The organism is Streptomyces sp. NPDC003379 (assembly GCF_053589195.1).
In genome coordinates, this window is the sequence record NZ_JBSFRK010000048.1 from 1 (window position 1) to 55,134 (window position 55,134).

Genomic DNA, 55,134 nt, shown 5'->3' on the forward strand with positions numbered 1-55,134 from the left:
GTCTTCTGCGCGGGCAGCTTCTCGTACGAGAGTTCCCAGCGTTCGGTGTTGACGAGGGAGCCGTGCAGCGCGGTCTCGTAGAGCGGGACGCGGTAACCGCGCTTCAGCGCGGCCCACCCCTTTCGCATGCCCGCCGACACTGGGGGCATGACAGCGAGCGGCGTTACCGTGGGAGGGCATCTCCGTCATGCCCGAGCGAGGAGTAGGCCGATGAGCGCGCAGCCGGTGGAGCCGAGCAGGCCGACGGTCACGTATCAGCGGCTCAGAGGGCTCGCCGAGGCATTCGAGGCCGAGGCGGAGAACCGCGGGGATCGGGTGCGGGCAGACATCGCGAACGAGGAGATCAGGGTCCACATGATGTCTCCGTCCCTGAAGCACGCGCGTATCGTCAGTGTGCTTGTACGGCAGATCGAGAACCAGGACGAGTCGGCGTTCACTTTGGTCGAATGCCGTATCGACCACCCCGACCTCGGCCTGTGCCGGACCGCCGATCTGCTCGTCATGGACCAGAACGCCTACGAGCGCGGCACCGACGATGAGTTCGCCGCGTTCGCCCCCGACGTCTCCGTCGCCCTCGAGGTGGTGTCACCGTCGAACCCGAGCAACGATCACGTCACCAAGCTCCGCGACTACCCGCGCATGGGCGTCCCGACCTACGTGATCATCGACCCCCGGGACGGCACGATCACCGTGCACTCCGGCCCGGACACATCCGCCGGGGAGCCGCGTTACGGGGACACCCCGCGCCGCTACAAGTTCGGCGACACCGTCGAGGTGGGGCGGTGGACGGTCGAGACCGACAAGTTTCCCCGCTACCGTTCCTGACCACCAGCCCGGGCGGGGCGCTGCGTGCGGCTGGAGGAGGGGTCTTACGCGCCGAGCGTCTCGACCAGGTGATCGCCGAGGTCAGCGACGAAGCCCTCGCGGCGCCACGGGCGCAGATCGCGGCGGGCCCGGCACAGCCGGATCGACGCGACGCGCCCGCCGGTCCCGGCCGCCGCGTCGACGCAGTCGTGCAACAGCTCGACCGCCGACCGCGGGTCGTCGAGGCGGATACGGGCAAGGGCCTGGTCCGTTGTCACGATCGCGCGCTGCACCCGCTCGCGTGGTGATCCGAGCGCCCGCGCGGACCGGGCGAAGTAGTCGTGTGCGTGTGAGGGATCGCCGACATGGAGCGAAGTGACGCCCTCGAAACCGCGCAGATGAGCGGGTGAGAACGAGTTCATCGCGGGGTCCCCCTCACGGTCGCTGTCCAGGTCGTACCAGGCCAGCGCGAGTGCTGCCCGCGCGTGCTTCGCGGCCCCCGCGCGGGCCGCGACCTCCGCCTGCAAGGCGTGCGCCCTCGCCCTGACAGTCACGCTCTCGCCGGCACGGGCATCGCGCACCGCGGCGTCGACGAGGGCCTTCGCGGCATCGAGACCGGGCGTCGCGTAGAGAGTGACAAGCGCATGGCTCATGTGGACCATGGCGCGACGCCAGGGCACGCCGCTTCCGCCCGCGGCGTCAGTGGCCGCGAGGTACAGGGCCCGGGACGCTTCGTCGTCGCGGGTCTCGAAGGCAAAACGGCCCGAAAGAGTATACGCCTGCGCGGCGACTGCCCGCAGATCGGGGACAAGGACGTCCGGCACAGCCGCGTCGAGGAGACGACGGCACGACTCGACGATCGGGGCGAGCAAGAGTTGCAGTCGGACGAACGGAACACTGCCCACTTGCCCGTTCACGTCACTGACAGCCGCACGCACTGTGGCGAGCAGCTCCTCGTCGAGGCGCGCGGGTTCGGCGAGTGCGGACGCGAGCGCGAGCCGCGTCGGCGGTCCGAGCAGCGCGAGCAGTCCGCCACCGGTACCGGTCGTGGCGCGCACGACCAGCGTTCGCAGCTCGCCGATCTGCCGTTCGCTCTCGCCCAGGTGCCTGAGAGCGTCGAGCAGCTCGGCGAAGTCGCTCCCCGCACCGAGGGAGGTCTGCCCGTCAGTGCCACGGGCGTACAGGTGCGCAAGCAGCAGTTGATACCGCTCGCCGGGCAGGATCGGTGACTTACCGCTCTCCCACCGCGCGACCGAACGCTGCACGCTCTCGACGCTGGAGTCGAAAGGCTGCCCGAGTCGGCCGGCCATGTCGAGCACAGCACGCGCGGCACCCGCGAGGGACCAACCACGGGAGACCCGCAAGCGTTTGAGGCCGGCGGCGCCGACGCGCCGGTCATGCGCACTCATGCGCTGATGATGCCCGTTGGGGCAGCTCACACGGGCACGATCAGACGTGGCTTACCCAAATCACCAGCGTAGTTGACAGCATGCCAAGTGCCAGACGCCCCTTCCGGCCCCTCCAGAGGAAACCCGATCACCATCTGCGAGCGGTCCACCATCCACCGGTTCCGCGTGTGGTAAGCGGAGGCCCGCAGCTCGCAGGCGCCAAGTTCGACGATGCCGGCGATCCGGTTCCTGCACCGGCTGATCGCCCGAAGGGCGTCCGGCGGCTGCTGCTCGACCGTCCCCGGGACGACGACCGTGATCTTTGACTTCGAGTTCCCGGCGATCCACAGCAGCGACAGACTGTCGATCCCGACTGCACCACCGATGAAGAAGTGCGCCTCGTCGTCCGCGAACGGGCCCACATACGAGACGAAGAGGTCAGCGAACCAGTCCGGTTCACGATGGCCGGTCGACCGCGTCCCGGTGATCGTCACAACTGGGGGCATTGATCAGCTCCGTGTCATAGGTTGTCAGATTCCGAGTCGGCCCCGGTCTGCGGTGAGATCGAAGCATGGACGCGAACGCCCCGAAATGCGTGGCCAAGGCGGCCGTCGTGCAGCCACCTCGAGCTAGAGCATTCTCGACCGGTCCGGCATCGGTAGCGCAGGCACGAAGGTTCGTCCTCGACGCTCTGTGCGACTGGAAGCTCGGTGATCGACACGATGATCTCCGTGTCTGCGTCTCCGAGCTCGCCACGAACGCGGTCGAGCATGGCGACACTCCGGCCGGTTACGAATTCCTCGTACGACTCGCCTACGACAACGCACGCTTACGCCTTGAGGTCTGCGACCACGGGCCGGGCGTCCCCGAAGCCCGGCATGCCACCGCGGACGACACCAACGGACGGGGGCTCCTCCTCGTGGCAGCGCTCGCGGACGACTGGGGTACCACTGCGCAGGACGGACGCGGGAAAACCGTATGGGCAGAGTTCAACGTTCCATCGGTCTCCTTCCCGAGGGCGACCCCGCGGTGACGCGTGCGCCCGTCGGACCGTCCGCAACTTCGTCTCCACACAACAAAGGAGCGACCAACGTGAGCCATACGCAGGCACCCTGGGGCATGACACGTCTTGCCCCCTATCGGAACGCCCTCGAAGTACCGTACGCCCGCACCGAGCTCGACTCCGACAGCCAGACGACCTGCTACTTCGACGCGAGCGGGCACCCCGTCGAGATGGGCGGACACGGAACGAGCAAGGCGACGTCGCAGTCGACATCGACCAGCGCCGACGGTGGCGGCGGGTCCCCGCCACCGCCTGCGGATTCCGATTCCGTCCCGGACGATGAATCGGACTGACATGACCGAGCCACCGGTTCTCGTCGTGACGTCCCTCGGGGATGCCACTGCGGATGTGGTGCTCGGCGAGCTGCACGCCCGGGGCGTCCCGGTCGTACGGCTCGACCCCGGCACCGACTTCGACGCCGACGCCCGCAATAAGTGCGCACCTCACCACCGCTGGGTTGTCCGGGAACGTCCGTACCGCAACACGGACCCTTGGCCTCGCCACCGTCCGCTCTGTCTACTGGCGGCGCCCCACGCCCTACGGCGGCACCGGCGTCGGCGAGAGTCCCGAAGCGCAGTTCGCCAACTCACAGGCGCGCGCCGGATTCGTCGGCGTCCTCGCCGCACTTCACGGTGCCCGGTATGTCAACCATCCATGGCGCAATCGTGATGCCGAGTACAAAACAGCGCAGCTCACCACGGCAGCGCGTCTCGGGCTGCCCGTACCCGAGAGCCTGATCACCACCGACCCGGACGACGCGCGGAGGTTCATCACCGGCCAAGGACCGGCGGTCTACAAACCTCTGCGACGGGTGCACCTCCCCGGGGACGACGGCAAGAACCGAACCGTGTGGGTGCGCGCCGTCGACCCCGCCGACATCGACGAGCGCATCACCGTGTGCCCGCACCTCTTCCAAGCGCAGGTCCCCAAGGTGGCCGATGTTCGCCTCGCCGCCGTCGGCGCCGAACTGTTCGCGACCCGTATCGACATCGACGGCGGTCACCTCGACTGGCGCGAAGACTACGAACGACTCACGTATACGCCTGTGCCCGTGCCCGCCGTCGTACGGTCCGCGGTACGCAGATACCTCGACATGTTCGGGCTCGTCTTCGGTGCCTTCGACTTCGCCCTCGACAGCGACGGGCAATGGTGGTTCCTCGAATGCAACCCCAACGGGCAGTGGGCCTTCGTCGACAAGCCCACCCGCCTGGCCATCACCGAAGCCCTCGCCGACACCTTGCAGAAAGGCGCCTCATGACCGACACCGCCGGGCTTCTGCGCCAGCGTCTCGCGGACACTCTCGCCGAAAGCAACTGGCTGTATACCGGGCCGTGGCGAGCAGCCGTCGAGTCCGAACCCCGCGAACTTTTCCTCGGGGCGGCGGTCTATCGGCAGGACGGACTGCCCGACTCCCCGGCGTGGGTGCCCGTGCGCCGTGACAGCATGCCCCGCGAGGAATGGTTCGGCCTCGCATACGAGAACACGACATGGGTGACACAGGTCGACGGCGTACTCGCCGAAGACGCCCCCGGCCCCCTGCGAGGCAGCCCGACATCGTCCTCAACACTCCCCGGCCTCGTCGTGCAGATGATCGAGCACACCGGGATCAGGCCCGGCGACCGCGTCCTGGAAATCGGGACCGGCACCGGCTACTCAACGGCGCTGCTCTGCAACGTCCTCGGCGACCACAACGTGACCTCGGTCGAAGTCGACCAATACGCCGCTGAGCGGGCCCGCAAATCACTCGCCGAGGCCGGTCACGTTCCTGCTCTCATCACGGGCGACGGACTGCTAGGCGCACCCGATGGCGCGTCGTACGACCGTCTGATCGCCGCGTGCTCCGTGCGGTACGTCCCGTACACGTGGCTCCGCCAGATCAAACCGGGCGGAACGATCCTGGTGACCCTTGCCGGCTGGTCCTTCGGGCACGGGCTCGTGCGACTCACGGTCGATGAAGAGGGTGAAGCCACTGGTCACTTTCTCCCCGGCCACACTTCATTCATGATCGCCCGCTCCCACGACCACCCGCCGCGAGGCACGATCGATTTCATGCCCGGCGAGCAGCGGCCGAGCCGCATCGACCCGGCCCTGCTCGACGACTGGTCGGGGCGGTTCGTCGCCCAGCTCGCCGCTCCCTCCGCCGAACGGCTCGGGGCCGGTGCCGAACAGGTCCTGCTCGATGTGGCGACCGGCTCACAGGCGCGCACCCGGCCTGCCGAGCGGGGCGGTTGGAGCGTCGCGCAGCGCGGCCCGCTCAAGCTGTGGGACGCGATCGAGAAGGCAGTCGAGGCGTGGCAGGCAGCCGGCTCCCCGCACCTGTCTGCGTTCGGCCTCACGATCACGCCTGAGGGACAGCGTGTCTGGCTCGGCGCACCCGATGGTCCCGGCTGGCTTTTGCCGATCTGAGGCGCTACGGCCGCCCTCAGGCGCGACGCCGCCGGTAGTACGCGTAGGTGAGCACCAGAAGCAGCGGGCCCCACAGGGTCAGCAGGCCGCTCACGGTCATCGCCAGGATGTTCCAGCCCTCGGCGTAGGGCCAGCCGGCCGGGCCCTCGGTGAAGGCGCCGGTCAGCCAGTGGACGGTGAGGGCGGTGAGGAAGAGCCCGCCGAGGACGGCGGGAACGATCGCGGCGGCGGGCGGCACGCGACGTCCGCCGAGCTTCGGAATCCACCGCGGGAAGACCTCGCCCCAGTGCCGGACGAGCCCGAAGCCAAGGAGCGCGAAGAGCTCGCTGGTGAGCGTCAGGCCGATGACGTACGGCATGTTGTACCAGGCCGGGGGCAGTGGGTCCCCGCCCATGCCGTGGCCGAAGGCGATGGGCAGGCGCCAGATGCCGACGGGCAGGACGACCAGCGGAATGGCGTGCGCGATCCGCTCGGCCCAGCGGGGGACGGGCCGCGCGGTCCCGCTCCCGTGCGAGGTCTTGGTGGCCGTGGTCCGAGGTGTCGCGTAGCTCGTGGTCATGCCTCCACTTTCGCGTCCCGCGCCCTGCGGTGGATCAACGTCCCGAACGATCCGTCTCCGCCGCGCGGATGAGGTGGGGTGACGCGGAGTTGATGGGCGGGCCCCGCTTAGCTCTCAAGGGTGAAGAACTGAACTCGCGCCTTCGAAAAGGGAGTTCTGACTTGCGTACGTCGCTCTGTGTGCCCATAGAGTCACGGCGACAGCGCGGCCGCGACGGCCGCACATGAAACGCCCCCACGGTGCGGGAACACCTGGGGGCTCGACACCCGGAGCGAACACCTCCAAATGCGCATCCATCGTACGACGCCCACCCGCGCGTTCTCCAGCTTCGCCAACTCTTTTCTCCGCGACAGGTCCATCTCCTGGTGCGCGGCAGGCGTACTGATGTACCTCCTCAGCCTCCCGAACGGCGCCCGTGCCACGGTCCGCTCGCTGGCGGAACAGCGCAAGGAAGGGCGGATGCGGGTCGCCGCCGCCCTGCGTGAGCTGGAGGAATCCCGGTATCTGCGCCGCGTGGTCCACAAGGATCGCGAGACCGGGCAACAACTCGGCACTTACTACGAGGTGTTCGATGCCCCGTACGACGAAGTGCCCCCAGAGGGTGATCGGGAAAAAGTTCAGAACCTGGCTCCCGGCGAGTCGGTCTCCGGGGCGGCGGGCGCTCTCCCTTCGGGAGAAAAGACCAGGGAAGAAAAACCTCCCTCCCCGGAGCCGCCGAGCGGCGGTGAGGTGCCGAGTGCCGAACCGCCAAGCGCCGAGCCGCCGGGGCGCGCCGCCCGGTTGCTCGGGTCCCTAGCGCGGTGCGAACCCCGGCTCGCGATCGGTGCCGCCGAGGCCGCCCGCCTCGCGCCGCTCGTCGAGGAGTGGTGGGCGGTGGGCGCGAGCGACGCGGCGGTGCGGGCCGCGCTGACGCAGGGGCTGCCGCCGCGCGTGTACTCGGCGGCGGCGCTGCTCAATAACCGCCTGCGCCGGAAGCTGCCGGCTCCGCCGCCCCCGCCGCCTCCGCCCCGGACGCCCTGCGCGGGCGAGGAGAGGCGGGATCCGGGGCAGCCGGGGTTCGTCGCCGCCGCGTTGCGCGGTGGGGCCACGGTCAGGGCGGCGCTGCGGGGCGGTGCCTTGCCGCTGCTCACCTGACCGGGCGGAGCCCGCGGACGACCTCGGGCCCACGCCTGTCTCACCTTCCGCCAGTCTCACCCCGAGACGTCGTCCCCGCAGACGCGCAGCCCCTCCGGGGTCGCGCACGGCAGGTGGCCGTGGGTGCGGATGACGTCGAGGCCGGTGCCGCGGGCGTAGGCGAGGAAGCTGGAGGCCAGGGAGTCGGCGGGCGGCCGGCCGTAGGTGTAGGCGTACTCGATCTCGCGGTAGGGGTAGCCGCTCTTCTCCAGCTCTTCGGCCGACGGCTCGTGGCCGTCCAGGTTGAGGCGGTGCAGGCCCTTGAGGCCGGCCGCGGCGCGCAGTTCGCTGTAGCCGATGGCGCCGGGGATGCGGCCGACCGCGTCCAGGACCTGCTCGGTGGAGTCCAGCTCGCAGCGCGTGACGGGCACGGACGGGTCGTCCTTGCTCAGGCAGTCGTTCGATGATGCCTTGATCTCGAAGGCACCGCCCAGGACGCGGCGTTGGAGCGTGTCGCGCGTTCCGGAGCTGGATCCTCGGCTGACCAGGACCACAGGCAGGTCGGGGCCGCCCAGCTCCTTCCAGTTGCGTACGTCGCCACGGTAGAGGCGGCGCGCTTCGGGGCGGGTCAGATTGCGCAGCGGCACGCGGTCGTTGAGGACCAGCGCGAAGACGGAGACCGCCACGCGGGTCTCCGACAGGCGGGGGAAACCGTCGGACTTGGGGCCGTCGGAGAAGGTGAGCAGGGGAGGGGAGCCCGTCTTCTTCCGTGCGCCGTCGGCGGCGTCGCGGCCCGCGAACCGGCGTCCCTCGTCGTGCAGTTCCCGTACGCCCGCCGCGCTGCCGTGCGCGCTGACCGTGATGTCGGAGCCCGGGCAGTCCTTCTCGTACTTGTCCGCCAGCTCCTCCGCGACCGGCGCGAACGCCGTCGAACCGAGCACCGTCAGCTCGCCCGTCGCGCACTCGATGGGCGGCGGGTCCGCGTCGCGCAGCACGATGATCGAGGCCAGCGTGATGACGGAGAGCGTGAGCAGGACGGTCAGGAGCTGTGCGGGCCGGGAGAACAGGGGCGGCTTGTCGTCGGGTGTCGTGGAGCGGTTGGGCTGCACCTCGCCCGCCTGGATGCCGCCGGACATGGTGACCTCGCCGCCGACGGGCCCGCCGGTCAGCAGCACGAGGAGTTTGTAGTGCTGGCCCCTGTTCAGCGGGGTGCGCGGGATGTGCAGCGTGCTGCCCTCGTAGCGCAGGCCGGCGCCCGGCGTGAAGTGCTCCATGAGGTGGTCGGCGCCGGTCGGCGCGGTCACCGCGAGGCCGCGGATGGTGCGGCCGGTGAAGACGGCGGTCAGCCCGTGCAGGGCGCGCCCCGTGTAGTCGGCGTCGGACACGGCCTGCGAACCGTCGTTCTCGACGCGGAGCAGGACGAGCGTGGCGTCGGACATCTCGGGCGTCTCGTCGAACAGTCCGAGGCGCGCGTTGGCGCCGCCCGTACGGACGTTGTCCCCTATGGCCGTGTCCATCTGGACGCGGTAGCCGATCCGTTTCCGGCGTGGCACCCGGCGTTCGTACCAGAGCGCGCCGACGGTCGCGAGCAGGCCGAGGGCGGCCGTGAGCACGGCGATGGTGTTCTCGGTGCTCAACCACTCCATGGGCGGTGACGGTAGGCGGGCCGCGTCGGGCGCGGGCCGCCATCGCCGTTCCGTCGGCTGTTGTTCGCCGACGGTTCAGTTCGACCGTGGGCGCGGTGCGGGCGCAGTACGGTTCAGCGTGCGCTCGGCGCTGGCTCAGCCCGCCCTGTCGTACGTCAACTCCCCCGTGCCGTCCGTGTTCGCGCGGCGCAGCTTGCCGTTGCCGAGGATCGTCACGACGCTCGCCTTGCCGGGGGTGCAGGCCGACATGGGTTCGCCGACCGTGATGTCGGTCGCGCCGATGTGCAGACGGTCGTCCGACGCGGACTCCAGCTTGCCCTCGAAGACGCAGCGGTAGGTGCCGCCGTCCTCCATCGGGCCCTCGGCGATCAGTGACAGGGCCGTATCGCCGGTCTCGCCCTGCTGGATGGTGAGGTTGCGCGTGTGGTGGCCGAACTTGTTGTCGAGGCCGCCGGTCCACTTGCCCAGGTACTTGTCCGGCACGGTGCCCTCGTCCTTGGCGGGCGGTGTGGTCCCCGGGGTGGTCGGGTCCGGGTCCTGCGAGCTGGGGCCGGGGGTCCGCGGGCTGCTGCTCGTGGGGTTCTTGGTGTCGCCGCCCTGCTTCTTGTCGTCGCCGTCGCCCTTCATGACGGCGTAGACGGTGCCGCCCGCTCCGATGGCCACTATCAACGCGACGACGATCAGCGCCGCGGTCGAACGGGCGCTGCGGCGCGGCGGTTCGGGCGGTGACGTGGGCAGGGGGGCGTACAGGCCGGGGCCGTAGGGCGGAGTCGGGCCGTAGCCGGGCGGGAGCTGCTGAGGGTAGCCGTAGGCGGCGTGCTGGGGGTGCTGTTGTGGGTGCTGTTGTGGGTGGTGCTGGGGATGCTGGGGATAGCCGTACGACGGGGCGCCCGGCGGTGGCGTGGGCGTGGGCGGCGGGGACTGGCCGGAGACCATGGTGGGCAGGTGGTCGAGGGGCGCGACGCCGGGCGCGCCGGGTGTCCCTGGGGGAGGCGGCGTTGCCCCGTTGCCGTTGCCAGCGCCATTGCCGTTGGCTGTCGGCCCGGAGGCGGAGGCGTTTGCGGCTTCCGGGGCGGGTGATCCGGCTGGGGTGCTGCGTGCGGCGGCCGCGTCTGAGCCGCTCGCGTCTGAGCCGCCTGCGCCCGTGCTGCCCGGTCCCGAGGCCCCAGCGGGCGAGCCGCCCGAACCCGGGCCACCCGCGTCCGAGGGACCGGCGGCTCTCGCCCCGGCCCCGCCTGCGGCGCCAGAGCCTGCCGGGCCCGCGCCTGCCGGGCCCGCGCCTGCGCCCGCGTCTCCGTGGCCCGTACCTGCGGCGCCCGTACCGGCGCCGCCCGCGCCCGCGCCGCCCGCGCCCGCGCCGCCCGAGCCCGCTGCTCCAGCGGCCCCAGCCCCCGCAGTCCCAGCGGCACCCGCAACACCGTCCCCCGAGCCACCCCCCGACTCATCCGGATCCTCCGCGTCCAGCAACTGCACGGCATGCCGCCCCAGCTGCGCGACCAGCGCCCCCGGCAGCCAGGGGTCAAGAGTGCGGCCCCCTTCACTGAGGGTGTCCTGCGCGCCCGTCCGCTCCAGGACGTCGTCGAGGGTGGGCCGGGACGCCGGGTCCTTGCGCAGGCACAGGGCTATCAGCTCGGCGAGGTTCTCGGGGAGCCCCGTCAGGTCCGGCTCCTCCTGGGCGATGCGGAACATCAGGGCGTGCACCCCGCTGTTGGCCGTACCGAAGGGCAGCGCGCCCGACGCCGCGTACGCCAGGACGGAGCCGAGGCAGAACACGTCGCAGGCCGGCGTGATCCGGTCGCCGCGCACCTGCTCGGGGGCCATGAAGCCGGGCGAGCCGACGAGCGCGCCGGTGCGGGTCAGGCCGCCGTCGGTGACCGTCTCCAGGGCGCGGGCGATGCCGAAGTCGATGACGCGCGGGCCGTCGATCGTGATGAGCACGTTCGACGGCTTGAGGTCGCGGTGGACGATGCCCGCCGCGTGGATGTCCTTGAGGGCGTTGGCGAGCCCGGCGCCGAGGATGTGCACGGACCGCTCGGGCAGCGGCCCGTGGTCGCGCGAGACGACGCTCTGCAGCGAGGGCCCGGCCACGTACCCCGTGGCGACCCACGGGATCGCCGCCTCGGTGTCCGCGTCCAGGACCGGCGCCGTCCACGCGCCACCGACCTGCCGCGCGGCCTGCACCTCCTGCCGGAAGCGGTTCCTGAACTCGTCCTGTTCGGCGAGCTCCTGGCGGACCAGTTTGACCGCGACCGTGCGGCCCCTGCCGGACCGCGCGAGATACACCTGTCCCATGCCGCCCGCGCCGAGCCGCGCCAGCAGCCGATACGCGCCGATCCGCTGCGGATCTCCGGGCCCGAGCTTCTCCATCGCCGCACCGACCTCCCCCATTGGTGTGCAACAGGGTGAGGATAGTGCGGAGCTACGACAGCGGCAGCCACCCCGCCCTCTACGGTTCCGTAACGGGTTCCGCATCCGGTTCCGAGACCGCGTCGAGCACCTCGGACAGGCGTTCCAATACCCGTACCGTTTGCACGAATTCGTCCTCGCCGAGCACCGCCGCCAGCCACCCGGCCAGCTCCGCGTGCCCCGGGTCGATCCTCGCCACGGCCGCCCTGCCCTCGTCCGTCGGCCGCAGCAGCTTGGCGCGGCGGTGCGCAGGGTTCGGCACGTACTCGGCGAGGCCCTTGCCCACCAGCAGATCCGCCACGCGCTGCACGCTCTGCCGTGTGATCCCCATCGCGCGGGCGATCCCCGCCACCGGCAGGGGCTCGCGCAGCACGGCGCCGAGCACCTGCCACCAGGCGGCGGTCAGACCGGCCGGACGGGCCAACTCCTCTGAGCGCGCCAGCAGTTGGCCGTTCAGGCGGAAGACAGCGAGGGCGGTGCGGCTGAGCAGCTCCTGCTGGGCGCGGCGCGCCGATTCGGTCATAGTCGTCTCCTCGTCTCCCCGTCTCCCGTCTCCCCGTTTCGTCATCTCCCGCCTCCCCGTCTACGCGTTCAGCGTCTCGTACGCCGCCGGGTCCGAGTCGTGGAAGAGGCGGTACCACGCGTCGAGCTTCTCGCCCTCGAAGACGTCGCCGAGCCGTCCGAAGATCTCCCGTGCGAACGCGACCGGCTCGGTCGGGCCCGCCGTGATCAGGTCGCCGTCGGTGACCGCGTCCGCCTCCACGTACCGCTCGCCGCCCTTGTAGCCGGAGGCCGCCAGATACATCGGCGCGGCGCTGGTGTGCGACCGGTCGTCGAGCAGCCCCTCGCGGGCGAGCCCCGCCGTGGCCCCGCAGATCGCACCGACGGGCACCCCGGCGTCGAGGAACGCGCGGGCCGTGCGGGCGAACGGCGCGAGGTCCTCGCTCGTGTCCCACAGGTCGGCGCCCGGCAGGATCAGCAACGAGCTGTCCTCGGGGCGCAGTTCGGAGAGGGACAGGTCGGGCTGGACGCGCAGACCGCCGATGGAGGTGACGGGGGCGGCGGAGGCGGCGACCGTGCGGATGTCGTAGCCGACGCGGGCGAGCCACGCCGTGGTGTGGCCGGTCTCCCAGTCGGCGAAGGTGTCGTAGACGGCCAGGTGCACGGACTTGCGGGACATGAGGGCCTCCGAGAGGTGGATGTCGTATCGCTGCGGCTCACTGTGCGTCATGCTTATGTGAGTATCCTGTCAAAGCGACAGCATGCTGTCAATGGGTCCCGGGGGCGGGCGCCGCTTCGTTAACGTCCGGCAGGGGCGGCCTTAACCCGCCGCTCCCTAGCGTCCTGGTCATGGACAGCACACTGACCCTCAGCGCCCATCTGGGACTCGACCTCGTCGCCGTCGCGCTGCTGACCTTCGGCGTCTTCTATCCGCGGCACCGCAGGCGCGAGCTGGTCCCGGCGTATCTCGCCCTGAACGTCGCCCTGTTCGCGGTCGTCGCCGGGCTCGGGACCGTCGGCGGCGACGGCGGGCTCGCGCTCGGCTTCGGGCTCTTCGGGGTGCTCTCGATCGTGCGCCTTCGCTCCGACGCGCTCCAGCACCAGGAAGTCGCGTACTACTTCATCACCCTGGTGCTCGGCCTGCTCTGCGGCCTTCCGGCGCTCAGCCTGCCGGTCGCCGCCGGGCTGTCGGGCGTGCTGCTCGTGGTCATGTACGGCGCCGACCACCCCCGCCTCTTCGCGTACGACCGGCGGGCCGTCATCACCCTGGACGCCGTGTTCCGCGAGGAGACCGCCCTGCGCGCGGAGCTGGCGCGGCGCCTCGGGGAGCCGCTCGGCTGGACGGTGCAGGAGATCGACTACGTACGCGACCTCATGGTTCTGGAAGTCCGCTTCCGGCAGCCGGAACCTTCGATACGGTCCGGGGAGTTCCTACGGAAGACGGCCCGACGCACGCCCACCGATCGGACGCCCGAAGGACAACGACGACGCACGACCCGGTCCCGCACGATCGCCCCCAGCCACCCGAAGGAGACCGTGTGAACCCCGCCGTACGCGCCATCGGCCGTGCCGCGCTCGCCGCGCACCCCATCGCTCTGGACGAGGTGAACGCCCGCGCGGAGCTGCTCGCCCGCTACGACAACAGTTATCTCGTGCCCGTCGAGATCTTCGAGGACCTCGCGTCGCTGCTGACCGATCCCCGGCGGGCCGCCGGGCCCTTCCGGGCGCTCAGCATCGGCGGGAAGCGCTGGTTCCGCTACCACTCGACGTACTACGACACCCCTGAGCTGGGCACCTTCCACGACCACCGGCAGGGGCGGCGGCTGCGCTACCGCATTCGTGAGCGGGTCTACCAGGACAGCGGTGAGCGGCAGTTCGAGATCAAGCTGAAGAGCGGGCGGGGCGAGACCGTCAAGCACCGGCAGCGGCTCGAAGGCGACGACCACGCCCTGGACGAGACGCGGCGGGGGTTCCTCGCCGGTGTGCTGAGGGGGTCGTACGGGATCGAGGCGCCGGAGGGCCTGACCGCCTCGCTGGTCACCGACTACCAGCGGGCCACGTTCGTCGCCGACGGGCAGCGCATCACGTGTGACGCGGGACTGGTCGTGCGGGACACGGCGACGGGGCGGACGGCCGCCGCCGACAGCGGGCTCGTCCTCGTCGAGACCAAGACCAAGGGGCATCTGACCGACGCCGACCGGGTGCTGCACCGGTTCGGGGTGCGGGCCGCCGAGTTCACCAAGTACTGCGGGGGATACGCGGCGGTCCGGCCCGAGCTGGGGATCAACCGGTGGGCGCGGGCGGTGCGGACGGCGTTCCCTCGCGGGGTGCGGGCGGGAACGTGAGGGTGACGCGGGCGCCCTCGGGCGTGCTCGCCGTCTCGAAGCGGCCGCCGGCTTCCTCGGCGGTGCGGCGGGCGATGTCCAGGCCGAGGCCCGTCGAGCCCGCGCCGCTCGTGCCGCGGTCGGGTGCCGTGGTGTCGGGAAAGCCGGGGCCCTCGTCCGCGACGGTCAGCTCCGCCTCGCGGGCGGAGGTCTTGACGACCTCGATGGAGAACGCCGTGCCTTGAGGGGTGTGGTCCAGGACATTCCCGATCAACGCGTCCAGGGCCGCGGCGAGTTCGTCCTCCGGCACCGGGACAAGGACGGTGTGAGCGGGGGCCGTGGTACTGACGGCGCGGTTCTGGTCCTCCGCCAACGGCGTCCAGAACGCGGCCCGTTCGCGTGCCAGTGCCGCCAGGTCCGCGCGCGGCGCCTCGCGCAGGGGGCGCCTCGCCTTGCGGATCACTTCGTCGACGCTGTGCTCCAGCGCGCTGACGTCCGCCGCGATGCGGACCGCCTCGTCCGCGTCCCGCAGGGTCTCCGCGTCCAGGCGCAGGGCGGCCACCGGGGTGCGCAGGCGGTGGGCCAGGTCGGCGGCGTTCTCCCGCTCGGCGGTGAGCAGTTCGTCGATGCGGGCGGCCAGGCGGTTCAGCTCGCCCGCGATCAGACGCAGTTCGGGCGGGCCCTCCGGGGTCGCGCGGGCGGTCAGGTCGCCCGCGGCCAGGCGGTCCGCGGTGCCGGCGAGGCGGCGGGTGGCGCCGACAAGCCGGGCGCCGAGGCGGTCGGCCAGGAGGAGACCGAGGAGTACGAGACCTACGCCGATCCCGGCCAGAACGAGCCAGGAGGCGAGCGTACCCGCGTACAACTGGTTCTCGGTCAGCGTCACTTGGACCACCGCCGTGCCGCTCCTCGCGCCCTGCACGGGGACCAGGACCAGACGGCCGCCGGACGCGGGCTCGTAGGTGAAGGCGCGGCCGGTGCGGGCCAGGCGGATCGGGGCGGTGGTGGCCGTCCCCCTCTGGACGGGCGGACCGATGACCGTGTTGTCCGCGAGGATCAGCGAAGTGGTCGGCAACCCCTTGCCGTTGACGCTCTCCACCGTCTGCTCGGCGGTCTCCCGCTCGTCGGCGGTGGCCAGGGCGGGGCCCAGGGCGTGGGCCACCCACTGGGCCCGTGCGGTGGCCTCGGCCGTGGCGCGGTCGGCGGCGTGGGTGCGGGTCAGGAGGGTGAGGGGGACGAGCAGGGCGGTCAGTACGAGGGCGGTGGTCGCCGCCGTCAGGAGGAGGAGGCTGCGGCGCATCAGGCGGGGTCCTCCGGGGGCGTGAGCTTCACGCCCACTGTGCGGACCGTGTGGAGGTAGCGCGGGTGCTGGGCCGTCTCGCCCAGTTTGCGGCGGAGCCAGGAGAGGTGGACGTCCACCGTCTTGTCGGCGCCGCCCAGCGGCTGCTGCCAGACCTCGGCGAGGAGTTCGCGGCGCGATACGACCTGGCCGGGGCGGCGGGCGAGGAACGCGAGCAGGTCGAACTCGCGGGGCGTCAGGTCGATGACCGTGCCGTCCAGGGTGACGTCGCGGGCCGCCGGGTCGATGGAGAGGCCGCCGACGCGCAGGGGTTCCTCGGTCTCGGTCACGCCCAGGCGGCGCAGGACCGCCTTGACGCGGGCGTCCAACTGCGCCGCGCCGAACGGCTTGACGATGTAGTCGTCCGCGCCGGCCTCAAGGACCGTGACCATCTCCGGCTCGTCGTCGCGGGCCGTCGCCACGATGACGGGCACGTCACTGACCGCGCGCAGCATTCGCAGGACCTGCGCCCCGTCGACGTCCGGCAGGCCGAGGTCGAGGACGACCAGGTCGGGCCTGCTGGTGACGGCCGCGTCCAGGCCCGCCATGCCGCTCGGCGCGGTCGCCACCGCGTGGCCCTTGTCGCGCAGGGCCCGCACCAGCGCGCCGCGGAGCTGGGGGTCGTCCTCGACGACGAGAAGATGCGCCATACAACCACCGTAGTCAGGGGCGGGCGGGAGCTTTGACGGGGGCGTTGTCGGGGTCTTAACCGGGCGTTAGGAAACGATGCGGCACAGTGGCGGGATGAGGAAGTGGCGGAGCGCCGTCGGCACGGCGGCGTGGGTGGCCGTGGGCACGGCGGCGGGGGCGCTGGGCGCCTGGCAGCTGGCCGGTTCGGACAGCGGAGGCGAAGCGGCGCACAGCCGGCCGCTGGACGAGGCGGCGGTACGGAAGGCTCTGGCCAAGGCGGCGGAGTCGCCGACCGCGGGGGCGGGGGGCTCCGCTTCGTCTTCGCCGGGTGGTGGGGCGGGGTCTACGGAGGGGCCCGGTGATGGGGCGGGGTCTACGGAGAGGCCCGGTGGCGGGGCCGCTTCTACGGAGGGGCCCGGTGGTGGGGCCGCTTCTACGGAGGAGCCGAGTGGGGAGCCGACCGGGGCGTCCACCGCGAAGTCGTCTCCGCCCTCCGCCGAGCGGTCCAGCGTGCGGTTCACCGGTGGCGCGGCGACCGTGGAGTGCCGCCCCGACGGCACCGTCTTCCTCGTCTCCTGGAGCCCCGCCGACGGATTCCACATTGACGACGACGTGGAGCGGGGCCCCGCGGCCGTCGTACGCCTGGAAGCGGAGCCGGGCGACGACGACGAGCGGGACGACCTGCCGTACGAGATCCGGTGCACGGCGGACGGGCAGCCTCGGGCGAAGGTCGTGGCGGACACGGACGAGGACTGAGGCCGATCGGGGCCGACCGGGGCCGACCGAGGCCGACCGGGGCCGACCGAGGCCGCTCCCGACGGCCATGCGACACAGTGTCGGGTTCCGTCACCGACGTCAGACAGGACGCCCATGTCGTGTCCACTCCGCGGACACTTACCCTCGGCCCCATGACCCCTCAGCCGAACCCGCAGGCCGGCGCCGCCGTGAAGGCCGCGGACCGCGCACATGTCTTCCACTCCTGGTCCGCACAGGAGCTCATCGACCCGCCGGCCGTCGCCGGTGCCGAAGGCTCGTACTTCTGGGACTACGACGGGAACCGCTACCTCGACTTCACCAGCGGCCTCGTCTACACCAACATCGGGTACCAGCACCCGAAGGTCGTCGCCGCGATCCAGGAGCAGGCGGCGACGATGACGACGTTCGCGCCCGCCTTCGCCATCGAGCCCCGCTCCGAGGCCGCACGCCTCATCGCCGAGCGGACCCCCGGCGACCTGGACAAGATCTTCTTCACCAACGGTGGTGCGGACGCCGTCGAGCACGCCGTCCGCATGGCCCGTCTGCACACGGGCCGTACGAAGGTGCTCTCCGCGTACCGCTCGTACCACGGCGGCACCCAGCAGGCCATCAACCTCACCGGTGACCCGCGCCGCTGGGCCTCCGACAGCGGCTCGGCGGGCGTCGTCCGCTTCTGGGCGCCGTTCCTGTACCGCTCGCGCTTCTACGCGGAGAACGCGCGGCAGGAGTGCGAGCGGGCCCTCCAGCACCTGGAGGACACCATCGTCTTTGAAGGCCCGCAGACGGTCGCCGCGATCATCCTGGAGACGATCCCCGGCACCGCGGGCATCATGACGCCGCCGCCCGGCTATCTCGCGGGCGTCCGCGAGATCTGCGACCGGTACGGCATCGTCTTCATCCTCGACGAGGTCATGGCGGGCTTCGGGCGGACCGGCAAGTGGTTCGCCGTGGACCACTTCGAGGGCGTCGTGCCGGACCTGCTGACCTTCGCCAAGGGCGTCAACTCCGGTTACGTCCCACTGGGCGGCGTCGCCATATCCGGCGCCGTCGCCGAGACCTTCGCGCGGCGGCCCTACCCGGGCGGCCTCACGTACTCCGGGCACCCGCTGGCCTGCGCCGCGGCCGTCGCGACGATCCACGTCATGGAGGACGAGGGCGTCATCGACAACGCGGCCCGCCTCGGCGCCGAGCTGATCGGCCCGGGCCTCGCCGAGCTGGCCGAGCGGCATCCGAGCGTGGGCGAGGTGCGGGGCCTCGGCATGTTCTGGGCGCTGGAGCTGGTGAAGGACAGGGAGACGCGGGAGCCGCTGGTCCCCTACAACGCCACGGGTGAGGCGAACGCCCCGATGGCGGCGTTCGGCGCCGCCGCGAAGAGGCACGGCCTGTGGCCGTTCATCAACATGAACCGCACCCATGTGGTTCCGCCGTGCACCGTCACGGAGACGGAGGCGAAGGAAGGCCTCGCTGCCCTGGACGCGGCGCTCACAGAAGCGGACACCCACGTGGCCTAACGGCACCGGGCCCCTGGGCCTGCCCCGGCCCACACCCAGCCTCTCGGCCCCGGAACTCCCCACCCACCCACCCCCTATGGACCACCTCTGGGCCGTGGCGGCTGGGGCAGGCGAGAGGGTCTCGCGTGGGTGGGCCGGCCGGGGGTGGGTTGGGTCGCCCAGGCCGGGCTTCCCGTCCGCCCGCCTGGGTCCCCCCGAGGGCTACCTCTGGGCGCGGGCCTGGGCCGTGGCGGCTGGGCAGGTGCCACGGCCCCGCGTGGGTTGGCCGGGCGGGCTTCCCGTCCGCCTGCCTGGGTCTCCCCGAGGGCTGCCCCTGGGCGGCGGCCCAGGGGACGCGGCCCTGGACCCGGCCCCGCAGCACAGCAGCCCTCCCCGCCCCTTGCTTCGGCGGGCGGGACTCCCCACCCGCCCCTGACCCCCGCCCTTCAACCCGGGGCAAACGGGTGGGTGGGTGGGAGACATCCGCCGCGCAGCGGCGGCCCAGGCCCCCCGAACAACCCCCGCGGGAAGAACCACCCCAGCCCCCCAGACCCCCCACCGCGTAGTCTGACCTCCCCGCGCTAGTAAGCGAGACCAGCAAGACGACCGCACCAGGCGACCACGCCAGACTCCGTGGGGGAACCCAGATGCCCGGCACCGACGGCCCCGCCGTCATCCGCAGCACTCTGCGCCAGCAGATCGCCGACGCCCTCCGCGACGAGGTCCTCGCGGGCCGGCTGGAGCCGGGCCAGGAGTTCACCGTCAAGGAGATCGCCGACCAGTACGGCGTCTCCGCGACCCCCGTCCGCGAGGCCCTGGTGAACCTGACGGCGCAGGGCCTCCTGGACGCCGACCAGCACCGCGGCTTCCGCGTGCACGAGCACACGCTGGCCGACTACCGCGGCATGCTGGAGGCCCGCAGCCTCATAGCCGACGGCATGTTCCGCGACCTCGCGGAGAACGCCGGGGCCCGCGACGACATGGGCGACGCGCTGCTCTCCGTACGCCGCCGAGGCGAGGAGGCCGCCCGCGCGGCCTGCGCCGGTGACCTGAACGTCCTGATCGGCTACGACCTGCGCTTCTGGCGCGAGCTCAGCGCCCTCTTCGGCAACCCCTACCTCTCCGACTTCCTGCACCGCCTGCGCGTGAAGTCGTGGGTGTGCGCCGTCACCCATCTGCGCCGCTGGAGCGAGGGAGGCGGCGGCGACCTGCGCGGCGCGCTCTGGTCCCGGCACACCGAGCTGGTCGACGCCCTGGTGCGCCGCGACCCGACGGGAGCCCACGCGATCGTCGTGGAGTACAACGCGCACTCCCTGTCCCTCATAGAGCGCCTGGCCACCGCATGAGCGCAGACTCGAACACAGGCACAGGCACAGGCAGGGGCACAGGCACCGGCACAGACATGAGTACAGATCTGACCGTCGTCGTCCCCGCGTACAACGAAGAACGCCGCCTCGGCCCCACCCTCGCCGCCATCCGCGAACACCTCGACTCGACGGACCAGGGCGCGTGGGAGCTGATCGTCGTGGACGACGGCTCCACCGACCGCACCGCACAGATCGCCGCCGAAACGGCCGCCGACGACCCCCGCGTCCAGCTCGTCCGGAGCGACCGCAACCGCGGCAAGGGCCACGCCCTGCGCCTGGGCGTCCTGGCCTCGCGCGGCCGTCGTGTCCTGGTGACCGACGCCGACCTGGCCGCGCCCATAGAGGAGCTTGACCACCTCGACAAGGCGCTCGCCGACGGGCACACGGCCGCGATCGGCTCCCGGGCGCGCCCCGGCGCGACCATCGGCGCCCACCAGCACCGCCTGCGCGAGCTGCTCGGCCGGACCGGCAACTTCCTCATACGGTCGGTCGCCGTCCCCGGAGTCCGCGACACCCAGTGCGGCTTCAAGCTCTTCGACGGCGACCGCGCCCGTGAGGCCTTCGCCGCGTCCCGGCTGCGCGGCTGGGGCATAGACGTCGAGATACTCCAGTACTTCCGCCGGGCGGGCTGGCCGGTCGCCGAGGTGCCCGTGCGCTGGTCCCACCAGGAGGGCTCGAAGGTCAGGCCCCTGGACTACGTCAGGGTCCTCGCCGAACTGACCCTCCTCAAGGCCCGCGCGGTCCGCCGCACGATCCGCCGCGCCGACGTCCTCGTCGCCCTCCTCTTCCTGGCCCTGTCGGTCACCCTCTACGCGCAGCGCTGGACGTCCCCCGCCCACCGCTACATCCCCGACTCCATGCAGGACCAGAACCAGTGGGAGTGGTTCTTCGCGGTGACGGCGGAGAACGTCCGCCACTTCGACAACCCGCTCTTCACCACCCTCCAGAACTTCCCGGACGGCGTGAACCTCATGGCCAACACGGTCATGCTCGGTCTCTCCGTCCCGCTCGCCCCCGTGACCTGGCTCTTCGGCCCGGCACTGGCCCTGAACGTGGCGATGACCGGCGGCCTGGCCGCCACCGCCGTCGCCTGGTACTGGCTGATCGTCAGGCGACTGGTCGCCCACCGGGGCGCCGCCGCCGTCGGTGCGGCGCTCGCCGCCTTCGCGCCCCCGATGATCAGCCACGCGAACGCCCACCCGAACTTCATCGTCCTGTTCATGATCCCGCTGATCATCGACAGGGCGCTGCTGCTGTGCGAGGGAACCCGGGTCGTACGCGACGGGGTCGTCCTCGGCCTCTTCACGACGTACCAGATCTTCCTCGGCGAGGAACCGCTCCTGCTGGCGGCGCTCGGCATGCTGCTCTTCGCCCTCGCGTACGCGGTCGTACGCCGGGACGTGGCACGCGCGTCCTGGCGCCCGCTCGCCCGCGGCATCGGCATAGCCCTCGCGGTCGCCCTCCCGCTGGTCGCCTACCCCCTGTACTGGCAGTTCTTCGGCGCCCAGAGCTACAAGAGCGTGCTGCACGGCGACAACGCGGGCAACAGCCCGCTCGCCTTCATCTCCTTCGCGGAGCGCTCGCTGGCGGGCGCCAAGGAGAGCGCCGACGCCCTCGCCCTGAACCCGACCGAGCAGAACGCCTTCTACGGCTGGCCGCTCACCGCCCTGGCCTTCGCGATCGTCGTACGACTGTGGGAGCGCGCGGTGGTCAAGGCGCTCGCCTTCACGGTGCTCGCTGCGGCGCTGCTCTCGCTCGGCCCGAAGTTCCGCATCCCGCTGACGGACGTCGTCCTGCCGGGGCCGTGGGCGCTGATCCGCCACCGGCCGCTCTTCGAGTCCGTCATCGAGGGGCGCGTGGCGATGGTGTGCGCCCCGGCGCTCGGCATGCTGCTCGCGCTGGCCCTCGCCCGCCTGCCGGCGGCGGGCCGGGGCGCCACCCGGTACGCGGGTCCGGCCGCCGTCGCCCTCGCCCTGCTGCCGATTGTGCCCGCGCCGCTCAAGGCCGTGGACCGGGTCGACGTACCGCCGTTCATCGCGCACGGCACCTGGCGCGCGTACCTGGGCGAGGACGAGACGCTCGTACCGATCCCGGTGCCCGACGCCGCCCATGCGGAGGCCCTGCACTGGCAGACCGTCGCCGGCCTGGGCTTCCGCCTCCCCGGCGGCTACTTCAACGGCCCCTGGGGCCCGGACCGCGTCGGCATCTACGGCCCCGTGCCCCGCAACACCTCGAACCTGCTGCGCGAAGTGAGCGACTCGGGCCGCGTCCCGAAGGTCGGCGCCGCCTGGCGCCAGGCGGCCCGCGACGACCTGGCGTACTGGAAGGCGGGCGTCCTTGTGCTGCCCCCGCAGCCGCACGACGCCGCGCTGCGCACCACCGTGGACGCGCTCGTCGGGCGGCGGGCGCGGTGGGTGGACGGCGTGTGGGTATGGGACCTGTACGAAGGTGGCGGCGACGGCCGGGACAACCGGGATGCGCACAAGGGCAGCTAGCGGACCCGGGGCGCGGTTACGCTGCCTGAACGCGAGGCAACGCACGGCTGCACAGCTACGAACGTCCCGTCCACCGACCCTGACCCGAGGAGTCTTCTTTGGCCTGCGACCTGTGGCTGGTCCCGCTCGTCGATGTGTTGTGCCACAGCCCCGACAACCCCTTCGCGGAAGAGATCGCCGCCTACGACAAGGCGCTGCACGAGGCCGGGTTCCCGCCCGTGCCCGTCTTCTCGTACATGCCGGGCCTCTCCGGTGACGTCGCCCCGGTCGCGGGCTTCGACTACGACGCGCTGCACTTCCTGCGCCGCGCCTACCTCCTGCGGATCTGCGGCCTCGAAGTGACGCCGGTGGACGAACTGGGCGGGGACTACGAGCAGTTGCTGGAGATGTTCGACGCCACGGCCCAGCAGTCGCACCTGGTCTGGCACTACGACCACGCGGGCGCGTACGTCCCCGTCGACTTCCCGGCGCCGCTCTCCAACGACGAACTCCTCGCGGGCGGCGGCCCGCTGGGCTCCTCCCAGGCGCTTCTGCGGGAACTGGAGTTCGTCGCCCCGTCGATCGGCATAGATCCGTCGAACCCTCCACAGGCCCCCAGGCCACCGGCGGCCCCGACGTCCCTGGAAGAGCCGGCGGCCCCGGCCCCTCCGGACGAGAGCCCCTTCGCCAGAGAACGCCATGTGTGGCTGGGCCTCCACGCGGCGACGACCCGCAGCCTCGCGCAAGGCTCGATGATCATCTACAGCTGAGACGCAGTGATCATCCACAGCTGAGGGAGACGAGCCCGCCCAAGGCTTCGGTGCTCTGGCTCGGCTCCGGTGCCCTGGCTCGGCTCCGGAGTCCTATCTCGGCTCCGGCGGCCGCTGCCGAGGCATGTTCGGCCGCGCCCCGGGCGGCAGCGGAGTCCGCCCGGGCGGAGCCGGAGCCTCCCGGGCGTGCCCGGTCACCATCGCCTGCATGACCAGCGGCACGGGCCCCGCCCGGAACTCCACCATCCAGTCCGACGTCTCCGCCCGCACCAGCTCCGTCACGTCCTCGGAGAACCTCCGCAGCACGCCGAGGCACCGCTCCGCCGCCTCCCCCGCGGTCCCCTCCGTGGGCCCGAGCACCTCCCGCACGCTCTCCGACGCCCAGTCGAACTGGAGCGCCTGCAGCCGCCGCTGCACGGCCTGCGCGGTCGCCACGTCCCGCATCCACCCGGACGTGAGCCCGAAGAACCGGTCGCACCCGACGCACGCCACCCCGGCGAGCAGCGAAACGAAGCCCCACGAGGCCACGGACTCCATGGCCCCGGCCAGATCGAGCAGCGGCAGCGCCCCCGCGCCCACGGCGCCCAGCGCGGCGCCCGCCCGCAGCAGCCGCGCCCCGCGCCGCTTCCAGCCGCGGTCGGTGAGATACCACTTGGCGGTGGTCAGCGCGCCCTGCTCCACCCACCGGTACAGCTCGTCGAGCCGCTCGGCGGGCTCACCCCAGTCACCGAGCGGGAAGACCCGCCCGGTCAGATCCCCCAGCCGCTGCCCGCCCGCACCGGCGGCCGCACCGGCACCCGCCCCCGCACCCTGCCCTTCGGGGGGCACCCCCTCGGGCTGCATCTCCGGCTGGCTCACCCGGCACTCCTCTACGAGATCCCTGACTGTTCCCGCTGTTCCCGCTGTTTGTGCTGTTCCTGCGGCGGCGCAACGTTCCGTGCCGATGCGGTGGCACAAGTCCTACCGCCCAATGGGTGGGCCCGAGCCCGGGTTCGCGGCTTTTCCGCCCGGAAGAGGTGCTTGATCAGGTATGGGAAGACGGTCTACCTCACTCGAAAGAGTGCTGGGGCGTCGACACCCCTGACCACGTAGGCTCGTTTCAGGCGGAAACCCCGCCACGTGGACCCTTAGGAAAGAGAGCTGATCGTGATCCCCGGTGGTGGCCAGCCCAATATGCAGCAGCTGCTCCAGCAGGCCCAGAAGATGCAGCAGGACCTCGCGACCGCGCAGGAGGAGCTCGCGCGCACGGAGGTCGACGGCCAGGCGGGCGGCGGTCTCGTCAAGGCGACGGTCACCGGCTCCGGCGAGCTGCGCGGCCTGGTGATCGACCCGAAGGCCGTCGACCCGGAGGACACCGAGACGCTGGCGGACCTCGTGGTCGCGGCGGTCCAGGCGGCCAACGAGAACGCGCAGGCGCTCCAGCAGCAGAAGCTCGGCCCGCTGGCCCAGGGCCTGGGCGGCGGAGGCATCCCGGGCCTTCCCTTCTAAGAAACCCCCCGGCCAACTACCGTACGTAGAGGGTCGGCAACCTTCTCAGGACCTCAGGGCCCCAGGATCTTCAGGAAAGGCGTTCCGTTGTACGAAGGCGTGGTTCAGGACCTCATCGACGAGTTGGGCAGGCTGCCCGGCGTCGGTCCCAAGAGCGCGCAGCGGATCGCCTTCCACATCCTCCAGACGGAGCCCACCGACGTGCGCCGCCTCGCGCACGCGCTCCTGGAGGTGAAGGACAAGGTCCGCTTCTGCGCCACCTGTGGGAACGTCGCGCAGGAGGAGCTCTGCAACATCTGCCGCGACCCGCGCCGCGACCTCTCGGTCATCTGCGTCGTCGAGGAGCCGAAGGACGTCGTGGCGATCGAGCGGACCCGCGAGTTCCGCGGGAAGTACCACGTCCTGGGCGGGGCGATCAGCCCGATCGAGGGCGTGGGCCCGGACGACCTGCGGATACGGGAACTCCTGGCGAGGCTCGCCGACGGCACGGTCACGGAACTGATCCTGGCGACCGACCCGAACCTGGAGGGCGAGGCCACGGCGACGTACCTCGCCCGCATGATCAAGCCCATGGGCCTGAAGGTCACCCGCCTGGCCAGCGGACTCCCTGTCGGGGGAGATCTGGAATACGCGGACGAGGTCACCCTGGGCCGCGCTTTCGAGGGGAGACGACTCCTAGATGTCTGACGCCACGCTGAACACCGCGATCGACAACCCGGACGACTTCGCGGTGCAGATCTCCGATCAGGTGGAGAGCTTCATCGTCTCGGTCAGGGAGGTCGCCAAGGGCGACGAGCCCGACTCGGCGGTCCCCTTCCTCCTCCTGGAGGTCTCCCAGCTCCTGCTGGCCGGCGGCCGTCTCGGCGCGCACGAGGACATCGTCCCCGAGGAGCGGTACGAACCGGACCTCGGCCCCGAGCAGGACGTGGACGACCTCCGCGAGCGCCTCGCGCTGCTCCTGGAGCCCATCGACGTCTACTCCGAGGTCTTCGACCCGTACGAGCCCCGTAAGGCCCCGGTGGCCGCCCGTATCTCGGACGACCTCGCGGACGTCGTCGCGGACCTCTCCCACGGCCTGGCGCACTACCGCGCGGGGCGCACGGTGGAGGCCCTGTGGTGGTGGCAGTTCTCGTACTTCTCGAACTGGGGCTCCACCGCGTCGGCCGCCCTGCGCGCCCTTCAGTCCCTGGTGGCCCACGTACGCCTGAACCAGCCCCTGGAAGACCTCGACGGCCTGGACACGGACGAGGACCTGGCGGAGGACGCGCTCGCCGAGGAGGCGGGCAGGGTGATGGCGGAGGAGATCGCGGGACCGCTGGGTCTGCACACGGTGAAGCCGTTGCAGTAGTACGGCGGTGCGGTTTCGCCAGCGCGGCTGTGACCCGCCCCACTTTCCGGAGTGCAGCGCTCCACAGCGGGCATGTGCCAAGCCGAGCGGCCGGAACGTACGACCCGACAAGCGGGGACGTATGCCCGTGGTGATCACTCAGTGAGCGGGACATCTCACGATGTGATATCAGCGAGGCGAATTTCGGTCGCTCGTTAAACTGAGCCGACCGCACAACGGATTGAGCGAGGAGCGCACGTGGGCCTTGTCGTGCAGAAGTACGGAGGCTCCTCCGTAGCCGATGCCGAGGGCATCAAGCGGGTCGCCAAGAGAATCGTCGACGCCAAGAAGAACGGCCATCAGGTCGTTGTCGTGGTGTCGGCGATGGGCGACACGACGGATGAGTTGATCGATCTTGCCGGGCAGGTGTCGCCGATCCCCGCCGGGCGGGAATTCGACATGCTGCTGACCGCTGGTGAGCGGATCTCCATGGCGCTGCTCGCCATGGCGATCAAAAACCTGGGGCACGAGGCCCAGTCGTTCACCGGCAGCCAGGCCGGCGTCATCACCGACTCCGTCCACAACAAGGCGCGGATCATCGATGTCACCCCCGGCCGGATCAGGACCTCGATCGACGAGGGCAACATCGCCATCGTCGCCGGGTTCCAGGGCGTCAGCCAGGAGGGCAAGAACATCACCACGCTGGGCCGCGGCGGGTCGGACACGACCGCCGTCGCCCTCGCCGCCGCGCTCGACGCCGAGGTGTGCGAGATCTACACGGACGTGGACGGTGTCTTCACCGCCGACCCGCGTGTGGTGAAGAAGGCGCGGAAGATCGACTGGATCTCGTTCGAGGACATGCTGGAGCTCGCCAGCTCCGGGTCCAAGGTGCTCCTCCACCGCTGTGTGGAGTACGCACGCCGTTACAACATCCCGATCCACGTGCGCTCGTCCTTCAGTGGGCTCCAGGGCACGTGGGTCAGCAACGAATCGCAAGGGGACCGCAAGGTGGAGCAGGCCATCATCTCCGGTGTCGCGCACGACACCTCCGAGGCCAAGGTCACGGTCGTCGGCGTGCCGGACAAGCCGGGCGAGGCCGCCTCGATCTTCCGCGCCATCGCGGACGCCGAGGTCAACATCGACATGGTCGTGCAGAACGTGTCGGCCGCCTCGACGGGCCTGACCGACATCTCCTTCACCCTTCCCAAGGACGAGGGCCGCAAGGCCATCGACGCCCTGGAGAAGACGCGCTCGGCCATCGGCTTCGACTCCCTGCGCTACGACGACCAGATCGCGAAGATCTCCCTCGTCGGCGCCGGCATGAAGACCAACCCCGGTGTCACGGCGACCTTCTTCGAGGCGCTCAGCGACGCGGGCGTCAACATCGAGCTGATCTCGACCTCCGAGATCCGCATCTCGGTCGTCACGCGCGCCGATGACGTGAACGAGGCCGTGCGCGCCGTGCACACCGCCTTCGGCCTGGACTCCGACACGGACGAGGCCGTGGTCTATGGAGGCACCGGCCGATGAGCCGAAAGCCGACGCTCGCGGTCGTCGGAGCGACCGGGGCCGTCGGCACGGTCATGCTCCAGATCCTGTCGCAGCACGCCGACATCTGGGGCGAGATCCGACTCGTCGCCTCACCGCGCTCGGCCGGCCGCAAGCTGGCCGTGCGCGGTGCGCAGGTCGAGGTCCTGGCCCTGTCCGAGGAGGTCTTCGACGGGGTCGACGTCGCCCTGTTCGACGTGCCCGACGAGGTGGCCGCGCAGTGGGCGCCGCTCGCCGCGTCCAAGGGCGTCGTCGTGGTCGACAACTCCGCGGCCTTCCGGATGGACCCGGACGTGCCGCTCGTCGTGCCCGAGGTCAATCCGCACGCCGCGCGCGTGCGGCCGCGCGGCATCGTCGCCAACCCCAACTGCACGACGCTCTCCATGATCGTGGCGGTCGGCGCGCTGCACGCCGAGTTCGGGCTGCGCGAGCTGATCGTCTCCTCGTACCAGGCCGTGAGCGGCGCGGGACGGGACGGCGTGGAGACGCTGCGGCGCCAGCTGAAGCTCGTGGCGGGCTCCGATCTCGGCACCAGCCCCGGGGACGTACGCCGGGCCGTCGGCGACGACACGGGGCCCTTCCCGGAGCCCGTGGCGCTGAACGTCGTGCCGTGGGCCGGGACGCTGCGGGACGACGGCTGGTCGTCGGAGGAGATGAAGGTCCGGGACGAGTCTCGGAAGATCCTCGGACTGCCGGGGCTGCGCGTCGCCGCCACGTGTGTACGCGTGCCTGTCATCACGACGCACTCCCTGACCGTCCACGCCCGCTTCGAGGACGAGGTCACGGTCGACCGCGCACGCGAGATCCTCGCCACCGCGCCCGGCGTCGTGCTGTTCGACAATCCGGCCGCGGGGGAGTTCCCCACCCCCGCCGACGTGGTCGGGACCGATCCGACCTGGGTGGGCCGGGTGCGGCGCGCGCTGGACGACCCGACCGCGCTGGAGCTCTTCGTGTGCGGGGACAACCTGCGCAAGGGCGCCGCGCTGAACACCGCGCAGATCGCCGAGCTGGTGGCCAAGGAGTTCACCGCCGGCTGATTCACTCCGGGCCCGACCGATCGGTATGCCGTCACGAACCGATCGGTATGCCGCCCCAGCGCGGAGTTCCCCGTGGGATCTGTGTAAGTTCTGTGTCCAACTCGGTGGCCCAGGGCGCTTTTAACTGGATCATCTGCGCGTTCGAAGATTCGCGTCCGATCCTGCAACCGGCGACGGGGCGGGGGGCGTCTTTAGCGGTCGCCCTCTGGGTGGCCTGAGCGCCGCAAAAAACGGGGCATAGGGGAAGAGCTGGTACGCATGGGGGCATTTGATGCATCGTCACGAGCGGTGCCCGCGCGACTCGCCGCAAACGCGATGCCGGACGCGTACAACCCTGACGGGGGGAAGCGTGTCCAACAGGCGTGGCAGAGGTACTCGACTTCACAGCAGTACAGGCGAGAGGCGCGGCAGCGCTGCGTCCCCCTCGTCGTACCCGCGCGGCCGGTGGCATGCCGGTGATCGCGCCCATGCCCGCGGCGCGGCCCGCCCGCATCCCGTCGCAGCGTGAAGGCGCTGACGACACCATGACCATCACCGCGGGCACCACAGTCGACCATCTCACCGAGACCTACCGCGCCCACTACCGGTCGCTGCTCGGCCTCGCCGCGCTGCTCCTGGACGACACGGCGTCCTGCGAGGACGTCGTGCAGGAGGCCTTCATCCGGGTCCACTCCGCGCGCAAGCGGGTGCGGGACCCCGAGAAGACGCTCGCCTATCTGCGCCAGACCGTGGTGAACCTCTCGCGGTCCGCCCTTCGGCGCCGCATCCTCGGCCTGAAGCTGCTCTCCAAGCCGATGCCGGACATGGCGAGCGCGGAAGAGGGCGCGTACGACCTGCTGGAGCGCGACGAGCTGATCAAGGCGATGCGCGGCCTCCAGCGGCGCCAGCGCGAGGTCCTCGTGCTGCGCTACTTCGCCGACATGACCGAGGCGCAGGTCGCCGAGACCCTGGGCATATCACTCGGCTCGGTGAAGGCGTACGGCTCGCGCGGCATCGCGGCCCTGAGGGTCGCCATGGGGGCGCCGGCATGAGTGAGCGCAAGCGTGACGAGCAGGGCGGATTTGAGCGGCATGGCGGGAACGGAAACGTGAATCACGACCCCGAAGACGGACCGGATCGTGATCGTGCCGAGGGAATCGGTGCGGAGGGGGCCGGCGCCGAGGGGGTCGATGCCGAGGGGGTCGGCGCCGACGGCCCTGGTTCCGGCAGTCCTGACTTCGACTTCGACGGGATCGGTGCGGACGGTCCGGATTCCGGCGAGCTCGCGCTGCGGCGGATGATGCGGCAGGCCGTTCAGGAGATCGAGCCGAGCGAGCGCTCCCTCGAACACCTGCGGCAGGCAGTGCCCGCCCGCAGGGCCCGCAAGCGGCAGGCCGTCGTCGGACTCGCCGCCGCCGCGCTCTTCATCGGCACCGCCGTCCCCGCCCTGGTGCACGTCACCAACTCCGGTGGCGGCTCGGACGACCGGCCCTCGATCGCGGGCAACAGCCAGGAGTCGCAGGGCGGCTCCAGCCAGGGCAAGGGTCCCGACGAGCGCCAGAAGGACTCCGACAAGAAGCCCGGCAAGTCCAAACAGAAGGACAAGAAGGACAAGAAGGGCAAGAGGGGCGGCAAGGGGAAGGGTGGCACGGGCGGCGGCGGTACGGGATCACCCGACCCCGGCGCCTCCGAAGCCGCCACCTCGCCCGTCTGCTCCGCCGCCCAGCTCGGCGCCACCGGCAGCGCGGGCGCGGCGGACGCGGACAACAAGGTGTACGGCAGCTTCCGCGTCACCAATATCTCCGCCAGCAGCTGCACGGTCGAGGCCGCGGGCGCGGTCGGCGTGACGGCGCAGGGCGCGGCCGACCCCGTGAAGGTCACCGTGGTGGACCACACGGCGGGCGACGCCGCGGGTGCCCTGCCCGACCCCTCGCTGGAGGCGAGCCCGCTCGTCCTGCAGCCCGGCGCGGCCTACGAGGTGCGGTTCGCCTGGGTGCCGTCGGAAGCGTGTCCGACGGACGGCGGCGAGCCCACGCCGGACCCCACGCCCACCGACGGCGGCGGCACCACGGAGGGCGGAACGCCCGACGGCACGGAGACCCAGCTGGGGCGGGCGGACGGCGGAGTGGCCGACGGCAGCGTCATGGTGTCCCTGACCGCGGAGGCGGGCGCGCCCTCGGCAGCGGCGACGGTCACCAACGCGTGCGCGGGGACGGTCTACCGCACGGGGATCCTGCCGGCGTCTTAGGCCCCGGTCCCGACTCCGGCTTCGGGTTCGGCTTCGGGCAGCAGGCCGAGGCGGGCGTCGCGGGCGAACTCCGCCTCGCGGCGGAAGAGGCGGAACCACATGAAGACCACGAAGCCCGCGAAGACGAACCACTCGCCGGTGTAGCCGAGGTTCTGGAACGCCTTCAGATCGAGACCGGTGTTGCTCGGCGCGGTCGCCGGGACCGCCTTCATCCCGGAGTCGCCCTTGTCGAGGGTGACCCAGGCGTCGTACACGTCGTCGCGTACGAGATTGACCAGCGAGGCGGAGCTGATCGCGCCCAGCTGGCCCCGGGGGAGGCCGCCGACGGCGCTGACCCCGTTGGAGCCGGGGCTCTCGGAGGCCTGCAGGGCGCCCGTGACCGTGACCTCGCCCGTGGGAGCGGCCGGGGCCTTCGCGGCGCTCGCGTCACCGGGGAGCCAGCCGCGGACCACGGGCAGTGACCTGCCGGTGTCGGTGCGCAGCAGAGTCAGTACGTAGAAGCCGCGCTTCTCGTCCAACTCCCTGTCCGGTACGAGGAGTTGCTTGCCGTACCGGCCGGTGGCCGTGGTCCGCTCGCCCGAGGTCTCCTGGTCGACGGGCAGCAGCGAAGCGAGGGGCTTGGCCTTGCCCTGGCGACCGTGCGCGCCCTGCTTCTCGGCCTGCTCCCTGGCCTGTTCCTTGGCGGACTCGTGGTCCTGTACGCGGTCCTCGAAGCGGCTGAGCTGCCAGGAGCCCATGAAGATGCAGAAAGGGATGGCCAGCGCGACGAAGACGTTGATCCCCCACCATCGGGGCGTCAGCAGAAACCGGTACACACCTCCACGGTACGGGGCCCCTGCGGGGGGCTGAGCCGTGGGGTACCCCGCGCCCCCGCCGCTCCGCGACGGTCTGGGCCGCTCCAGAAGCCGCCCGCGGGGCCCCGCCAGGGCACCGCTCAAGCCCCGCCCCCGGCGCCCGGGAGATGCCGGGCTGCGAAGTCCAGCTCCAGGGCCACCTGCTTGATGCGCTCGTCCACGACGAGTGACCCATGGCCCGCGTCATAGCGGTAGACCTCGTGCGTCGCGCCCCGCGCGGCCAGCCGGTCCACGTAGTTGTCGACCTGGCGGATCGGGCAGCGCGGGTCGTTGACGCCCGCCGAGATGTAGACGGGGGCCTTGACCTGGTCGACGTACGTGAGGGGGGACGACGCGGTGAAGCGGTCCGGGACCTCCTCCGGCGTGCCGCCCAGCAGCGTGCGGTCCAACGCCTTGAGGGCTTCCATCTCGTCGTGGTACGCCGTCACGTAGTCCGCGACGGGCACCGCCGCCAGGCCCACCGCCCAGGCGTCCGGCTGCGTGCCGAGGCCGAGGAGGGTGAGGTAGCCGCCCCAGGAGCCGCCCGCGAGGACCAGCCGGGCGGGGTCGGCGAGGCCCGATGTGACCGCCCATTCACGGACCGCCGCGATGTCCTCCAGTTCGATGAGGCCCACGCGGTGCTTGAGGGCGTCCGTCCACTCGCGGCCGTACCCGGTGGAGCCCCGGTAGTTGACCCGCACCACCGCGTACCCGTGGTCGACCCAGGCCGCCGGGCCCGCCGCGAAGGAGTCGCTGTCGTGCCAGGCGGGCCCGCCGTGCACTTCGAAGACGGTGGGAAGCGGCCCCGAGGCGCCCGCGGGCTTCTGCACGAGGGCGTGGATGCGGCCGCCAGGCCCGTCCACCCACACGTCCTGGACCGGGACGGACTTCGGCGCCTTCATGCCGGGCGGGTCCAGGACCACGCCGCCCGAGGTCGAACGCACCACCGGCGGCTCGGCCGCCGAAGACCACATGAACTCCACGGTGCCGTCGGGGCGGGCCGTGGCCCCCGACACCGAGCCCGCGGGCGTCTCGATGCGGACGAGCTCCCGCGAGGCGAGGTCGTAGCGGAACAGCTCACCCCGCGCCTCGAAGCCGTGCGCGATCAGCAGCGCGGAGCCGTCCGGATACCACTCGGCGCTCACGTCACCCGGCAGGCCGAGCGCGAGGTCACTCTCCTCGCCGGAGGCGACGTCCCACACCATCGGCTCCCAGCGGCCGCGCCGCTGGTGGGCGACGAGCAGACGCGTGTCCCCGTCGATCGGCGCGAAGCCGAGGACCTCTAGCCCCAGCTCGACCGTGCCACCCTTGGTGTCGTCCAGCTCGGCGACCGTCGAGCCGTCGGGCCTGATGACGCGGAGCGCGGAGTGCATCGCGTCGCCCTGCTCCGTGTGCTCGACGGCGATCAGCGTGCCGTCGTGGGAGAGGTCGCCGACGCCCGCGGACTCCCGGTGGCGGTACACCTCCACCGGGTCGGAGCCCTCGGGACGTACGACATGGATCGTCGAACCGTCCTCGTCCGTGGAGCGGCCGACGACCACCGTCCCGCCGTCCCTGCCGAGCGCGAGCCCCGCCGGGTAGGAACCCTCCAGGCCCGGCACCGCGGGCTCGTCTTCGCCCCCGGCGAAAGGCTGGCGCATCCATACGCCGAACTCGTCGCCGTCCTTGTCGTTGAACCACCAGATCCACTCGCCGTCGGGCGACAGCACGCCGTCCGTCGTGCCGTTCGGCCGGTCGGTGACCTGGCGCTGGGTGCCCGTCGTCCTGTCCCATGCGTACAGCTCGTACGTCCCCGTCGCGTTCGACACGAACAGGGAGCGCTGCGGCGCGTCCTCCGCCCAGTCCGGCAGCGACACCCGTGGTGCCCTGAACCGCTTCTCCCAGTCCGGCATCTCCGGCATCTCCGGCATGGACTTCGACCCCGTGGCCTTCTCGGCACCCGTCTCGCTCATGCCCCCCATAGTGCCCGCAGTCGCCGACAATCCGCTGGCGAGGGTCCCCACCCTGTGGATAACTTGCCGCGCGGACAGTCACTGCTGCGCCTCCAGTGTCCCGTCGGCTACGACGCGCCGCAGGCGGTGCCCGACACCGCGTACGGCATCGTCTACACCGGAGTGGGCGCGCTCTGCCGGCTGCCCGGCATCCAGCGCCGGGCCGAGACCGCCGCCTCGCTCGTGGCGCCCGGCGGCTTTCTCTACGTCGCCGAGTTCCATCCGCTCACCGACCGTCCACAACCGTTCCGTCGAGTGGCAGCACCCCATCGGCGAGGCGCGCTGGAGGTCGCGACGGCGCCTACCGCTTCCCCGTGGACCGCCCCCGCGTCCCGCTCATGTACTCCCTGAAGGCGACCAAGGTCTGACGGCTGTCCGCGGAAACGCGGAAACGCGGAAACGCGGAGACATGGAAACGCGGAGACGTGGAGACGTGGAAACGCTCAGGGCAGTGGTGAAGGCGGGCGCAGCCATCCCTCCCGGCCGGGGTCGAACTCGCCGAGCTTCGCCCAGTCCCAGGCCCGCAGCACGTCCCGCCCCTGATCGTCGTCCCGTTTGATGACGGCGACGACGACATCGGCGATGTGCCGGGTGAGGAGCAGCGCCCGCAGGCGGGTGGCGACGCCCGTCCTGCGGTGGGCGGGCGCCACCATCAGCTCGCTCAGCAGGAACACCCGCCCCGAAACGGTCTGCTCCTCGATGCCGGCCGGCAGGATGCCGCGGAACCCCTCCCACCACTCACCGGTGGGCGCGGCGCGGTAGCCGTAGAGGCAGCCGACCAGGCCCCCCGAGTCGGCGACGACCATGTCGAAGTCGGGCTGCTGGACGTCGTGTTCGAAGCGCCGCAGAAAACCCTGCCGGTCGCGGTACTCGTCGCCGGCCATGCCCTGATAGGCCTCTACGTAGAGGTTGGCGACGGATTCCCGCTGCTGCTCCGCCTGCCAACGGCTCAGCCGCCGCAAGAACACCTCTGCCATGCACGCCTCCCACCCCGCCCCCACTGAGGACGACTCCCCCTGCATTCCGGACTCCGCATCGTGACAGTACGGAACCCCCAGCGGAACGGGGCGTCAAGGATCAGCGCGCGGGATAGGCGTTGCCCGTCCCGTCACAGCGCAGATCCCACGTCCCCTTGCCCTTGCTCTCGTCCGGGCTTTCACCGTCGAGGTCAGGTTCGTGCACGCCAGCTGGCTCACCGTGGTGTGGTCCAACTGCGCGATGACTACGGGCAGGTGGAGGTCGACGGTGCCCCGCGCGGGCAGCGCGGTCACAGGGTCGCGCAGCTCCTCCGGGACCGGACTGGCGAGCCCCCGTTCCCGCTCCGCGTCGGTCGGCCCCGCGAGGAGCAGGTCGACGGCCTACTGCGCTCCGACGGGGGTGTCGGACCTGCGGGACACGAACTGCATGCCCCATGCGCCGAGGAAGTCCAGTCTGGCGTCGTACGCGCGCGTGCCGGGCCGCACCGCGCCGGTCGGCCGCCGCGCCCGCCGGGACGGGGCCGGTGGCGGACACCCCGCAGCCGCTGACCGCGAACACCAGGGCGAGCAGGGCGGACAGGGAGAGCAGCAGCCTCTTCACGCGTCCTTCGTGATGCAGGCGTACGTTCTCCATGGCGATCGCGAGCCCGAGGCCGCTGCCCTCGGAGCGGGTGCGGGCCGCGGTCGGCGACCTCGACGACGAGGACGAGGGTGTTCCCGTCGTCGTACGCCCGTACGAGGACCGGTTAGCCGCCGTGCCGCAGCGCGTTGCCGACGAGGTTGGTGACGATCACGTCGAAGCGGCGCGGATCGAGGGACGCCCGCAGCCCGTCAGGGAGTTCGGTGGCGACACGGTCCTGCCAGCCGCGCAGCTGGAGCGTCTTGCGGACGGCCTCCGCGACGTCGATGCCGTCGAGATGGAGGGCGGCGGCGCCCGCGTCGAGGCGGGAGATCTCCATCAGGTCCTCGACCATGCGGGCGAGTTTGCGCGTCTCGCCGCTGATGAGGCGCATCGCGTCGGCCGTCTCCGGGGGCAGCTGTCCGGAGTCCGCGTCCTCGTCCAGGAGTTCGGTGACGGCGGTCATCGCGGCCAGCGGCGTACGCAGCTCGTGGGAGACGTCGGCGGCGAAGCGGCGGGCGTTCGCCTCCATGCGGCGCAGTTCGGCGTCGTCCTTCTCCAGGGCGCCCGCCATGGTGGTGAACGTACGGCTCAGACCGGCGAGTTCGTGGTGCCCGGAGACATCGAGGCGGGTGTCGAGGGCGCCGGAGGAGAGCCGTTCGGCGGCCGTACGCAGGTGGCGCACCGGTCGCAGGACGCGTCGGGCGGCGAAGAGCCCGGACTCGCCGCTGTCGGCGGCCTCGATCTCGTGCCCGTGCCGCCGCAGCGCCAGGGTCACGCCCTTCTGCACGGCCGGGCCGTCCTCGATGAGCAGTAGGCGAGTCACGTACGCGGGGCTACGTCTGCTTTGTGATGAATCGATGACCCTCGGCCCAAAGATCATTGCCCCGCCCGCTCCTGCCCGGCAGACTTCCTCGCGTCGCACACCACGAGACCGTGACACCACGAGACCGCGACACCACGACCGAAGGAGCCGACCATGTCGTACCCCGAGCCCCGCTATCTCGGCGACAAGGGCGAAGTGAGCGCCGTCTTCCGCTCGGCGGACCAGCCGCCCGAGCTCTCCCGTCCCGGCGGCAACCACACCCACTACCTCGCCACGCACGCCGACACCGGCGGCGAGTTCGGCCTCTACAAAGTCGACATGGGCCCCAAGGCCCCGGGCCCCACCACCCACTTCCACAAGGGCATCTCCGAGTCCTTCTTCGTCCTGTCCGGCCACGTCGACCTGTACGACGGCGACCGCTGGACGAAGGCGGGCGCCGGTGACTTCCTCTACGTACCGGTCGGCGGACTGCACGCCTTCAAGAACGACTCCGACGAGCCCGCGTCCATGCTGCTGCTCTTCTCGCCCGGGGCGCCGCGGGAGGAGTACTTCGAGAAGGTCGCCGAGATGGCGCAGAAGGGCGGCGAGGAGTTCGACGAGTTCCGGATACGCCACGACAGCTTCTTTGTCTGAGCAGTGGTCTGAGTAGCGGTCCGGGTCGCGGTCCGGGGCGCGCGAATCCGTAAAGCGGAAGATATTCCGCCGTGACGGCTCCGTTTCGTTGTCGACAACTCCCTTCCTGCTCGCATTCGAGTGAACTTCCCCGCGAGCTCGGTGCTTTGGTTTCCTCCTCTCCCGTCACTCGTTAAGCAGGGCTCAGGTCACGGTGCGGGAACAGGAACTCCCCGCTCGGCCGCGGCCGCGGCCGTCGTTCAGGCGTGGCACGAAGAAGGGAAAAGCTGTGAAGCTGAAGAAGAGCGCGACCCTCGTCACCGGTGCTGTCATGGTCCTGGGCATGGGCTCTCCGGCATTCGCGGACGCAGGGGCGAAAGGCTCGTCCGTCGGCTCCGAGGGCGTCGTTTCCGGCAACGTCGTCCAGGTTCCCGTCCACATTCCGGTCAACGCCTGCGGCAACACCGTGAACGTCGTCGCTCTCCTGAACCCGGCGGCCGGCAACAAGTGCGTCAATGCCTGAGGTAGGACCCGGCTGTTACGGCGTCTTCGCCGGCTCGGCAGCTCTCCCGGCTGTGGGGCCGGTTCCCATCGCATCGCACAGAGAAAGACCAGTAGATTGCGACAGGTCCTAAGCAAAGGAATGCTCTCCGCCGCGGCCGCCACGAGCATCCTGTCCCTGTCCAGTGTCTCCGCGTTCGCCAGTTCCGAGGCGAATGGGCAGACCCAGGACGCGTCCGGCATCCTGTCGGGCAACACCGTGCAAGCGCCGGTGGAAGTACCGGTCAACGTCTGCGGCAACTCGGTGAACGCCGTCGGAGCCGCCAACCCGGTGGCCGACAACAGCTGCGGCAACTCTTCCGCACCCGCCGAGCACCACCCCGGCCCCTCGCATCGGCCGTCGGGTCCGGCGGCGACGGCGCGGGCCGAACACCGCACCACCGGTACCACCCGCACCAGCGGTGCCAGTGCGCACGGTGAAGCGGTCCACTCGTCGGGGGCGCTGTCCGGCAACAACGTGATGGCCCCCGTCAAGGTCCCGGTCAACGTCTGCGGCAACCACGTGGGCGTCGTGTCGATCGCTTCGGGCGCCATGGGCGGCGACTGCGTCAATGGGGACCAGCGGTACGCCGATACCCCGCCGGACCACGCCACCAAGCCGGGCCCGGGCCCCGGGCCCCGGCCGCGGCCCCGGACCGAGCCCGACCCCCATGCCACCCCCGAGGAGTCCAAGGAGTCCAAGGAGTCCAAGACGTCCAAGGATTCCAAGGCGTCCGAGGCGTTCAGGGCATCCGAGTCGCCCGAGCCACCGAAGCACGAGCCGCAGACGACCCGGTCCGACCGCCCGATCGGCGCGGCCGCTCCCGGGGCCGAGTTGGCAGCCACGGGTGTGGACGCGGCGCTGCTGGGAGTGGCGGCCGGGAGCGCCGGGCTGCTGCTGGGCGGCGCGATCCTCTACCGCCGGAGGTTCGCCACGTCGGCCCGTCGCTAGGCCGGCCCATCGCTAGGCCGGCCTGTCACCAGGTCGGCCGGACGCCGACGACACATCCCCGCGCGCATCATCAGTTGAGCCCCGCTGCCTGCCAGGCAGCGGGGCTCAAATGGCAGACGCCGGCAGGGAAGTCTGGACGCGAGCGCTTCCCTGCCGACGCGCGAGGTGGGGCGGCCGGCCCGTTGGGGGTGTCGCTCGCCCACGGCATGGATGCCGACGGCTGGAAGGGAGGCGACCCGGCCTGTCCCGTGCAGCACACCCAGTGCACCACCTGACGGCTCGTACGGAACGTGGCCTTCACCCGTTCGCCCGCCGCGTCACTCAGAAGAGCGGCCGGGGACTGGTGGCCCGGCTTCGGTGGACCATCGCATACACGGAAGCCGGGCCCGGTGCCGTCTCCGCGTCACCTGAGGCGAGCGTAGGGGCCGCGGGCCGCGGGCGGGCGTGCCACGCCTCGCGGGGGCCGCGGTTCCACCCGATCAGCGCGGTCGTACGTCGGTGACGGCTCGCTCCCTGGACGCCTGTCCGGGGACGACGGCGGGGGTGCGCTCCTGCGGCCGGCTGCTGAAGCCGAAGGGGAAGGCCATCAGGACCTTCCGTGCGCGCCGTCTGAGGGTGAAGGCCATCACGACCTTTCGCGTCCGCCGTCTGAGGGTGAAGGCCATCAGGGCCCGCCGTGCCCGCCGTCCGAGGGTGAAGGCCATCAGGGCCCTCCGCGCCCGGTGGGCCATGCCGTCCCACAGCCGCCGCGTCACACGGCGGAGCCACAGGCGGCGCAGGGCCGCCCCGGGGCCGGGGTCGTCGCCCGCGTGCCAGGCGAGCTCGACGGGCGGTGAGGGATCGCGCCGACCGGGCCGGGGCAGCAGGCGCAGCGCGGTCAGCGGGGCGTAGTTCTCCACGACGAAGGTGCGCCCCTCAAGGGGGTGCGGGGCGGGGACGGGCCGGTACGTGAGGTCCAGGTGCAGCGCGCGCACCACGTCCGTGCCCGCGCCGTCGGCGAAGAGGCGGAACTGGGCCCCGGGGCGCGGGTTGAAGTCGATGAGGTGGAACTCCCCGGTCACGGCGTCCCTGCGGAAGTCCAGGTCGAAGATCCCCCGGTAGCCGAGGGACGCGATCAACCGCTCGGTCACGGACCACAGCTCGGGGTTCGCGGTCCATTCGCCGCTCACCGTCAGGCCTGCCGAGCGCGGCCAGGAGCGGTGCTTGACGCCCGTACCACCACCGCGTACGACACCGTCCTGGCCGGCGCAGCCGTGGGCGAACCAGTCCGCGTCCCGGGCGCCCGGCACGAAGGTCTGTAGCAGCAGCCGGCTGCCGGCCTCGGTACGGCGCTCGAAGAGGGCCGCAGCCTCGTGCGGGGAGCCGATCAGGGTGGTGCTGCGCAGCCCCGCGTCGTGCGGGAGCAGCCAGGGGCGGCTCCACTTCGCCACGACGGGGACGCCGAGCCGGGCCACGGCGCTGACGGCGTCGGCGGCGGATTCCGGCGCCAGCGTCACCGGGTGCGCCACGCCCGCCCGCGCGCAGACCTGCGCAAGGGCGGCCTTGTCCGCGACGCGCTCGGCCGTGCCGTCCGTGGAGCGGGGCAGCAGGAAACGGTCGCGCAGCCGCGTGTGCAGGGCGCTGACCGCGAGGGCGCCGGCGTCGTCCAGGGGGATCAGCACGGCGGGCGCCGCGAGGTGGCGCGTGACGCGGTGCAGCACGGCGGCCACCTCGTCGAGCGGCGCCCCCGGGGCGGGCGGCGGGTACAGCCGGTGCAGATGCCGGGAGTGCCGTACGGGGCTGCCGTGGTCGTCCGCCACCAGATGGACCTGCACTCCCGCGCGCCCCAGGGAGCGCACGGCGCCCAGCGTCCCGTGGTGGAAGGGATTGCGGTCGATCCTCAAAAGAACCGCGGGAATTCGTGTGTCCAGAGGAGGCAAGGTCGCCCTCACTGCTCGATCGTCCATATGGGCGATGTGACGGATCGCGGGATTAGAAACTCGATTGGCGCAATAGAAATAAATATGACGAAGTGTCAGTGGGCGGCGGCGGAGGAAGAGGAGCGGTTATGGATTCGGGTGCATGGCGTCGGCGGCACGGAAAACGTCTTTCCTTCCTCGGTTTCGGTGTGGGGGTCGTCTCGGCGGTGGCTCTCGCCTCGGCGCCGGGGTATGCGACGGGCATCGTGCGCGACGGTGAACCGCCTGGGGGCACTCCGCAGGCACCTGGTGCTCCTGCGGCTTCCCCGGCCCCTGCGGCCCCTGCGGCCTCTGTGGTCCCCGTGCCTCCCGTGGCTCCGCTGGCCTCGGTCGGCCCGGTCGCGCCTGCGGGGCCGGTGGATCCGGTGGCTCCGGTGGCTCCCGCCTCGGCTTCGGAGCAGGCGCCCGCCTTTGGCGCGTATCTCGACTACGGCCCTCGCGGGGTGCGGCGCATCAGTGAGCTGAGCGAGTGGCTGGGCGGGACCGAGCTCCGGGTCGGGCACACCTACCTCCCCGGCGACCTGTGGAGCAATATCGAGGGCGCCCCCAGTTTCCTGGAGGACTGGGCGCAGTGGCGCAAGGAGAAGGCCGACAGGCTCTTCGTCCTCAACGTGCCGATGCTCGAACGGAACGAGGAGGGAGTCGATGACGGCGACGTCGCCGGCATGCTGCGGCGGGGCGCCGCCGGTGGCTTCGACCGGCACTTCCGCGTGCTCGCCGAACGCCTGGTCGACCTGGGCGTGCCCGACACGGTGGTCGTGCTGGGCTGGGAGATGAACGGCACGACCTACACCCATCGCTGTGGCCCGGACCCGGAGTCCTGGAAGAGGTACTGGAGCAGGATCGTCACCACGATGCGTTCGGTGGCCGGACAGAAGTTTCAGTTCGACTTCACGCCCAGCAGAGGGCGCGACGCCATCCCCTGGACGCGGTGCTATCCAGGTGACGATGTCGTCGACATCATCGGCATGGACTCGTACGACCAGCCGCGCGGAATGTCATTCGACGAGCAGGTCGCGGAGCCGTACGGGCTCCAGAAGCACGTCGATTTCGCGGCGGCGCACAAGAAACCCATTTCTTATCCCGAATGGGGTCTGTTCCGCAACGGCGACAACGAAGAGTACATGCGCGGCATGCTGAAATGGATGGCCGAGAAGAAGCCGCTGTACCACACGGTCACCGACTACTGCCCGCACGGCGTCTGGCAGTGCAAGGAGAATCCCGAGTCGTCCAAGGTCTACCGCGATCTGCTCTCCGGGCGCGGCGGCGACACCCCGGCCGTGCCGACCGAACCGGTGAAGCCGCCCCAACCGGTGGACCCGCCCGACTGCACGCCGCTGCACCTCGGCGACTGGATCGAGAGCTGGCTCGGCGAGGAGCCGTGCCTGCCGTTCGACTGGTGGCAGGACGAGTGACGCCCTGAGCCCACCCCGTGCGCCGCGGTGGCGCGGCCCCTCACGACGGGGCCCTGCCACCGCCCGCCTCCCGCTCCCGCAGCCGGGCCTTCGCCCACCGCCGGGCCGACGCGTCCCAGACCGCCGCGGACAGCAGGGGAGCCGTGCGCCCGCGCGCCAGCAGGAAGCGCTGGTTGGTGACCGGCTCGGGGCGCCAGTGGTGCTTGTACGGCTCGTTGCCGCGCAGCAGGCTCAGCGCGCGCCGCTGTTCGCCGCCCGTGTGGCGGGTGCACGCGTCCAGGAGCATCGTGGCCACGTCCACCTTGCGCTCCCGCAGCCGGGGATGGGCGCCGTACAGATAGCCGCCGGCCAGCGTGCCCGACAGGAGGGTCAGGTCGGCGGCCAGCACCTCCCCGTCGAGGCGGAACTCGGTCACCACCGCCTCGCCGGCCGCGACCATCGGCCGCATCGAGCGCAGCAGGTGTTCGCGGAAGCGAGGCCGCAGATGCTCGGAGGTCACCTTGCGGCCGCTCCACTGCAATTGGTGCAGGTGCAGCAGGGTCCGCAGCGAGGCCTCCACCTCGTCGGCGGGCACGATGCGGCTCTCCACCCCCAGCTTCGACAGCTTGCGCATCTTGGCCCTGGTGCGCTGGGCCCGCGGCGTCGGCAGGCGCTGGAGCAGCTCCTCCATGGGCAGTGCGGGAAGCTCCAGGCAGGGCGAGTCGGGCAGTGCCCGCTTCGGCCCGGGCCACCGTTCGTGGACATCCTCCACGCAGGCGCCCGGCCGGACCTCCCCGAAGTCGATCAGCGCGGTCGCGGCCAGCTCGGAGAGCCCGGCCACCAGGGCCTCGGTGCCGGCCGGGCGCGCGGCGCCGTCCACCAGTACGTCCGTGAAATCGGAGATCGCGCCGCCGAGCGGCTTCAGCGCCGGAAGCGGACGGTGCACCCGCATCAGCGGGGCCGCGGCGATCAGCCGGTCGCCCTCGCGGACCAGGAGCACCCGCAGCCGCCCGCGCCGCCCGTAGGACCGCCACCAGGAGGACAGCCACGCGTGGCTCTGGAAGGGCGTCGCCGACTCGCAGGACCGGTACAGCCGCCCCCACGGTTCGGCGAGCGCCTCGAACTCGTCCTCGTCCACGCACAGCCGGGTGCTCAGGTGGGTGTTCACGAGGCCCGCGCCCGTCGCCGTGCTCATGGCGCGCTCCGGACCAGGGCGGACGCGGGGCCCGGGACCGCCGCCCCGGCGGCCGCCTCCGTACGCCCCCGGGGACGTACCAGGAGGGCGAGCCCGCCGAGCAGCCCGCCGGCGCACCCGCCGACCAGGGACGTCACCCCGGCGGAGAGGGAGGACGGGGCGGAGGGCTCCAGCGCCCGCGAGAACTGGAGCAGTTTGACCTGGGTGCTGCCCTTGGAGTGGTTGGCGCTCGTGGCGAGCGAGCGGGCCACCGCGTCGGCGGTGACGGCGGCGGACGCGGGCTTCTCCGCCGACGCCGAGACCGCGATCATCGGCGCGTCGGGAGAGGTGGCCACCTTGACGCGGTCCCGCAGCTCCGTGGCCGACACGCCCGCCGCCACCTGCGCGTCGCCCAGCACGGCCAGCTGCGTCGCCACCCGGCCGTACGCCTGGGCGAACCCGAGAGCCGTGGCCGGATCGGACTTCCCCTGCGGTACGGCGACGACGTAACTCGTGGCGGTGTACTGCTCCGTCTGCACCGCGCCGTACCCGGCGCCGGTCAGAAGACCGAGGGCCGCGCAGGCGGGCAGGGGCCACCAGCGGGGCAGCGGCGTGAGGCGGGCGCGCAGGGCGGTGGCACGCCGCGCGAGGCCGACGCGCACGGTGGCGGCACACCGCGCGAGGCCGGCGCGCAGAGCGGCGGCACGCGGGCACTCGTTCGTGGAGCCAGTGGAGCCAGTGGAGCCAGTGGAGCCAGTGGAGTCCGTGGAGTCCGTGGAGTCGCTCATCGAGGTTTCACCTCCAGGGTCGAGCCGGGGACGACCGACGCGTAGACGCGCATCAGCCGATCGGCGCTGCGGGTGATGCTGTAGTGCCGCACCGCTGCCGGTGCCGAGCGGCGCGGGGGGACGGCGCCGCGCAGGCCGTGGAGGGACCGCGCGAAGGAGTCCGGATCGCTCGGGCAGTACGAGGCGTTGGCCCGCCCGCCGGCCGGGAGGTCGTCGACGGCGGGGCAGGACGTGTAGAGCACGGGAAGCCCGCACGCCAGGCCCTCCACGAGCGCGAGCCCGAAGGCCTCCTCGGGGGACGGGGAGGCGAGGGCGTCCATGGCGGACAGGAGCGAGGGCAGACCCGGGACGCCGTCGGCGCCGCCGCCCTCCTCGTGGGCGGCCTCACCGGCGAACCGCACCCGCCCGCCGAGGCCGAGCCGGTGGGCCAGCCTCCGCAGCTCCGGCTCCTCGGGACCGGTGCCGACCAGCAGAACGGCGATGTCCTCGGGGAGTCGAGCGGCCGCGTGCAGGAGTACGTCGAAACGCTTGCCGTCGGCCAGCCGGCCCACGCCGCCGACGACGAACGCCGAGTCGGGCAGCTCCAGGCGCCGCCGGGTCCGGGCGCGGGCGGCCGGGTCGTACCGGAAGCGCTCCACGTCGATGCCGTTCGGCACCACCCGGACGCGCTGCCGGGGCACCCCCCACCGGGTCAGCCGCCGCTCGACGGCGGGGGAGACGGCGACCGTCATCCGCCCAAGGCGCTCCCCGGCGAGGTACAGCGCGCGGACCCCGGCGGTCAGCGGCCTGCCCTCCATCTGCGAGTCGCCCAGGGAGTGTTCCGTGGCCACCACCGCGCGCACCCCCGCCATGCGGGCCGCGATACGCCCGTACAGGCAGGCGCGGTAGAGGTGGGTGTGGACGGCGTCGTACCGGCCCGCCTTGATGATCCGGGCCAGCCGGGGCAGCGCCGCGACATCGCGGTTGCCGGACATGCCGAGGTCGGCCACGCGCGTACCGTCGGCGACGATGCCCCGCGCCACGGTGCCCGCGTCGGTCAGCGTGACCACGTCGCAGTGGGCGGGCAAGTGGCGCAGCAGAAGGCGCAGTTGCAGCTCGGCGCCGCCCACGCCGAGACCGGTGATGATGTGCAGGACTTTCATTCGGTCACCGCCGAGCGGTCCAGGGCGCGGTGCCTGAGCCGGTTCGTCCACAGCTTGAGCCGCAGGCGCGGGGCCGTGTCGTTCTGGCCGATGTGCACCCGGGGCAGCGCGAAGGGTCCGGAGAGGGGGCCGGGGGCGATCGCGCAGGCGTAGCGGTATCCGGCCTCCCGTACGGCGGACACCACGCGCTCGTCGACACGGCCGTAGGGGTGGCAGAAGCCCTGCACGTCGACGCCGGTCAGATCGGTCAGCGCCGCCCGGCTGCCGCTGACCTCGCGGCGCAGCAGCCGGTCGTCGGCCGTGGTCAGGTCGACGTGGGTCAGCCCGTGCGAGGCGATCTCCATGCCGCACTCGGCGGCGCGGCGGATGCCGTCGGCGTCCAGGAGCGGCTTGCGGGGGCCGAGCGGGTCCCAGGCGTTGTCGCCGTCGAGTCGGCCCGGCAGGACGAACACGGTGGCGGTGCAGTCGTGGCGCCGCAGCAGCGGGACGGCCTCGTCGACGAAGTCGCGGTAGCCGTCGTCGAAGGTGAGCCCCACCAGGTTCTGCTCCTGGCCGCGCGCGCACGCGTCCAGGAGGTGCCGCATCGACACGCCGCGCAGGCCCTGGCTCCGCAGCCACCGCAGCTGTGCGTCGAGGCGGTCGGGGGACACGGTGATGCGGTACGGGTCGTCGAAGGGGTCCGCGACGGAGTGGTACATCGCGATCCAGGCGGGGACGTGGGGCGCCTTGGGCCGCAGGAAGGGCTCGTCGGCGGCGGGGAGGGAGGAAGGGGTGGAGGGGCCGGACGGGGTGAGGTCAACGGACATGACGCAGCTTTCCTGTGACGGAGCGGAGGGCGGACGGCCAGGGCTGCGCGCCCAGAAGCAGGCCGAGCAGTACGAAGGAGACGGTGACCACCGCGCAGCCCGCCAGGGCGGCGAGGGCGGGCTGCCCCACCCGCCCCGCGCACAGGGCGCCGAGCACCGTCGCGCCCCCGGCGGCGAGCGTCAGGCGGCCCAGCTGCCCGGCGACCTTCCGCGTCCTGATGGGCACGGTGCGCGGGCCCATCCCGCGCAGCAGGAGCAGCGCGGTGACGCAGATGCCGGTGGCGTTCGCGGCGGCGAGGCCGTGGACGCCCCAGGTGCCGACGCTCAGGAAACCGATCCCCGCGGTCATGACGATGCCGACGGACATCGCGAAGAACGGGATCCAGGTGGTCCTGGCGACGGAGAAGTGGGCGCGGGCGAGCGCGCCCACCAGCGTGTGGCCCAGCAGGCCCAGCGCGTACACGCGCATCACGGACGCGGTGGTGGCGCTGTCCCGGGCGGAGAAGGCGCCGCGCTGGAAGAGGAGTTCGATGAGCGCGGGCGCGGCGGCGACGACCGCGGCCGCGCCGAGCAGCACCATGCAGCCCGCGAGGACGAGGTCGCGCTCGACGCGGTCGCGGGCCCGCTCCGTCTCGCCGTCGGCCAGCGCGCGGGCGACCACGGGGAAGGTGACGGTGCACAGCATGAGGGAGAGCACCATCGGCATCTGCGCGACCTTCTGCGCGTAGTTCAGATGCGAGATGGCCCCGGCGGGCAGCGACGAGGCCAGGAACCGTTCGATGAGGACCTGCGACTGACGGCAGAGCGCGAACAGCAGGACCGTCCAGATGATCGCCGTTTGCAGCGTCCTGTCCGGCGCCGGGCCCTTGACGGCCGGAGCGACGCCCGGCCCGCGCCGCAGCCCCCGCCGCAGCTCCCGCCAGAGGGAAGGCGCCTGGACGGCCACCATGAGCGCGCCGCCCACCGCCACACCCGCCGCGGCGGCCCGCACACCCCAGGGCGCCGCCAGTACGAACAGGGCGGCGATGATCGCCGCGTTGTAGGCGACGTACACCGTGGCCGGGGCGACGAACCGCTGGTGCGCCCGCAGCGCCGCGCTGCAGTAGCCGGTGAGGCCGAAGGTGAAGGCGCAGGTGGCCGTGAGCCGCGTGCAGTCCACCGCCCGCCGCGGATCGGGCAGCCCCGGCGCGAGCAGCGCCACCACGTAGGGCGCCGCCGCCATGAGCACCAGCGCGGCGGCGGCGAACCACAGCGACATGCGCGGCAGCGACGCCCGTACGAGGTCGCGTACGGGGTCGCGTGCGGGGTCGGTGGCGTGACCGTCCGCGCGGCGCGCCAGCGCGAGGCTGAACGCCGGTACGAGGAAGAAGGCCAGGCCGTCCTCGATGAGCAGCGTCGCGGCCAGCTCGGGGAGCGTCCACGCCACCAGGAAGGCGTCGGTGTCGGTACCGGCGCCGAAGAAGTGCGCCAGCGCCTGGTCCCGTACGAGCCCGAGCAGCGAACCGGCCACCGACAGGGCGGCCGTGACCAGCGCGGCCTTGGCGAGGAAGGAGCCGCCGGTCTTCTCGGGCCGCCCTCCCGCGCGCGGGCCGGAGGGCGGCGCGGCGACAGGTGCGGTCCCCGCGGCCACCGCCGGTGGCACCGTCGTCATCGCGCGCCCGCCTCTTCCGCTTCCACGGGGCCGCGCGTGCCGACCGCCCACCACGCCGCGACGCCGAGGGCGACCGCCGTCAGCACGGTGGTGGGCCCGCCGATGTCCGCGTACACGAAGTCGGTCAGCTGCCAGATCAGCAGCCCGCAGGCGAGCAGCGCACAGTCCAGCTCGGGGCCGCCGGGACCGCCCGCACCACCGCCCTGCCGCGCACACCGGCGCTTCCACCGCAGCAGCCCGCACACCAGCAGCGCCGCCCATCCCCCGGCCAGCGTGGCGAGGCCGAGCAGCCCCTGTTCGCTGAGGACGAGCAGGTACATGTTGTGCGGGGACAGCAGCGGCTGGCGGATGAAGCCGGTGCCCGCCCCCGCGGTGTCGCTGCCGGAGGACAGGGCCAGCGAGGCGTGGGTGTCGCGGTGTTCGGGGAAGCCCTTCAGGCCCACGCCGGTCACCGGCCGCCCGCGCCACATGTCCGCCGAGGCCGCCCACATCGTGTACCGGTCGGTGACCGACTGGTCGGGGGCGTCCGTGACCTGGGTGATGCTGCTGAGCCGCTCCTGGAGCACCGCCGAGCCCACGCCGAGCCCCGCGACGAGCACCACGGCCGCCGCCGCCCCGGCCACCAGGACCTTCCCCGCGCGGCGCGCCCCCGCGAGCAGCAGCACGCCGAGGCAGGCCGCCGCCGTGGCGATCCACGCCCCGCGGCTGAACGACAGGGCGAGCGGCACGGTCAGCAGGGCCGCGCACACCGTGGCGGCCGTCCGCTGGCGCGGCGCGTGCGGGCGGAAGGCCAGCGCCAGGGCGCAGAGGAGTCCGTACGACACGACGGTGGCCATCCCCATGACGTCCGTGGAACCGAACGTCCCCACGGCGCGGATGTCCTCGCCCATGTATGAGGCCCCGGTGCCGGTCAGGTTCTGCTGTACGCCGATGGCTCCCTGCCACAGCGCCAGTGCCACGAACGTCCAGGCGACGACGCGGAAGTGGCGTACGTCCCGCACCAGGATCAGCACGGCCGTCGGCACCAGCACGAAGATCTGCAGATAGCGCGCGGCGCCCGCGACACCGGTCACCGAGGAGGACGCGCCGCACGCGGCCACGGTGATGCCGACGACGGGAAGCCCGAGGAGCACCGCGGCGGTCCTGCTCAGCGGGCGCCGCCCGGTCCGCGTCAGATGGACGACGCAGTAGCCGACGACCAGGGCGGAGACCGCGTCGGCGACCGTGCCGGTTCCGGTCCCGCCCCCGGTGCCGGACGCCTCGCCACCGGCCGGCACCGGCAGGGCGAGCAGCGCGATCAGCAGCACGACCGGCAGGACCGGACCGCAGCGTCTCAGCTCGCGCAGGGCGACGTCGCGTGGGGGCACGGCGCTCAGCTCCCCGTACGGCGTACGAGACAGCCGAGCGTGCGCAGCAGGATGCACATGTCCTGCCAGAAGGACCAGCTGTCGATGTAGGCGTTGTCGAAGCGGCACCGGTCCTCGATGGACGTGTCCCCGCGCAGGCCGTGGATCTGGGCGAGCCCGGTGATGCCGGTCGGCATCCGGTGCCGCCGCGCGTAGTCCGGGTAGACCTGGCTGAACTGCGCGACGAAGAAGGGGCGTTCGGGCCGCGGGCCGACCAGGCTCATGTCGCCGCGCAGGACGTTCCACAGCTGCGGCAGCTCGTCCAGTGAGGTGCTCCGCAGGAAGCGGCAGAACGCGTTCATCCGCCGCTCGTCGGAGACGGTCCACCGCGTCGCCGACTCCTGCGAATCGGCGGGCCGGTGGGTACGGAACTTCAGCAGCGTGAACAGCCGCCCGTCCTTGCCCACCCGCTCCTGACGGAAGATCACGCCGGGCCCTTCCACGGCCCGCAGCACGAACGCGCAGGCCAGCAGCACCGGAGCGGCCACCAGCAGCAACGCCCCGGCCACCGTGATGTCCAGCAGTCGCTTGCCCGGGCTCGTCCGGTGCCGCCCGGTGAACTCCAGGGGGCGGCAGGAGAACCCGGCCACGTACTGCCGGGCCCCGTCCGGCGCCGGGGCGAGCTCCGCGTGGCGCGGTTCGATCTCCCACAGGTCGCAGCCCAGGCCGCTCAGCGCCGGCAGCCGGCCCGCGAGCCCGGGGCCGGTGCCGGGGAGCAGGAGCACGGCGCGTACGTCGTTCTGGATCACCGCCCGGTGAAGCTCGTCCTCCGTGCCGAGCACCGGCAGCTCGTGGCCGGGACCGACGGACTCTTCCGCGGGCGGCTCCGTCCCGCCGCCACCTTCCCCGGTCTGCTGCTCGGGGTCGCTCACCACGCCCACGGGCCGCATGCCGCAGCGCGGGCGGCGCAGCAGGGCCGCGGCGACGGCACGTGCCTCGTCGGCGGGGCCGAGGACCAGGACCGGCCGGGGTCTGCGCAGGGCGTACGCCCGCCGGTGCCAGTGCACCAGGGCGCGCCCGCCGACGCCGAGCAGACACTGGGCCGCGCCCACGGTGACCAGGGCGGACAGGGGGAGCGGCGGTACCGGGACGGGGAGGGCAGGGGCGAGGACGGCGGTGAGGGACCAGCCGAGCGCGACGCGCGCGCCGAGCGAAGGCACCTCGTCGAGGGTGGTGGGCAGGGCGGTGAACTCGTACAGCCGCCCCTGGGTGTTGAGGGCGAGGACGGCGGCGAGCAGCAGGGGCGCCAGTACGGCGTACCGCCGCGGCTCGTCGAGCAGGAGCAGGGGGAGCAGCGCGGCGGCCGAGTCGACGGCCACCAGCGCGGCGAGCGAGCGCCGCCGGCGGGACGGGCGCCGCGTGCGCGCCTCGGCGGGCGGACCCTTCGCTCCCCGGGGGGCGACGACGAAGGTGCCTGGCGAGGCGTGGGTGTCCTGCCGTGACGGACCTGACGAGGAGGCAACGGTTCTTTCCGCACTCACGGGATGGTGCACTCCCTGTACTCGGTGGGCGCCGCGCCCAGAAGCTCGCGGTACACCACGTCGATGGCGTCCGCGGCGCGCCGCGCGTCGTGGTGGTCCAGGACATGACGGCGGCCCCGTCGGCCGAGCGCGTCGCGCAGCTCCCCGTCCCGCAGCAGGGCGACGAGGGCCCGGGCCAGCGCGGAGGGGTCCTCCGGTGGTACGAGGGCGTGCGCGCGGCAGCCCGGCGGCAGGCTCTCCCGTGCGCCGTCCACGTCGGTGACGACGATCGGCCGGGCGCAGGCCATGGCCTCCAGCGGGGCCAGCGCCATGCCCTCCCACCGCGAGGGCAGCACCACGACGTCGGCAGCCCGGTACCAGTCGGCGGCGTCCCGCGCCGCGCCGGCGAAGGTCACGGACGCGTCCGCCCCCTCGCGCAGCCGGGCGGCGTCCGGCCCGTCCCCGACCAGCACCAGACGGGCGCCGGGCACCCGCGCGGTGACGGAGGACCAGGCGCGCAGCAGGACGTCCTGCCCCTTCTGCCGGCAGAGCCTGCCCACGCAGACCACGAGGGGGGCGCGGGCGAAGGAGCCGGGCAGCAGCCGGTCGCGTGCGATCTCCGGGGGGCCCGGCACGAAGTGGTCGACGTCCACGCCGTTGGGGATCACCGAGTAGGACCCGGCGATGCCCGCGCGGCGGCCGGTGACCCACTCGGCCTCGCTGACACAGACGATGCGGCTCGTCCAGCGGGCGGCGCCGCGCTCCCAGAGCCGGGCCAGGAGCGCGGTGGCCCCGCCGACCGCCTCGAAGGACCAGGCGTGCGGCTGGAAGACGGTCGGGATCCGTCCGCGCAGGGCGATCCGCGCGGCGAGCCCGGCCTTGGCGCTGTGGGCGTGGACGAGCGTGGGCCGTACGGACGCGATGACGCGGTTCAGTTCCCTCGCCTCGGCGCGCAGCCGGGGCCCGGGAGAGCGGGACGCGGCCCAGGGGTGGTGCCGGACACCGGGCGGCAGCCGGGCCAGGACGCCCTCGTCCGGGCAGGCCACGTGGACGTCCATCCCCGCCGCCGCCTGAGCGGCGGCCAGGCCGGTGACGACTCGCGCCACACCGCCGTCCACGGGCCGGCTGACGTGCAGGACCCGTGGGCGAGAGGGTGCTGACGGCAGAGGCATGCGCAACTCCCTGTCTTCTCGCCGCCGGGCGGTGAAGAGCTCTGAACCACGACCAAGTCGGTCATTCGCACTGAATGCATGAATGTTGAGTCTTTGAATGCTGAGTCTTTTGTCTGAAATGTCTCTTAAGGCAGCGTCACTGTAGCCGGTGAGAGCGGTGGCTCCGACGACCCCGGCGCGTGTGTCTCCGCCGTCCGTACGCCGATCCGGGCACCGTCGCGGAAACGAGGTCGCGGAAACGAAATCGGCCGTACGTCACTCGTCCGAGGGCGCAACTCGTCGAGCAGGTCAGCAGTTGATCCCCATATACGGCCGCACTGGTCCGTACGAGACACCCTCACGCAAGGAGCAACACCTCATGTCGCTTAGCACCAAAGCCTTCGCCCTGTCCGCCGTAGCCGTCGCCGCCGTGATCGTTCCCGCGGGCATCGCCGTGGCCGACAGCGGCGCGCACGGCGCCGCCGCCAACTCCCCCGGCGTGATCTCCGGCAACGCCGTGCAGGTGCCGGTCCACGTCCCCGTGAACGCCTGCGGCAACACCATCGACGTCGTCGGCGTGCTGAACCCCACGTTCGGCAACGTGTGCGTCAACGACTGACACGTCGTCCGACCGAACGGCCGTCCCCGCGCAGGCGGGGGCGGCCGTTCCGCGTTCCGTCCGCACTCCGTGGCGGTGCCCCGAATGGGGGTCGCCCGGCAGGGAGCCGACTGCCCGTCACATCCCCTCCCACCTGCACAGACGCGACCCGGCCCCGGAGAGGCTCACTGCGTGGCGGAGCCGCTCGGTTGCGAGCGGCCTCCGGCGCTCCCACGGTGATCACAAGATCTGACGCATCACCGAAAGGGACCACCTATGCGTGCTCTGCCCGTACGGCGCATCGCGACCACCGCCCTGTGCGCGACGCTGCTTGTCGGCATGGCCGGCACCGCCGTCGCCGTCCACGACGACGGACCCGGCGACGAGACCCGGACCGCGCCCCGCGCGCCCGCCCCGGAGGCGCTGCTCGGCCAGACCAAGCAGCTCCACGATGTCGGCCGGGTCCTCACGCCGGTCACGGACATGCTCACCGCGGCGCTCAAGGCCAAGGGCAACAAGCTCTCCCCCGAGGACGTCCAGAAACACCGCGAGGCGGTGAAAAAGGCGATCCAGGCGGCCGCCGCCAAGCCCAAGGCACCCGCCGAGGTCCCGGCGGCCAAGCCCCAGACCCCCAAGGACCCGGCGGCCAGACCTCAGGCACCCAAGGACCCGGCAGCGAAACTCCAGGACCCCAACACCTCGGCGAACACCCCCCAAGCACAGAACCCTCAGGCCCCCAACCCGCAAGCGCAGCACCCGCAAGCACAGACCCCTCAAACGCAGAATCCCCCAGCGCAGAACCCGCAAGCACCCAACACCCTGGCACCCAAGCCCCAGGTATCCGGCATCCCGGCACCGAAGGCCGCAGCCGAATCCAAGGCCGCGGCCGAATCGAAGGCGCGAGCCCTGGCCGAACTGCAGAAGTCGGCCGACGCCCTGCTCGAACCGGCCGGCGCGGGCGACGCGGCGGCCGTGCGGGCGCAGGCCCCCAAGGTCCTCACCAGCCTGGTCGACGTGGTCACGGCCGGTCTGCAGGGGCTGCCGAGGTCTCCCGCGGCCCCGGGCCAGTAGCGGCCGGCCGGGGTTCGGGGAAGTCGGGGCTCAGGGGTTTCCGTTTCCGTACCGGCCTGTGCTCGTTAGCTCCGGTGAAGTGAGACGACAGGCAGAACGATGCCTGAAACGGTGCCCCGTAGGCGACATGAGTTGCCAGAGAAAGGAACATGATGAAGGCCCTGAAGGCTGCCGCTGTCCTTGCCGGTTCGATCGCCGTCGCCGGTTCCGCCGCGCCCGCATTCGCCAACTCCGCCGTTCCCGCCAATCTGACCGGCGCGGTCGAGACGCTCGCCGGTGACTCCGTACCCAACGCGAAGACGTTCAGCGCCCAGACACCCGTCACCGAGGAAGACGCCGTCAGGACGGTCACGGGCGCCACGCAGAAGCTGAACCCGGCCGGCGGCCCCACCCAGCTTCTCGGTGGACTTCCTCTCGCCAAGTAGGGCGCGCCCCACTCCCTTCGCCGTGCGGGGCGTGCCCCCAGGGCCGGTCACCTCTTGCGCGGACCGGCCCTCCGGTGTGTTCGCGGTCGCGTCGACACCGGCCCGGGGAAGACCAGTTCGAGCTGGGCCACATGAGTGACAGCGCGGCCGGACCCGCTCTTCGGCGTCTATACGGTTCCCCTCATGACCTCCACTGAACTGCCCCGCCAGGTAAGGCCGAGGATCACCGCCGACAGGCCGGGCGAGGTCGGCCGGGGGTTCGGCCTGCTTCTGATGATCGCCGGAGCGGCGGGTCTGCTGGCGGCATGGGTCATCACCCTCGACAAGAACAAGCTGCTCGAAGACCCGGACTACACACCCGGGTGCAGCCTCAACCCGGTCGTGGCGTGCGGCAGCATCATGAAGAGCGAGCAGGCATCGGCATTCGGGTTCCCCAATCCGATGCTCGGCCTTGTCGCCTACGCCGTCGTCGTCTGCGTCGGGGCGAGCCTTCTGGGCGGAGCCCGATTCCCGCGCTGGTACTGGCTGACCTTCAACGCGGGCACGCTTTTCGGAGCCGCGTTCTGCACCTGGCTGCAGGTCCAGTCCCTCTACCGCATCAATGCGCTCTGCCTGTGGTGCTGCCTGGCCTGGGCCGCCACCATTCTCGTGTTCTGGTACGTCACCTCACACAATGTGCGCCGCGGATTCCTGCCCGCACCTCAAGGGGTGCGTGCTTTCCTGGGCGATTTCCCGTGGGCTCTCCCCGTACTGCACATGGGCGTCATCGGCATGCTCGTCCTGACGCGCTGGTGGGACTTCTGGACCGGCTGAGAGCCGAGCCGTTGCCACCGCGAAGCCCCCGGCGGAGACGCTCACCGGGGGCTTCGGGCTTCGGGCTTCGGGCTTCAGTGGCCGTGGCCGTGGTGCCCCCCGTGGCCGTCGGTGTTCACGCACTTGTTGCCGAAGGCGGGGTTCAGAGCGCCGACGACGTCGATGGTGTTCCCGCAGACGTTCACCGGGATATGGAGCGGGGCCTGGACCACATTGCCCGAGATGACCCCGGGGGAGCCGACGGCTTTGCCCTGCGCACCGGCATCCGCCACGGCCGCGCTGCCGCCGGCGAGCACGACAGCGCCGGTACCGAGGGTGACAGCGGCTGCCTTCGCGATGCGAGACATCAGTTCTCCTTCTGGTCGGGAAACGCGGCTGCTGTGCACAGCCGCTCGCTCCTAACGACCGCTGTCATGGTGAAGTCACGGAGAAGGGTGCCCAGTGGGAGGCGCCCGGCGGGAGGGGTGCTCAGCGGAGCCTCGCTCCCCGCCTGGCCAGGTAGCGGACCGGATCGATGTCCGAGCCGTAGCCGCGGCGGGCCCGTATCTCCAGGTGGAGGTGGGGGCCGGTGGCCCGCCCCGTCGCGCCGCTGCTCCCGATGCGGGCGCCGGTACGGACCCGTTCCCCGCGGCGGACCAGGATGCGGGAGAGATGGGCGAAGACGGCGTAGTGGCCGTCCGGCATCCGCACCGTCACCGCCTTGCCGTACGCACCCGCCCAGCGAGCCAGTACGACGACACCGGCGCCCACGGCGTACACGGGTGTCCCCCGTGGCACCGCGAGGTCGATGCCCGTGTGGTGCCCGGCGAGCCAGTCGCCGCGTATCCCGTAGCGCGCGGAGACCCGGAAGCCGCGGCGCAGCGGCAGGGTGTAGCGGCGGCCGGCCGGGAGCTCCGGATTGAGCCCCCGGAGCTCCCAGGGCGGGATCTCGGTCTCCGCCTCGGCCAGGGCCGCCTCGAACTCGGCGTCGTACCCGCCCCCCGCACAGACGTCGTCCGAGCGCGCGGTGGCACGGTGTGCGGTCAGCGGGACTGCTCCGACGGCCAGGATTCCGGCGGCGACACGCAGGGCGTGACGCCGCGTGGGAGGCGCTGTTCGCGCCGTCTCTATGTCGTAACCATCCATGCTCCACAGCTCACTAGCGGTGGGCCCGACACGCATCCCGTGGCGGCCGTGACTACGCCAGGCGGATCAATCGGCCCGGCATGCGGCGCCGTCACATGAAGGACATGCCGCCGCCCACGACGCAGGACTTGCCGTACTTCCAGTCGCACTCGACGGGGCCGA

General features: G+C 71.9%; 53 protein-coding genes and 3 pseudogenes (1 of these 56 only partly in view). 29 read left to right on the forward strand and 27 right to left on the reverse strand.

What is annotated here, in order from left to right:
* Positions 1–95, reverse strand: a pseudogene (locus tag ACWDVB_RS33075) (glycoside hydrolase); the annotation flags it as partial.
* Between the two features lie 115 nt (positions 96–210).
* On the opposite strand from ACWDVB_RS33075, the gene ACWDVB_RS33080 reads away from it, so the two are divergent.
* Positions 211–825, forward strand: a complete 615-nt coding sequence (locus ACWDVB_RS33080; RefSeq protein ID WP_451519684.1) for a Uma2 family endonuclease — start codon at positions 211–213, stop codon at positions 823–825.
* A gap of 44 nt (positions 826–869) precedes the next feature.
* Here ACWDVB_RS33080 and ACWDVB_RS33085 read toward each other — a convergent pair whose 3' ends face one another.
* Both ACWDVB_RS33085 and ACWDVB_RS33090 read right to left on the reverse strand, forming a co-directional pair.
* A complete protein-coding gene (locus ACWDVB_RS33085; RefSeq protein WP_451519685.1) occupies positions 870–2,243 on the reverse strand; it encodes a hypothetical protein in 1,374 nt (457 codons plus the stop codon).
* Positions 2,240–2,686 (reverse strand): hypothetical protein, encoded by a 447-nt coding sequence (locus tag ACWDVB_RS33090; RefSeq protein WP_451519686.1) that lies wholly within the window; start codon positions 2,684–2,686, stop codon positions 2,240–2,242. Before ACWDVB_RS33090 ends, ACWDVB_RS33085 begins: the two co-directional genes overlap by 4 nt.
* Before the next feature lie 77 nt (positions 2,687–2,763).
* Between ACWDVB_RS33090 and ACWDVB_RS33095 the strand changes: the two genes are divergently transcribed.
* The 4 genes from ACWDVB_RS33095 (at position 2,764) to tgmC (ending at position 5,661) form a co-directional block, all read left to right on the forward strand.
* Positions 2,764–3,225, forward strand: coding sequence for an ATP-binding protein (locus ACWDVB_RS33095; protein WP_451519687.1), 462 nt, complete (start codon positions 2,764–2,766; stop codon positions 3,223–3,225).
* Positions 3,226–3,284: 59 nt separating this feature from the next.
* The gene (gene tgmA, locus ACWDVB_RS33100) at positions 3,285–3,548 is read left to right on the forward strand and encodes a putative ATP-grasp-modified RiPP (RefSeq protein ID WP_451519688.1); all 264 of its coding nucleotides are present in this window, start codon (positions 3,285–3,287) and stop codon (positions 3,546–3,548) included.
* A 164-nt stretch (positions 3,549–3,712) separates the two neighbouring features.
* Positions 3,713–4,513: an ATP-grasp ribosomal peptide maturase gene (locus tag ACWDVB_RS33105; protein WP_451519689.1), complete on the forward strand. Its 801-nt coding sequence runs from the start codon at positions 3,713–3,715 to the stop codon at positions 4,511–4,513.
* On the forward strand, positions 4,510–5,661 hold the full coding sequence (gene tgmC / locus ACWDVB_RS33110; RefSeq protein ID WP_451519690.1) for an ATP-grasp peptide maturase system methyltransferase: 1,152 nt from the start codon (positions 4,510–4,512) through the stop codon (positions 5,659–5,661). The genes ACWDVB_RS33105 and tgmC overlap by 4 nt, the downstream gene beginning before the upstream one ends.
* Before the next feature lie 16 nt (positions 5,662–5,677).
* Here the strand turns inward: tgmC and ACWDVB_RS33115 are convergent, their stop codons facing one another.
* Positions 5,678–6,220, reverse strand: a complete 543-nt coding sequence (locus ACWDVB_RS33115; RefSeq protein ID WP_451519691.1) for a hypothetical protein — start codon at positions 6,218–6,220, stop codon at positions 5,678–5,680.
* A 285-nt stretch (positions 6,221–6,505) separates the two neighbouring features.
* Between ACWDVB_RS33115 and ACWDVB_RS33120 the strand changes: the two genes are divergently transcribed.
* Positions 6,506–7,354 carry a hypothetical protein gene (locus tag ACWDVB_RS33120; RefSeq protein ID WP_451519692.1) on the forward strand — a complete coding sequence of 283 codons (849 nt, stop codon included), beginning with the start codon at positions 6,506–6,508 and terminating at the stop codon, positions 7,352–7,354.
* Positions 7,355–7,410: 56 nt separating this feature from the next.
* Here ACWDVB_RS33120 and ACWDVB_RS33125 read toward each other — a convergent pair whose 3' ends face one another.
* From ACWDVB_RS33125 to ACWDVB_RS33140, 4 genes are all read right to left on the reverse strand, one after another.
* Positions 7,411–8,979, reverse strand: coding sequence for a substrate-binding domain-containing protein (locus ACWDVB_RS33125; RefSeq protein ID WP_451519693.1), 1,569 nt, complete (start codon positions 8,977–8,979; stop codon positions 7,411–7,413).
* 135 nt (positions 8,980–9,114) lie between these two features.
* Positions 9,115–11,346, reverse strand: coding sequence for a serine/threonine-protein kinase (locus ACWDVB_RS33130; protein WP_451519694.1), 2,232 nt, complete (start codon positions 11,344–11,346; stop codon positions 9,115–9,117).
* Positions 11,347–11,425: 79 nt separating this feature from the next.
* Complete coding sequence (locus ACWDVB_RS33135) at positions 11,426–11,908, reverse strand: MarR family winged helix-turn-helix transcriptional regulator (RefSeq protein ID WP_451519695.1); 483 nt, start codon at positions 11,906–11,908, stop codon at positions 11,426–11,428.
* Between the two features lie 60 nt (positions 11,909–11,968).
* Positions 11,969–12,565: a type 1 glutamine amidotransferase family protein gene (locus ACWDVB_RS33140; protein ID WP_451519702.1), complete on the reverse strand. Its 597-nt coding sequence runs from the start codon at positions 12,563–12,565 to the stop codon at positions 11,969–11,971.
* 170 nt (positions 12,566–12,735) lie between these two features.
* Between ACWDVB_RS33140 and ACWDVB_RS33145 the strand changes: the two genes are divergently transcribed.
* On the forward strand, positions 12,736–13,428 hold the full coding sequence (locus ACWDVB_RS33145; RefSeq protein WP_451519696.1) for a DUF4956 domain-containing protein: 693 nt from the start codon (positions 12,736–12,738) through the stop codon (positions 13,426–13,428).
* Positions 13,425–14,231, forward strand: coding sequence for a VTC domain-containing protein (locus ACWDVB_RS33150; RefSeq protein WP_451519697.1), 807 nt, complete (start codon positions 13,425–13,427; stop codon positions 14,229–14,231). The genes ACWDVB_RS33145 and ACWDVB_RS33150 overlap by 4 nt, the downstream gene beginning before the upstream one ends.
* On the opposite strand, the gene ACWDVB_RS33155 is transcribed toward ACWDVB_RS33150, so the two are convergent.
* Together ACWDVB_RS33155 and ACWDVB_RS33160 are read right to left on the reverse strand one after the other, a co-directional pair.
* Positions 14,170–15,507, reverse strand: coding sequence for a sensor histidine kinase (locus ACWDVB_RS33155; protein WP_451519698.1), 1,338 nt, complete (start codon positions 15,505–15,507; stop codon positions 14,170–14,172). The genes ACWDVB_RS33150 and ACWDVB_RS33155 overlap by 62 nt on opposite strands.
* Positions 15,507–16,196, reverse strand: coding sequence for a response regulator transcription factor (locus ACWDVB_RS33160; RefSeq protein ID WP_451519699.1), 690 nt, complete (start codon positions 16,194–16,196; stop codon positions 15,507–15,509). Before ACWDVB_RS33160 ends, ACWDVB_RS33155 begins: the two co-directional genes overlap by 1 nt.
* 94 nt (positions 16,197–16,290) lie before the next feature.
* Between ACWDVB_RS33160 and ACWDVB_RS33165 the strand changes: the two genes are divergently transcribed.
* The 5 genes from ACWDVB_RS33165 (at position 16,291) to ACWDVB_RS33185 (ending at position 23,033) form a co-directional block, all read left to right on the forward strand.
* Positions 16,291–16,932 carry a hypothetical protein gene (locus tag ACWDVB_RS33165; RefSeq protein WP_451519700.1) on the forward strand — a complete coding sequence of 214 codons (642 nt, stop codon included), beginning with the start codon at positions 16,291–16,293 and terminating at the stop codon, positions 16,930–16,932.
* Between the two features lie 152 nt (positions 16,933–17,084).
* Complete coding sequence (locus tag ACWDVB_RS33170) at positions 17,085–18,443, forward strand: aminotransferase class III-fold pyridoxal phosphate-dependent enzyme (protein WP_451519701.1); 1,359 nt, start codon at positions 17,085–17,087, stop codon at positions 18,441–18,443.
* Between the two features lie 626 nt (positions 18,444–19,069).
* Positions 19,070–19,768, forward strand: a complete 699-nt coding sequence (locus ACWDVB_RS33175) for a GntR family transcriptional regulator (RefSeq protein WP_451518968.1) — start codon at positions 19,070–19,072, stop codon at positions 19,766–19,768.
* Between the two features lie 56 nt (positions 19,769–19,824).
* On the forward strand, positions 19,825–22,284 hold the full coding sequence (locus tag ACWDVB_RS33180; RefSeq protein WP_451518967.1) for a dolichyl-phosphate beta-glucosyltransferase: 2,460 nt from the start codon (positions 19,825–19,827) through the stop codon (positions 22,282–22,284).
* 98 nt (positions 22,285–22,382) lie between these two features.
* Positions 22,383–23,033: a hypothetical protein gene (locus ACWDVB_RS33185; RefSeq protein WP_451518966.1), complete on the forward strand. Its 651-nt coding sequence runs from the start codon at positions 22,383–22,385 to the stop codon at positions 23,031–23,033.
* A gap of 93 nt (positions 23,034–23,126) precedes the next feature.
* On the opposite strand, the gene ACWDVB_RS33190 is transcribed toward ACWDVB_RS33185, so the two are convergent.
* Complete coding sequence (locus ACWDVB_RS33190) at positions 23,127–23,891, reverse strand: SLATT domain-containing protein (protein ID WP_451518965.1); 765 nt, start codon at positions 23,889–23,891, stop codon at positions 23,127–23,129.
* Positions 23,892–24,179: 288 nt separating this feature from the next.
* Here ACWDVB_RS33190 and ACWDVB_RS33195 point away from each other — a divergent pair, with 288 nt between their 5' ends.
* From ACWDVB_RS33195 to ACWDVB_RS33225, 7 genes are all read left to right on the forward strand, one after another.
* Positions 24,180–24,521, forward strand: a complete 342-nt coding sequence (locus ACWDVB_RS33195) for a YbaB/EbfC family nucleoid-associated protein (RefSeq protein WP_451518964.1) — start codon at positions 24,180–24,182, stop codon at positions 24,519–24,521.
* A gap of 87 nt (positions 24,522–24,608) precedes the next feature.
* The gene (gene recR / locus ACWDVB_RS33200; protein ID WP_125514107.1) at positions 24,609–25,208 is read left to right on the forward strand and encodes a recombination mediator RecR; all 600 of its coding nucleotides are present in this window, start codon (positions 24,609–24,611) and stop codon (positions 25,206–25,208) included.
* The gene (locus ACWDVB_RS33205; protein WP_451518963.1) at positions 25,201–25,869 is read left to right on the forward strand and encodes a DUF5063 domain-containing protein; all 669 of its coding nucleotides are present in this window, start codon (positions 25,201–25,203) and stop codon (positions 25,867–25,869) included. Before recR ends, ACWDVB_RS33205 begins: the two co-directional genes overlap by 8 nt.
* 237 nt (positions 25,870–26,106) lie before the next feature.
* Complete coding sequence (locus ACWDVB_RS33210; RefSeq protein WP_451518962.1) at positions 26,107–27,378, forward strand: aspartate kinase; 1,272 nt, start codon at positions 26,107–26,109, stop codon at positions 27,376–27,378.
* Positions 27,375–28,433 (forward strand): aspartate-semialdehyde dehydrogenase, encoded by a 1,059-nt coding sequence (locus ACWDVB_RS33215; RefSeq protein ID WP_451518961.1) that lies wholly within the window; start codon positions 27,375–27,377, stop codon positions 28,431–28,433. The genes ACWDVB_RS33210 and ACWDVB_RS33215 overlap by 4 nt, the downstream gene beginning before the upstream one ends.
* A 362-nt stretch (positions 28,434–28,795) precedes the next feature.
* A complete protein-coding gene (locus ACWDVB_RS33220) occupies positions 28,796–29,464 on the forward strand; it encodes a SigE family RNA polymerase sigma factor (RefSeq protein WP_451518960.1) in 669 nt (222 codons plus the stop codon).
* A complete protein-coding gene (locus ACWDVB_RS33225) occupies positions 29,461–30,660 on the forward strand; it encodes a hypothetical protein (RefSeq protein WP_451518959.1) in 1,200 nt (399 codons plus the stop codon). The genes ACWDVB_RS33220 and ACWDVB_RS33225 overlap by 4 nt, the downstream gene beginning before the upstream one ends.
* Here the strand turns inward: ACWDVB_RS33225 and ACWDVB_RS33230 are convergent.
* The gene (locus ACWDVB_RS33230; RefSeq protein ID WP_451518958.1) at positions 30,657–31,475 is read right to left on the reverse strand and encodes an SURF1 family protein; all 819 of its coding nucleotides are present in this window, start codon (positions 31,473–31,475) and stop codon (positions 30,657–30,659) included. The genes ACWDVB_RS33225 and ACWDVB_RS33230 overlap by 4 nt on opposite strands.
* A gap of 119 nt (positions 31,476–31,594) precedes the next feature.
* Positions 31,595–33,445 (reverse strand): prolyl oligopeptidase family serine peptidase, encoded by a 1,851-nt coding sequence (locus ACWDVB_RS33235; protein WP_451518957.1) that lies wholly within the window; start codon positions 33,443–33,445, stop codon positions 31,595–31,597.
* A 108-nt stretch (positions 33,446–33,553) separates the two neighbouring features.
* On the opposite strand from ACWDVB_RS33235, the pseudogene ACWDVB_RS33240 reads away from it, so the two are divergent.
* Positions 33,554–33,852 (forward strand): annotated as a pseudogene (locus ACWDVB_RS33240) (SAM-dependent methyltransferase); the annotation flags it as partial.
* A gap of 75 nt (positions 33,853–33,927) precedes the next feature.
* Here ACWDVB_RS33240 and ACWDVB_RS33245 read toward each other — a convergent pair.
* Together ACWDVB_RS33245 and ACWDVB_RS33250 are read right to left on the reverse strand one after the other, a co-directional pair.
* A complete protein-coding gene (locus ACWDVB_RS33245) occupies positions 33,928–34,461 on the reverse strand; it encodes a GNAT family N-acetyltransferase (protein ID WP_451518956.1) in 534 nt (177 codons plus the stop codon).
* Positions 34,462–35,074: 613 nt separating this feature from the next.
* A pseudogene (locus ACWDVB_RS33250) lies at positions 35,075–35,795 on the reverse strand (histidine kinase dimerization/phospho-acceptor domain-containing protein); the annotation flags it as partial.
* A 264-nt stretch (positions 35,796–36,059) separates the two neighbouring features.
* On the opposite strand from ACWDVB_RS33250, the gene ACWDVB_RS33255 reads away from it, so the two are divergent.
* From ACWDVB_RS33255 to ACWDVB_RS33265, 3 genes are all read left to right on the forward strand, one after another.
* Positions 36,060–36,539 (forward strand): cupin domain-containing protein, encoded by a 480-nt coding sequence (locus tag ACWDVB_RS33255; protein ID WP_451518955.1) that lies wholly within the window; start codon positions 36,060–36,062, stop codon positions 36,537–36,539.
* A gap of 274 nt (positions 36,540–36,813) precedes the next feature.
* The gene (locus ACWDVB_RS33260) at positions 36,814–37,041 is read left to right on the forward strand and encodes a chaplin (RefSeq protein ID WP_451518969.1); all 228 of its coding nucleotides are present in this window, start codon (positions 36,814–36,816) and stop codon (positions 37,039–37,041) included.
* Between the two features lie 120 nt (positions 37,042–37,161).
* Positions 37,162–38,010: a chaplin gene (locus ACWDVB_RS33265; protein WP_451518954.1), complete on the forward strand. Its 849-nt coding sequence runs from the start codon at positions 37,162–37,164 to the stop codon at positions 38,008–38,010.
* 479 nt (positions 38,011–38,489) lie between these two features.
* On the opposite strand, the gene ACWDVB_RS33270 is transcribed toward ACWDVB_RS33265, so the two are convergent.
* Entirely contained in the window at positions 38,490–39,956 is a 1,467-nt protein-coding gene (locus ACWDVB_RS33270) for a carboxylate--amine ligase (protein ID WP_451518953.1), read from the reverse strand.
* Between the two features lie 101 nt (positions 39,957–40,057).
* Between ACWDVB_RS33270 and ACWDVB_RS33275 the strand changes: the two genes are divergently transcribed.
* Positions 40,058–41,383, forward strand: coding sequence for a glycoside hydrolase family 26 protein (locus tag ACWDVB_RS33275; RefSeq protein ID WP_451518952.1), 1,326 nt, complete (start codon positions 40,058–40,060; stop codon positions 41,381–41,383).
* A gap of 40 nt (positions 41,384–41,423) precedes the next feature.
* Here the strand turns inward: ACWDVB_RS33275 and ACWDVB_RS33280 are convergent, their stop codons facing one another.
* From ACWDVB_RS33280 to ACWDVB_RS33315, 8 genes are read right to left on the reverse strand one after another with little or no spacing between them, the layout of a single operon-like run.
* Positions 41,424–42,557: a GNAT family N-acetyltransferase gene (locus ACWDVB_RS33280; protein WP_451518951.1), complete on the reverse strand. Its 1,134-nt coding sequence runs from the start codon at positions 42,555–42,557 to the stop codon at positions 41,424–41,426.
* Positions 42,554–43,324 carry a lipopolysaccharide biosynthesis protein gene (locus ACWDVB_RS33285; protein WP_451518950.1) on the reverse strand — a complete coding sequence of 257 codons (771 nt, stop codon included), beginning with the start codon at positions 43,322–43,324 and terminating at the stop codon, positions 42,554–42,556. Before ACWDVB_RS33285 ends, ACWDVB_RS33280 begins: the two co-directional genes overlap by 4 nt.
* Positions 43,321–44,466, reverse strand: a complete 1,146-nt coding sequence (locus ACWDVB_RS33290) for a glycosyltransferase (protein ID WP_451518949.1) — start codon at positions 44,464–44,466, stop codon at positions 43,321–43,323. Before ACWDVB_RS33290 ends, ACWDVB_RS33285 begins: the two co-directional genes overlap by 4 nt.
* The gene (locus ACWDVB_RS33295) at positions 44,463–45,272 is read right to left on the reverse strand and encodes a polysaccharide deacetylase family protein (protein ID WP_451518948.1); all 810 of its coding nucleotides are present in this window, start codon (positions 45,270–45,272) and stop codon (positions 44,463–44,465) included. Before ACWDVB_RS33295 ends, ACWDVB_RS33290 begins: the two co-directional genes overlap by 4 nt.
* On the reverse strand, positions 45,262–46,923 hold the full coding sequence (gene murJ / locus ACWDVB_RS33300) for a murein biosynthesis integral membrane protein MurJ (RefSeq protein WP_451518947.1): 1,662 nt from the start codon (positions 46,921–46,923) through the stop codon (positions 45,262–45,264). Before murJ ends, ACWDVB_RS33295 begins: the two co-directional genes overlap by 11 nt.
* Complete coding sequence (locus tag ACWDVB_RS33305) at positions 46,920–48,290, reverse strand: O-antigen ligase family protein (protein WP_451518946.1); 1,371 nt, start codon at positions 48,288–48,290, stop codon at positions 46,920–46,922. Before ACWDVB_RS33305 ends, murJ begins: the two co-directional genes overlap by 4 nt.
* Positions 48,291–48,295: 5 nt before the next feature.
* Positions 48,296–49,810 (reverse strand): exopolysaccharide biosynthesis polyprenyl glycosylphosphotransferase, encoded by a 1,515-nt coding sequence (locus tag ACWDVB_RS33310; RefSeq protein ID WP_451518945.1) that lies wholly within the window; start codon positions 49,808–49,810, stop codon positions 48,296–48,298.
* Positions 49,807–50,961 carry a glycosyltransferase gene (locus ACWDVB_RS33315; protein ID WP_451518944.1) on the reverse strand — a complete coding sequence of 385 codons (1,155 nt, stop codon included), beginning with the start codon at positions 50,959–50,961 and terminating at the stop codon, positions 49,807–49,809. The genes ACWDVB_RS33310 and ACWDVB_RS33315 overlap by 4 nt, the downstream gene beginning before the upstream one ends.
* Before the next feature lie 358 nt (positions 50,962–51,319).
* Between ACWDVB_RS33315 and ACWDVB_RS33320 the strand changes: the two genes are divergently transcribed.
* The 4 genes from ACWDVB_RS33320 (at position 51,320) to ACWDVB_RS33335 (ending at position 53,847) form a co-directional block, all read left to right on the forward strand.
* Positions 51,320–51,559 (forward strand): chaplin, encoded by a 240-nt coding sequence (locus ACWDVB_RS33320; protein ID WP_451518943.1) that lies wholly within the window; start codon positions 51,320–51,322, stop codon positions 51,557–51,559.
* Between the two features lie 255 nt (positions 51,560–51,814).
* Positions 51,815–52,609: a hypothetical protein gene (locus tag ACWDVB_RS33325; protein ID WP_451518942.1), complete on the forward strand. Its 795-nt coding sequence runs from the start codon at positions 51,815–51,817 to the stop codon at positions 52,607–52,609.
* Between the two features lie 149 nt (positions 52,610–52,758).
* The gene (locus tag ACWDVB_RS33330; RefSeq protein WP_451518941.1) at positions 52,759–53,034 is read left to right on the forward strand and encodes a hypothetical protein; all 276 of its coding nucleotides are present in this window, start codon (positions 52,759–52,761) and stop codon (positions 53,032–53,034) included.
* Between the two features lie 183 nt (positions 53,035–53,217).
* Entirely contained in the window at positions 53,218–53,847 is a 630-nt protein-coding gene (locus tag ACWDVB_RS33335) for a vitamin K epoxide reductase family protein (protein ID WP_451518940.1), read from the forward strand.
* 74 nt (positions 53,848–53,921) lie between these two features.
* Here the strand turns inward: ACWDVB_RS33335 and ACWDVB_RS33340 are convergent, their stop codons facing one another.
* From ACWDVB_RS33340 to ACWDVB_RS33350, 3 genes are all read right to left on the reverse strand, one after another.
* Positions 53,922–54,194, reverse strand: a complete 273-nt coding sequence (locus ACWDVB_RS33340; protein ID WP_451518939.1) for a chaplin — start codon at positions 54,192–54,194, stop codon at positions 53,922–53,924.
* A gap of 121 nt (positions 54,195–54,315) precedes the next feature.
* Positions 54,316–54,972 (reverse strand): M23 family metallopeptidase, encoded by a 657-nt coding sequence (locus ACWDVB_RS33345; RefSeq protein WP_451518938.1) that lies wholly within the window; start codon positions 54,970–54,972, stop codon positions 54,316–54,318.
* Between the two features lie 91 nt (positions 54,973–55,063).
* Positions 55,064–55,134, reverse strand: the final stretch of a protein-coding gene (locus tag ACWDVB_RS33350; protein ID WP_451518937.1) for a hypothetical protein. It continues 115 nt past the right edge of the window; only the last 71 of its 186 coding nucleotides appear in the window; its start codon lies off the right edge, out of view; the stop codon is at positions 55,064–55,066.

Bases quoted from the DNA above. Each gene is read 5' to 3' on its own strand.
- ACWDVB_RS33235 (WP_451518957.1), bottom strand. From the start codon at position 33,445: ATGAGCGAGACGGGTGCCGAGAAGGCCACGGGGTCGAAGTCCATGCCG.
- murJ (WP_451518947.1), bottom strand. From the start codon at position 46,923: ATGACGACGGTGCCACCGGCGGTGGCCGCGGGGACCGCACCTGTCGCC.
- ACWDVB_RS33140 (WP_451519702.1), bottom strand. From the start codon at position 12,565: ATGTCCCGCAAGTCCGTGCACCTGGCCGTCTACGACACCTTCGCCGAC.
- ACWDVB_RS33295 (WP_451518948.1), bottom strand. From the start codon at position 45,272: ATGTCCGTTGACCTCACCCCGTCCGGCCCCTCCACCCCTTCCTCCCTC.
- ACWDVB_RS33330 (WP_451518941.1), top strand. From the start codon at position 52,759: ATGATGAAGGCCCTGAAGGCTGCCGCTGTCCTTGCCGGTTCGATCGCC.
- ACWDVB_RS33320 (WP_451518943.1), top strand. From the start codon at position 51,320: ATGTCGCTTAGCACCAAAGCCTTCGCCCTGTCCGCCGTAGCCGTCGCC.
- ACWDVB_RS33180 (WP_451518967.1), top strand. From the start codon at position 19,825: ATGAGTACAGATCTGACCGTCGTCGTCCCCGCGTACAACGAAGAACGC.
- ACWDVB_RS33335 (WP_451518940.1), top strand. From the start codon at position 53,218: ATGACCTCCACTGAACTGCCCCGCCAGGTAAGGCCGAGGATCACCGCC.
- ACWDVB_RS33245 (WP_451518956.1), bottom strand. From the start codon at position 34,461: ATGGCAGAGGTGTTCTTGCGGCGGCTGAGCCGTTGGCAGGCGGAGCAG.
- ACWDVB_RS33125 (WP_451519693.1), bottom strand. From the start codon at position 8,979: ATGGAGTGGTTGAGCACCGAGAACACCATCGCCGTGCTCACGGCCGCC.
- ACWDVB_RS33215 (WP_451518961.1), top strand. From the start codon at position 27,375: ATGAGCCGAAAGCCGACGCTCGCGGTCGTCGGAGCGACCGGGGCCGTC.
- ACWDVB_RS33120 (WP_451519692.1), top strand. From the start codon at position 6,506: ATGCGCATCCATCGTACGACGCCCACCCGCGCGTTCTCCAGCTTCGCC.
- ACWDVB_RS33255 (WP_451518955.1), top strand. From the start codon at position 36,060: ATGTCGTACCCCGAGCCCCGCTATCTCGGCGACAAGGGCGAAGTGAGC.
- ACWDVB_RS33155 (WP_451519698.1), bottom strand. From the start codon at position 15,507: ATGCGCCGCAGCCTCCTCCTCCTGACGGCGGCGACCACCGCCCTCGTA.
- ACWDVB_RS33265 (WP_451518954.1), top strand. From the start codon at position 37,162: ATGCTCTCCGCCGCGGCCGCCACGAGCATCCTGTCCCTGTCCAGTGTC.
- ACWDVB_RS33270 (WP_451518953.1), bottom strand. From the start codon at position 39,956: ATGGACGATCGAGCAGTGAGGGCGACCTTGCCTCCTCTGGACACACGA.
- ACWDVB_RS33080 (WP_451519684.1), top strand. From the start codon at position 211: ATGAGCGCGCAGCCGGTGGAGCCGAGCAGGCCGACGGTCACGTATCAG.
- ACWDVB_RS33275 (WP_451518952.1), top strand. From the start codon at position 40,058: ATGGATTCGGGTGCATGGCGTCGGCGGCACGGAAAACGTCTTTCCTTC.
- ACWDVB_RS33145 (WP_451519696.1), top strand. From the start codon at position 12,736: ATGGACAGCACACTGACCCTCAGCGCCCATCTGGGACTCGACCTCGTC.
- tgmC (WP_451519690.1), top strand. From the start codon at position 4,510: ATGACCGACACCGCCGGGCTTCTGCGCCAGCGTCTCGCGGACACTCTC.
- ACWDVB_RS33130 (WP_451519694.1), bottom strand. From the start codon at position 11,346: ATGGAGAAGCTCGGGCCCGGAGATCCGCAGCGGATCGGCGCGTATCGG.
- ACWDVB_RS33135 (WP_451519695.1), bottom strand. From the start codon at position 11,908: ATGACCGAATCGGCGCGCCGCGCCCAGCAGGAGCTGCTCAGCCGCACC.
- ACWDVB_RS33170 (WP_451519701.1), top strand. From the start codon at position 17,085: ATGACCCCTCAGCCGAACCCGCAGGCCGGCGCCGCCGTGAAGGCCGCG.
- ACWDVB_RS33325 (WP_451518942.1), top strand. From the start codon at position 51,815: ATGCGTGCTCTGCCCGTACGGCGCATCGCGACCACCGCCCTGTGCGCG.
- ACWDVB_RS33160 (WP_451519699.1), bottom strand. From the start codon at position 16,196: ATGGCGCATCTTCTCGTCGTCGAGGACGACCCCCAGCTCCGCGGCGCG.
- ACWDVB_RS33280 (WP_451518951.1), bottom strand. From the start codon at position 42,557: ATGAGCACGGCGACGGGCGCGGGCCTCGTGAACACCCACCTGAGCACC.
- ACWDVB_RS33340 (WP_451518939.1), bottom strand. From the start codon at position 54,194: ATGTCTCGCATCGCGAAGGCAGCCGCTGTCACCCTCGGTACCGGCGCT.
- ACWDVB_RS33285 (WP_451518950.1), bottom strand. From the start codon at position 43,324: ATGAGCGACTCCACGGACTCCACGGACTCCACTGGCTCCACTGGCTCC.
- ACWDVB_RS33205 (WP_451518963.1), top strand. From the start codon at position 25,201: ATGTCTGACGCCACGCTGAACACCGCGATCGACAACCCGGACGACTTC.
- ACWDVB_RS33225 (WP_451518959.1), top strand. From the start codon at position 29,461: ATGAGTGAGCGCAAGCGTGACGAGCAGGGCGGATTTGAGCGGCATGGC.
- ACWDVB_RS33115 (WP_451519691.1), bottom strand. From the start codon at position 6,220: ATGACCACGAGCTACGCGACACCTCGGACCACGGCCACCAAGACCTCG.
- ACWDVB_RS33175 (WP_451518968.1), top strand. From the start codon at position 19,070: ATGCCCGGCACCGACGGCCCCGCCGTCATCCGCAGCACTCTGCGCCAG.
- ACWDVB_RS33315 (WP_451518944.1), bottom strand. From the start codon at position 50,961: ATGCCTCTGCCGTCAGCACCCTCTCGCCCACGGGTCCTGCACGTCAGC.
- ACWDVB_RS33345 (WP_451518938.1), bottom strand. From the start codon at position 54,972: ATGGATGGTTACGACATAGAGACGGCGCGAACAGCGCCTCCCACGCGG.
- ACWDVB_RS33095 (WP_451519687.1), top strand. From the start codon at position 2,764: ATGGACGCGAACGCCCCGAAATGCGTGGCCAAGGCGGCCGTCGTGCAG.
- ACWDVB_RS33290 (WP_451518949.1), bottom strand. From the start codon at position 44,466: ATGAAAGTCCTGCACATCATCACCGGTCTCGGCGTGGGCGGCGCCGAG.
- ACWDVB_RS33165 (WP_451519700.1), top strand. From the start codon at position 16,291: ATGAGGAAGTGGCGGAGCGCCGTCGGCACGGCGGCGTGGGTGGCCGTG.